We start from the raw sequence: 55,954 nt of genomic DNA, 5'->3' as shown, positions 1-55,954 counted from the left end.
CCAGCCCGATGGTGCCGTAGGTGCCGAAGCGGTCGTCGAGTTCGGCGACGATCACCCAGTGGCCGGGGTCCCGCACCAGCTCGGCCAGCTCGTCCCGGTCGAAGGTGATGCCGGTGGTGTTGAGCTGGTGGGTGCGCCGGGTCAGCTCCGCCGCGCGGTCCAGGTCGCCCTCGGTCGCGTCGCGCACCCGCAACGTCATGCCCAGCGAGGACAGGAACTCCTCGGCTGGACCCTGGAACGTCTCCTCGTGCCCGCGGCGGCGGTCCTCGGCCTGGTACATCTCCCGGCGACGGGCGGCGTCGGCGGTCACCTGCCGCGGCAGGACCCGGCCGCCGGCGACCAGTTCGTGCAGCTTCTCCCGCGTCACGCAGCGGACTTCGGGCAGTTCCCTGGCCACCTCGGCACGTTCGAACTCCGAGTCGTCGACGAACAGCACGCTGTCGGCGCTGATGTTGAGCACTTCCAGCAGCGTGCGCAGCGAAGCGGACTTGGCCGACCAGCCGAGCTGCGGGTGCAGGAAGTACTTGTCGAGCCCGAAGCCGCGGAGCCGGTCCTCGGCGGGGCCGGGCTCGTTGCGGCTGGCGACGGACTGGAGGATGCCATGCTCGTCCAGAACGCGCACCAGGGTGCGGTTGGCGTCGGGAACGTGGAGTTCGTCGCCCTCCAGGAGCGTGCCGTCCCAGAGGGTGTCGTCCAGGTCCCAGACCACGCACTTGACGGTGTTCTCGGCCGTGGCCGGGGTCATCGCCGCCTTCCTTTCCCCGTGGTGCCCGGGTCCCGCAGCAGCGCGGTGGCCACGACGTCCTGGAGCACCTCGGTGGGTCCCTCGATCACCTCGTGCACCCGGGCCGCGGAGGCCAGCCGGGCCAGCGGATGGTTCTCGGTCTGGCCCTCGGCGCCCAGCAGACGCGAGGCAGTGGCGGTCACGCTGCTGGCCGCCCGGGAGGCCAGCAGCTTGGCGCGGGCGGCGGTCACCGCCGCCGTCGGCGTGCGGTCCTCGACCTCCTGCGCCGCCGACCGCACGTAGTGGGTCGCGGACTCGGTGGCGAGGGCGGCGTCGGCGAGCATCCCGCGCACCAGTTGGTGGTCCCCGAGCACGCGGTCCCCGGCGGAGCGGGTGACCGCGTGACCGACGGCCAGGTCGAGCGCGGCCTGTGCGATGCCCGCCGCCCCCGCCGCGACGCAGAGCCGGCCCAGGGTCAGGCACGACGTCGCGACGAAGGGGATGCCAGTGCCCGGTCGCCCCACCACTCGGGCGGTGGGGGCGGTCGCCCCGTCGAAGGTGACGCGGGCCAGCCGCGCGGCCCGCAGGCCCGCGGTGCGAGGTTCGGGCTCGACCCGCACCGCACTGCCCGCGTCCACCAGCGCGCAACTGTCCAGGCCCTCGGTGAGGCCGAAGACGAGGTAGGCGTCGGCGATCTGGCCGAAGGAGAGCCAGCGCTTCACCCCGGTGACGCGCAGGGTGTCGCCGTCCCGGTCGATCGTGGTGGTCAGTGCCCCGGCGTCGGCTCCGCCGCCCGTCTCGGTGAGGGCGAAAGCGGCGAGCACCCGGCCGGTGGCCAGCTCGGGCAGGAACGCGTCGCGGGTCTCCCGCACCGCCCAGCGGCGCAGGGCGTGACAGACCATGGCGTGGACCACCAGCAGGCTGTGCAGGCTGGGCGAGGCGGCGGCCACCAGCCGGTGCACCTCGGTCACGTCCACCAGCGGGAGATCGCTGCCGTGGTGCGCGGTGCCGACGGTCATGCCGAGCAGCCCGTGCCCGGCCAGGCGCTCGACGTCCTCGCGCGGGACGGCGCCCGCCCGTTCCCAGGCAGTGGCCCGGTCGGCGAACTGCTCGCCCCTCAGCACGTCGAGGACCGCTTCCGGCACAGTGGTGCTCACGCCGCCACCCGGCGGGTGACCAGGGCGGCCAGTCCCCGCACGGAGTCGAAGTTGAGCAGTTCCAGGTCCTCGTCGGTCACCTCGACGTGGAAGGTGCGCTCGACGAAGTCGACCATCTGGACCGCGGCGATCGAGTCCAGGACACCCCCGGAGATCAGCGGCCAGTCGTCCTCGATGTCCGGGTGGCCGCTGAGCCGGGTGATGAATTCCCGCACCACGGCGACGATTTCCTCGTCCGTGGGCGCGTTCTGAGCAGTCATCGTGTCAGCTCCCGTCGTAGGAGTAGAAACCGCGGCCGCTCTTGGCCCCGGTCCGGCCCTCGTCGACCATCCGGCGCAGGTGCGGGTGGGTGGCGAACTCGGTGGTCCCGTAGTGCTCGTGCAGGACCTCGAGCGTGCGCACGACCGTGTCGAGGCCGATCAGGTCGGCGGTGCGCAGCGGCCCGGAGGTGTGGCCGAGGCAGCCCTTGAACAGCTCGTCGACCTGGTGCGGGGTGGCGACACCGTCCGCGACGACGGCGGCCGCGAGGTTGACCACCGGCATCAGCACGCGGTTGATGACGAAGCCGGGGGCGTCGTTGACCACGACGGAGCGCTTGCCCATGCGGCCCAGCAGGTCCCGGGCCGCGGCCAGCGCGGTGTCCGAAGTGGACGGGGCGCGGACGACCTCGACCATGTCGATGCGGTCGACCGGGTTCATGAAGTGCGCGCCGACCACGCGGCCGGGGTCGGCAAGGCACTCCGCCAGCCGGGCGATGGGGATGGCGGAGGTGTTGGCGGCGATGGTCACACCGGGCGCCAGCGCCTTGTCCAGCAACGTGTACAGCTCGCGCTTGCCCGGTTCCGATTCGGTGGTGTTCTCTACCACGAACCCGGCGTCGGCCACGTCGGCCAGATCGGTGCTGAGGCGGATGTCCAGCGGCCGCGGTCCCCGGCCGCCCAGCAGCGCGGCCAGCCGCTCGTGCCGCCGGACGGCCGCGCGGGCCGCGTCCAGTGCGGCGGTATCGGTGTCGACGAGGGTGACGGCGTAACCCGCCGCCGCGGCGGCGTGGGCGACGCTGGAGCCGATGACACCGGCTCCGATCACTCCGAGCGTGGGTGCGCTCATGACGCTGGGCTCCCATGGTCGAGGGGTTCCGGTTCGTGCTCGGTGGTGGCGAGCCAGTCCTGGACCTCGCGCGTCATGCCGCCGAGGGTCGCGGAGGCGAAGACGACAGACGAGGGCACGGCCCGTCCGGTGAGTTCCTTGAGGCCGGCGATCAGGTGCACACCCATCAGGGAGTCGCCACCGAGGTGGAAGAAGTGGTCGTCGGGGTGCACTTGGCGCAGTCCGAGCAGGACCCGGAAGCGGTGGGCCAGGAACTGCCCGACGGTGGATCCGGGTGCCTCCTCCGACGGCGCCGGCGCGGGGGGCTCGGGTACCGACTCGGCCTGCCGCTCCGTGGCAGGCGCCGGCCAGGGACCGGCAGGCGGCTCGGTGTCGGGCAGGTACCGGCGGCGCAGCAGGGCGCGCGGGGGGAGGCTGACCCGGCGCGCCGGGCCACGGCGCAGGCGTGGCCAGTCGGTCTCGACCCCGTGTGCCCACAGTTCTCCCAGTGCCTCGAGCAGGATCTGCCGGTCGCCGGTGTTCTCGTAGGACCGCCGCACGGTGCGCACGCACACGGCGTCCGGGTCGGCCTGGCTGATCCAGGGACGGGCGGTGCCCGGTCCCACCTCGATCAGGATCCGGTGCCGGGACAGGACCAGCCCGGCCGCCGTGCGGAACCGCACCCGGCTGACCATGTGGTCACGCCAGTAGCCGGGTTCGGGTACCTTCCCGTCCAGCCACGTGCCGAGCACGCTCGACGCGATGGGGATGCGGGCCGGCGCCAGGTCCACGTGGCGCAGATCCTCGCCGAGCAGGGCGGCGGCGCCCGCCAACTGCGGTGTGTGGAAGGGATGCGTGGCGTCCACGGGCAACGTGGTGAACCCCGCGGCCCGCAGTCGGCCGGCCAGCGTCGACACGGCTTCCGGTCGGCCGGAGAACACGCAGTGGCCCGGCCCGTTCTCGGCCGCGATCCAGGTGTCCTCCACGGCGTACCGCTCCACCTCCTCCGCGGCGGCGAGCACGCTGAGCATGGCGCCCGGCCCGGCGGTCTCGACCAGGTCGGCCCGGCGGGCGACGGCGGCCATCGCGTCCTCCGGCCCGACGACCCCGGCCAGCACGGCCGCCACCCACTCCCCCAGGCTGTGGCCCAGCAGCGCGGCCGGGCGGATCCCGAGGTCCATGAGCGTGCGGGCCATGGCGTGTTCCATGCAGAACAGCGACAGGTGCACCTCGCGCAGTTCCCGGGGCGCGGGCGCCGAGCCGCCGCGCCGCAGCAGGGCGCGCAGGTCCACGCGGTCGCCCTGGCGGTCCGGCCGGGCCGGCTCGGTGGCGAACGACCGGCCCACGGCACCGTCGGTGAGCGTGTCCGCCACGGCCACGACGCCCTGGAGGTGGCGGGCAAACAGCGGGTCCGTGCGGGCCAGTTCGGCGCCCATGCCCGGGTAGTGACTGCCGAGGCCCGGCAGCACGAACACGACCTCGGGGACGTCGGCTGTGGCGTGGCCGCGCTGGATTCGCAGCCGGTCGCTGCCGAACGCCACGGCCACCTCGTCCGGGGAGCGCACCACGGCGTAGGCACGATGCGCATAGCGGTGGCGTGCGGTCTGGGTCGTCCACGCCGCGTCGGCGATCCGCGAAGGGTTCTCGCCCAAGTGGTCGCGCAGAGCGGCCAGGTCGACGTCCAGGGCGTCCGAGTGGTGGCTGGACAGCAGCAGCAACTCGGGCTCCTGCGAGGGCGGCGTCACCGGTGCGACGGGCGCTTCCTCCAGTACCACGTGGCAGTTCGTGCCGCCCAGGCCGAAGGCACTCACCCCGGCCCGCCGGGGCCGGCCGGGCACCGCGGTCCAGTCCAGGGCCTCGCCCAGCGGCTGCAGCGGGCCGGACCGGGCGGCCAGGTCGGCGGGCAGCCGCTCGAAGTGCGGGGTGGCGGCGAGACGCCGGTGGCGCAGCGAGAGCACCGCCTTGGCGAAGCCGGCCAGGCCCGCCGCTTCCCGCAGGTGCCCGAGACCGCCCTTGACCGCCCCGACGTGGACGGGGTGGCCGGCCTCGGCGAACACCTCGGCCAGCGCCGACCACTCGGTGGAGTCCCCGATCCGGGTTCCGCTGCCGTGCGCCTCCACGTAGTCGATGTCCCCGGGCCCGAGCCCGGCCACGTCCAGTGCGGCCCGGATCACCTCGGTCTGGGCGGCGGCGTCGACCCCGGCGAAACCCGACTTGCCGGAGCCGTCGTTGTTCATGGCACTGCCCCGCACCACGGCCCAGATCTCGTCGCCGTCGCTCACCGCGTCGGCCAGCCGCTTGAAGACGACGGCGCCGACGCCGTCGCCGGGGACGGACCCGCCCGCCGCCGCGTCGAAGGGGCGGCACACCCCGTCCGGGGAGCCGATGCCGCCGAGCGGGGCGTCGTAGCCGCCGGGAGCGGGGACGCGGACCGAGGACACGGCGGCCACGGCCAGGTCGCTGCCGCGGCCGAGCAGGTCCTGCACGGCCAGGTGGACGGCGGTCAGCGCGGTGGAGCAGGCCGACTGCACGGTGACGGCGGCGCCCTGCAGGCCGAGCCGGTAGGCGACCCGGGTGGCGGCGTAGTCGCCGCGGTTGGTCACCTCCAGGGACTGGGCGTCGACGCCGGGGCGGCCGGCCAGCGCACTGCCGACCCACCGCTCGTAGTCGCTGTGGCCGACCCCGGCGTAGACGCTGACCGCCATCGTCCCGGCCCGGTCGACGTTGGCCGTGGTCAGCGCCTCGTCGACGGCCTCCAGCAGCAGCCGCTGCTGCGGATCGGTCAGCAGCGCCTCGGACGCGGCGATCCCGAAGCGGTCGCGGTCGAAGTGACCGGGACCCGGCACCGATCCGTAGGCAGGCACGAACGTGGCAGCCGTGGCGGCCTCCCGCCGGGTGATGCTGTCTTCGCCGGCTTCGAGGAGGGACCAGTACCGCGCCACGCTGTCACAGCCGGGCAGCCGCACGGACAGGCCGACGACCGCGACGGCGTCCTCGTCGTCGAGCGCGTTCACCTCGAATCAGCTCCTTCGACGTGGGTTGGCGGTCCGCGAGGGGACGCGCCGGCGGCGGTCGGACGGCCGTCGGGCGGGTGGGCGAGCGGGCTCCTCGGTGTCCAGCAGGCGGGCGCAGCCACGCGGGGTGCCGGCGGCGAACACCTCGGCCAGCGCGAACTGCCGGCCCGCCGCGGTCTCCAGCGCGCCGCGCAGCAGCATCAGGCGCAGCGAGTCGCCGCCGAGGGCGAAGAAGTCGTCGTCGAGGCCGACGTCGTCCAGCCCCAGGACGCGGGCCACGAGCTCGGCGGCTCTGCGCTGCCCGGGAGTGGCCGGTGCGGCGTAGGGCACATCGAGTTCCGGACGGCCACGGGGCACGACCCGCAGTGCCGTGCGGTCGACTTTGCCGCTGCCCAGCAGGGGCAGGGCGGGCACCGAAGCCAGCCGCGCCGGCACCATGAAGTCCGGCAACCGCCCGGCCAGGTACTCACGCAGCCGCTGGACAGGGATCTCCTCGCCCGCGGGCACGACGTAGGCGACCAGGGCGGCCCCCTGGTCGGGATCCGGCGCGCCGACGACGACGGCGTTGGCCACGCCCGGGTGCCCCCGCAGCACGGTCTCGACCTCCGCCGGCTCCACCCGCTGCCCGCGCACCTTGACCTGGTCGTCGGCCCGGCCCAGGTACTCCAGCTCGCCGCTGGGCAGGTACCGGGCGAGGTCCCCGGTCCGGAACACGACCGGGGGGCGACCGGGATCGTGCCGGTTGGGCAGGAACCGCTCGGCGGTCAGGTCGGGCCGCCCGAGGTAGCCGTCGGACAGCCCGGGGCCGCCGGTATGGATCTCGCCGGGGATGCCGGGCGGCACCAGCCGGCCCGCTGAGTCGCACAGGTACACGCGCATGTCGAGGGGGACGCCGACGTTGGTGCCGGGGCCGCCGGTCCCGGGGGCGGCCGGGGCCGCGGTGCGGTGGCAGACGTAGTCGGCCTCGCTGAGGGTGTAGGTGTTGTGCACCTCGAAGCCCAGCGAGCGCAGTTCGCCCTCCAGGTCCTGGCTCAGCGCCTCTCCCCCGACGAACACGTGCCGCAACGCGGGCGCCGTGCGGAACGCGGGCTGGGTCAGCAGGAGCCGCAGCATTGACGGCACGAAGCTGACGGTGGTGATGGCCTCGTCGTGGATGAGCCGGGCGAGGTAGCGGTCGTCCAGATCGCGGCCGGGCTCGGCCAGCACCGCGGTGCCACCGCCGGCCAGCGGCCAGACGAACTCCCGGAAACTGATGGGCGACTTGAGCAAGTGCCGGTCCGCCGGGCCGGGGCCGTAGAGGTCCTGTTCGAGCTGGATGCGGGAGGTGTGCATCCGGTGCGGGCGCACCACGGCCTTGGGGGTGCCGCTGCTGCCCGAGGTGAAGAGGACGTAGGCGGTGGTGTCGGGCCGTGCGGTGTCCGGCGGCGGACCGGACGGCTGGTCGAGGGCGAGCAATGCCTCGACCCTCCGGGCCTGCCCGCCGACGGCGGTGTGGCCACTGGCGGTGGTGAGCACGGCCACCGGGTCGGTGAGGCCGAGGATGTCCGCGGCCCGCGGTGCGGGCAGTGCCGGGTCCAGGTAGACGAACGCGCCGCCCGCCTTCCAGATGCCCAGGATGGCGGTGAACAGGTCGAGGTCCCGCTCACCGGTCAGCACCACGAGGTCGCCGGGTGCCTCGATGTACGGGAGCAGGGCGTGCGCGAACCGGTCGGAGTCCGCGTCCAGCCGGCCGTAGGTCAGTTCGGTGTCGCCGCACCGCAGGGCGACGGCATCCGGCGTGCGGGCGCTCTGCTCGCGGAAGAGGCGGTGCAAGGTGACGTCGGCGTGCGGGGTGTGCCGGGCGTTCCAGGTTTCCAGCAGGAGCGTGCGCTCCGCCGGCAGCAGCAGCTCGACGTCGCCGGCGGCCCGGTCCGGGTGCTCGGCGACCTCGTGGGCGAGCAGCGCCAGGTGTTCCGCGACCCGATCCGCACTGCCGTCGTCGAATACGTCGGCGTCGTGCGCCAGGTCCAGCACGTCACCGTCGGCGGAGAGCGTCCAGACGGGCCGGCGGAGCACGGCCGGTGGCACCTCGGCGGGGGCCGAGAGCACGGCCGCGTAGAGCTCGCCCTCGGCAGGCGGCGCGGCGGGCCGCGGCCGGATGGCGCAGGCGAGTTCGCCCAGCGGGGTGGTCTCCTGGTCTGCATCGCTGTCGTGGCACACGACGGTGCGGCCGTCGTCGGCGACTCCGACGACATCCCAGCCGACGCCGTAGCGGTGCAGCAGCAGGCGGCTCAGGGCGGCCAGCCGGACCACCCCGCCGGGCCCCTGCAACAGAGCTGCCGCCGGGGGGCTCACCCGTGCCGTGGCGTGCCGAGGCCGCGGCTCGCCGTGATCGGGAATGTGCTGCGGGAGAGTGATCATCACCGGTCCCCGCCCGTCACGGTCGCCAGGCCGGCCCGGCGGCGCAGCACGGAGCGGGCCGCCGCCATGCCGGTCGCGGCGCCGTAGGTGATGCCGATGATCTTCGAGGAGCTGTCGCCGACGAAGTACAGCCCGGGGATGGAGGACTCCAGGTCGTCGGAGAGCTCGATGTCGGGGAAGATCCGCTCGATAACGGGGGCGGCGACCGTGGCCGTGCCCGGCACGAGTCCCGGGTGCAGGGCGTTGAGCCGCTCGACCATGGCCAGCACGTCGCGGACCAGCGACGGGGGCAGGCACTCGCGCAGGTCGCCGTGGTGGTAGTTGATCAGGCTGGTGGTCAGCGGCCCCTCCGGGGCAGGGCGCTCCGCCAACTCGTCCACCGTGGACACGACCGGAAGGCCTCGGCCGTAGGCCGCGACCCTGGCCGCGAACGCGGCGGCGTGCTCGGTGCCGTCGGTCCCCTCCGGCAGGTCGACGGTGGTGAGAACACCCATGTTGGACTTGCTGGTGGGCTGGTTGAGGCAGTGCTGCCCGTCCAGGGCGACGGCGTCCAGGAAGCCGTACTGCATGACCCGGCCGCCCTCGCAGACGCAGAACGTCCGCACGGAGTGGCCCTCCTCGTTGAGGAAGGACAGCTTCGGGTTGTGGCAGCCGTCCAGCAGGCGGTCGAGGTCCTCCCGCCGCGTCTCCAGGCGCACGCCGAGATCGACGCGGCGGCTGGGCCGGTGGCGCACACCGATCCGGCCGATGAGTTCGCGCACCCACGGCAGGCCGAGCTTGCCCACGCCCACCACGACGTCATCGGCGTGGAAAGCGGCCGGCCCGCCAGGAGTGGCCGCGCGCACCTCGAAACCGCCGCCGCCCAGCGGCTCGATGTCCTCGGCACGGTGGTGCAGCAGCACGCGGCCGCCGTTCTCCTCGAGTTCGGCGTTGAGGCGGGCGATGACGACCAGGGAGTCGTCCACGGTGACGCTCTGCGAGAACGCGGTGTCGACGTGCTGGAACATCGCACCGAAGGAGTCGTCTTGTCCGGCGTGGACGGGCTCGGCGGGCGGCAAGCCCAGTTCATAGAAGATGCGGTACGCCTCGGAGATCAGCTCCTGGGCGTGCTCGAACGAACCGAGGGCACGCTCCAGCCCGCTGTAGGAGCGGACCGTGCCGTCCGGCGCCGACTCGATCTTGGAGCGGGTGAGCGAGGAGATGTAGCCGAGGTTGGTGTCGAAGTGGAAGGCGGCGCCGCCCAGCCCCGTCAGGCAGGTGCAGCGGGGGCACTGCAGACGGAACTTCTCGGCGTCCCGCACGGACCGCCCGTCCATGCGGGCCACCAGGCGGGAGCACAGGCTCTCCCGCATGTCGCCGCCGGCCTCCAGCAGGGCGACGCGGCGGCCGGCCCGCACCAGGGTCAGGGCCGCGAACAGTCCGGCGGGGCCGCCGCCGATGACCACGGCGTCCGTACGGACCGGCGTGGCGTTGGTGTCAGACATGGTTGCTCCCGTTGACCGTTGGGCGTCGTTCGAGGTAGCGCTCGCGGAAGGGGCGGTAGAAGAGCCGGCTGGTGTCGCGGCCTTCGGCCTCGATGCGCTCGATCAGCCACTGGCAGGTGAACGGCAGCAGGTCGAGCACGCGGCCGGGCTGCTGACCGGTGTGGGCACCGTAGTGGTCGAGACCGCGGGCCAGGACGGAGCCGAACCAGTGCTCGCGGTCGAAGACCTGGTCGTAGAGCCAGTCGAAGCCGCGCTCCCGATAGTCGGGGAAGACCACGAGCGCCGTCGTCATGAGCAGGTTGACGATGTCCATGGCGGCGATGCCGGTGGCGCGGTAGTCCTCGAAGTCCAGCACCCTGGCGGTGCCGTCACGCGGGTCGCAGCGGACGTTCCACGGGCCGAGGTCGCCGTGGGTCGGCGCCAGCAGTGCCGCGCGCAGCGCCTCGTCGGCGTGCTGAACACCGAACTCCGGCGTGCGGACGTAGTGGGCGGCCGTCTCCAGGGCGAGCTCGGGCGTGCTGGAGACCGCGGGACCCGACCGGTGCAGTTCGACGACGCGGTCCACTGCCGGGCGCAGCACCCGCCACAGGCCGTCAGGGGTGTCCACGCCCGTGACGGCGGTGGGCAGGTCGACGCCGGGCAGGTAGCTCATGGTGAACCCGCCCCCCAGCGCGTCGAGCGGAGCCGGACAGCCCAGGGGTGACGGAGGCCGGAAGGAGCGCAGGACCTCGAGCTCGCCGGCGAGCTTCGGGTCGCTGTGCGACAGCGGGATCTTGGCCACCGCCACGGCCTCGCCGTCGATGTCGAGACGGACGAACGTCCGACGGCGGACCTTGCGGGCGCCGGCAGGCGTCCAGGTGCTGGTGTTCACGCGCTCCGGCGACACCTCGCGCTGCCCGGTGCGTTCCCGGTGGGCGGCCAGCATGAGTTGGGTGATCTCGTCGGTGTCGACGGTGCGCTCCGCGAGGTCGGCGGCGGTCACGACGTCCTCCCGGCGGGCGTGAGGCGGTCACTGATGCGGGCCAGCAGGTCGGCCAGGGCGGGGCCGCCGAGAAGCCCGCCGAGCTCGTCGACGGCGGCGTCGCGTTCCTGGTTCGTCAGCTGCCGGTAGTCGGCCAGGCGCTTGTTCAGGTAGTCGGCGAAGGCGCGGTACTCGGCCTCGTCCGAGAGGAGTTCGCGGGTGAGCCGGTCCAGCGCCCGCGTGCCCTCCAGGTCGTCCTCCGGTACCTCGAACCGGGTGCCGAGGTCGATGAGGCTGGCCGCGTTGTCACCGATCGCGGTACCGCGCAGGGCCCGCAGGTTGGTGACGTGCCCGTAGTGCTGTTCGGGCAGCAGCAGCGGGAGCTTGCGCAGGATGACCGCCTCGTGCAAGGAGGTGAGGCTGGGCGGCACCGCGTACAACGGGGCGTGGGCCAGGTGCCGCAGGAAGTCCTTGTGCGGCAACATGGTGTACTCGATCTCGACGCCTCCGTGGGTCTCGGTCACCGGTTCCCGGAACGCACCACCGCACACCAGGACGCGGCGCAGTTCGGGCTGCGCTGCGGCGAGTTCGGTGACCCACCGGTGCAGCAGGTCGAGATAGGCATTGTGGGATTCGTAGTCCAGGAAGAAGTTCTGGAAGCCACCCAAGTTGATCAGCAGGTCGGGAACGCGGTCCGGTGCGGAAGCGGACAGCTCGGCCTCCAACGCGCCTCGGTCCACGATGGGGCCGCACAGCTGGATGTGGCTCGCGCCCGTCCTGGTCAGGGAGTCGATGCGCGCCGCGACACCGGGGAAGTTCTGCGCGTACGACCGGGTGGCCAGCAGATGGGCCAGCAGGATGCGCTCGTGCGGCGTCAGCGTGTCGAAGACGAACCGCGCGGTCTCGTCGTCGGACCAGCGCACGAGCTGAGCGCGGGCGGCCAGTTCCTCAATGCTGCGCTCGGTGAGCCAGAAGCTCAGCAGGCTGTCGAAGAACAGCACCGGCACGTCGGCGCGCACCGCCCAGAACACGAGTTCCGCGTCCATCACGCTGACCACGAAGTCAGCCTCGGCCAGGCCGGCCGCGACGTCCTCGTACCGCTGGGTGTCACCCTCGTTGATGTTGGTGAAGCGGTGCAGGTGGCGCCGCGCGAAGTCCAGCGCGACGTCGCGACCCGTGAAGTCGATCGTGGCGCCCTCGAACAGCGGCGATATGGCGGTGAGTTTGGAGATGGGTCCGAAGCCGCAGGCCTGGGCGCTGGAGAAGATCCTCATCGTCACGCTTCCCTCGTCTTCCGGTGGCGGTAGCTCAGTACGGCGGACCGGATGCCCTGGCCGTCGACGCCGTAGAAACGGAGAAGGTCCTGGTGGGCGGCGACCGGCGGGTACCGGTGGTCGGTGTGCAGGCTGATCACCGCCGGACCTGGGCGGCCGAGTGCCTCCGCGGTGGCCGGACCGAGACCGCCGGGCGCCAGGGATTCCGCCGCGGTGACGACGAGCGGCCGGCGGCCGGCGAGCTCTCGGATCGCGGTGGCGGGAAAGGGGCGCAGGGTGGTCACTGAGGCGACGGCCGCCACCACCCCGTCCGCGGCCAGCCCGTCCGCGGCGTCGAGCGCCTCGGCCACGCATCGACCGGTTGCCAGGACCAGAACGTCGTCGCCGTCCCGCAGCAGCCGGGGTCCGCGGGGGTCACCCTCGGAGGCCGCGGTGGGCAGCACGGGATCAGGACGCGCGGAGAGCCGCACGTAGGCCGGCCCCGAGGTGTCGGCCAGCAGCGTTCGCACCACGGAGACGGCGTCGGCGGCATCGGCCGGGCAGTACACCCTCATGCCGGGCATGGCCGACATCAGGGTGATGTCGTCCGGGGCGTGGTGGGTGGGGCCGAGCGGGCCATAGCCGAAGCCGCCGCCCACGCCGAGCAGCACGACCGGCAGGCCGGGCACGCACACGTCCAGCCGGATCTGTTCGTACGCCCGGCGGACCAGGAACGGCGCCATGGCGGCGGCCACCGGACGCAGGCCGGCGCGGGCCAGCCCCGCGGCGACGCCGACCAGGTTGGCCTCGGCGATGCCCGCGTCCACATAGCGACGCGGATCCCGCTCGAGGACCTGGTTGAACAAGGCCCGTCCGTCCGCACCCAGGGCGATCAGGCTGGAGTCGTCGTCCACGGCGGCGGCCAGCACCGGGGCGAGCGCGGCTCGCATGCTCTGCGGCGCGACGGATGTGTGGTGCGGCGGGATGGATGTGGTGGTCATGGTGCTCTCCTCACGCCGACGCGGTCAGCGCCGCGACGGCGATCCGGCGTTGGGCGGCGTCCAGCTCTCCCATGTGCCAGGCGGGATCACCCTCGGCGAAGGGAACTCCCCTGCCCTTGGTGGTGTGGGCGATCAGCACCGCCGGGCCGTCACCGGCTTCCAGCGCGGTGACCGCGTCGGCGATAGCCGTGATGTCGTGGCCGTCGCTCTCGCCGACCCGCCAGCCGAAGGCACGCCACTTGTCCGCCAGGGGTTCCAGGGCACAGACCTCTTCCGTGTCACCCTCCTGCTGAAGGCGGTTGCGGTCGACGACGGCCACGAGGTTGCCGAGCCGGTGGTGGGCGGCGAACTGCGCCGCCTCCCAGTTGCTGCCCTCGTCGAGCTCGCCGTCGCCCGTGATCACGTAGACCCGGCGGTCCTTGCCTGCGAGCCGTGCGCCCAGCGCCAGGCCACTTGCGAGGGACAGGCCGTGGCCCAGCGCCCCGGTGGCCGCCTCGATCCCGGGAATACCGTCCGACGGGTGCCCTGGAAGCTCGTTCAGGTCCGTGGTCAGCACGCCCAGTTCGGCGAGCACGGCGTACAGGCCGTAGGCACCGTGGCCCTTGCTGAGGACGAGCAGATCGCGGTCCGGCCAGTCGGGGCGGGCTGGGTCGCGACGCAGGATCCTGGTGTAGAGCGCGGCCAGCACGTCGATCAGCGAAAGCGCGGGGCCCAAGTGGATGGCCTTGCGCGCCGCTAGTTCGACGACGCGGAGTCGGGCCCGCCTGGCCAGTTCGTCCACGTTCGACATAAGGAACACTCCTCGCGAGAACGGGGTTGGAATGAGCCGGGAACTCGACACCCGGGCAGTCGGACGTAAGTACTCGGGCTCGGGACGGGCACTCCAACACCTGTTCACCCGCGACGTTGCTCAACGCCCCGCCGAAGGCGCACAATCCCGTCTCCCTGGTCGGCCTTTCAGAGCGAAAGAATCCCCCATCGAATTCGGCTCCGAATCCGACGAGCCGACAGCTGATGGTTTGCTCAGTCGGTGTCACCGACAGTCAAAACGAGGTCGCTCGCCTTGGTCAACATGTTGCGCGCGAGCGTGCCCTGGATGTTCGCAGACACCCACCTGTGGTCGAGAGCGGTCGTCTCTGCCGTTCCCGGTGGACCCGAAAGAAACGTGCCGCATATTTGTATCAGCCTGGATCGCCCGGTTGCCAGCAATCTAAATGCCACCTAAACGCCCGCCTATGCCTCGTCTAAATGAAGCAGTGTCGACGCCTTGAAAACTTGGACAGCTGCTGGTTGGCATGTTGTGATGGGAGCCACGGCGTCCGTGATGACCAGAGGTCGGCTGCGAATCGAGTTGCACGTACCAGCAATTCACTTCGAGGGAGCACCATGATTTCGATGCGTCGCCCGTGGCACGAGAGTGTCTGGTTCCGTTCGACCGGCCCCGACAGCTGACCCTGCCGGCCAATACGGCTTTGCGCGCGGAGACATCCCCGTTCAGTGTCCCATCCTTTCCGGAAAGGAACGTTCATGTCTGCTGGCTACGGGCGGCTGATCTGGCGCAACGGCGTCCTCTTGCCGTGGGAGGAGGCCACCGTCCACATCAGCTCAGTGGGCCACGCCTCGGTCTCAGCCGCGTTCGAAGGCGTGCACTCGTACTGGAGCAGCACGCGGGAGACACTCCACGGCTTCCGGTTGCGCGACCACATGCAACGGCTGCTCGAATCGCTGCGGATGAGCTGGATGGAGCCCGAGTTCGACGCGGACGCGCTCGTCACCGCGACGGTCGAACTTCTCGCGTCCTGGCACACCACGGGCAAGGACCTGCATATCCGCCCGTGGGGCTTCGCCGCCGGAACACATCGCCAACAGATGGTGCCGCGCGGCACCCTGGCCGAGATCGCCATCGAGACCTGGGAGTTCGAGAGCAAGCTGGGCCAGGGCCACACCTGCACGCTCGCGGTCAGCTCGTGGCCGCGGTTCAACCACGGTGCCTCACCGGCGTCGATGAAGGTGTTCTCCAATTACCACAACGGCCGACTGGGCAACATCGACGCCAGAGCACGCGGGGCCGACTGGCCGATCTTCCTCAACACCAACGGCCAGGTCACCGAGTCGTCGGGGTCGTGCATCGCCCTGGTCAAACGCGGCCGGCTGGTCACCCCGACCCTGTCCGATGGTGTGCTGGACAGCATCACCCGACGCACGCTCATCCAACTGGCCCAGGAGGAGCTGGGTCTCGACGTGGAGACCAGGCCGGTGGAGCGCACCGAGCTGTACCTCGCCGACGAGATCTTCCTCATGGGCACCTCGGCCGAGGTGCTGCCCGCCGTCGAGGTGGACGGCTTCCCGATCGGCGACGGCAAGACCGCGGGTGAGATCACGCAGGCGATCGAGGTCTGCTACCACGACACCGTGCGAGCCGTGACCGGCAAGCACGACGAATGGCTGACCCCGGTGCACCTCGACCGAGCTCCTGGCGCGCCGTCGTCCCTCTCCCCCACTGGTTCGAGCGATGCCGGGAGTTCGAAATGAAGCGTCTCGTCCATGCCGTCGTGGGCTGCGGCCGTGTCGCCCCCAACCACGTCGACGGCTTCTCCGTCCTGCCCGATCTGGAGGTGCGCTGGGCCTGCGACCGCGATCTCACGACCGCGGAGTCGCTGGCTCGTGCACACGGCCTGCCGCGCGTCACGACGGACGTGCACGAGGTGCTGGCCGACCCTGAGGTGGACAGCGTCTCCATCGCGACCGGGCATGCCACGCACCACGGGCTGGTCGCGGCGGCGCTCGAAGCGGGCAAGCACGTGCTCGTGGAGAAGCCGCTCGCCCTCAGCGTCGAGGACGGCACGGCCCTGACATCCCTCGCCGAGCGCGCCGGACGGGTGCTGTCGGTCGTCTCCCAGCACCGCTACGACCGCGTCGTCACCGCCGTCCGGGACTGGATCGAGGCCGGCCTGCTGGGCAGCCTCGTCTCGGGCGTGGTCAGCCTGCAGTGCGGCCGTGACGACGCGTACTACGCGGGCAGTGACTGGCGCGGCACCTACGCGGGTGAGGGCGGGTCGGCCCTGGTCAACCAGGGCTACCACGCGCTCGACGTGACCCGCTGGCTGACCGGCGGACTCGCGGTGGTCGGCGCGGCCGCCGGGCACACCGCGCCGCGGGGCGGTATGGAGACCGAGGACACCCTCGCGGCTCTGCTGCGCGGCCCGCAGGGCGCACTCGTGACCTACCAGGTCACCGTGGCCAGCAGCATCACCTGGCGCACCCGCGTCGAGATCATCGGCACCGGAGGGTCGGTCCTGTTCGACCTCGACCACCCCGGGACCCTGCACGTTGCGGAGGGCAACGAGGAGCTGCGCGCGGCGGCGGCAGAGCTCGCCTCGGCGAAGGTGGAGCAGGCTCCGCCGGGGATCGGCTACTACGGCATCTCCCACCGCCGGCAGATCGCGGATTTCGCGGCGGCCGTGCGGGACGGCCACAAGATGATCGCCGACGACCGGGCCGGGCTGGACACCCTGAGCCTGTTCCAGGAGATCTATCGTGTGGCCCGGCACGAGGTGGCGGCACCCGTCCTGTCAGCGCTGGGAAGCTGAGTCACCGATGGCGGAGTGGCCGCAGTCGGCGTCCCGCACACCTCGGTGTCGCCCCAGCCATGGTCAGGGGCGACACCGGGGCGGGAGCGGACGTCGCCCGGCGGTACGCCGCGGTCGAGGACTCGCTGGGCGGCAGCTTCTCACTGGAGGTCGGCGGCCCGCGTACGCTGCCCGGCGAGTTAAGCGGCATTCCGCGGCCGGACTGGGCCGGTACGGTCGCCGGCCGGCAGCGCCGCGGGGGGCTGAACAGCCTGGTCGGCGCGGCCACCGCGAGCCGGATCGAGGAGGCCCGGACCGTCGCCGGGGAGGTCCTGACGTAGATCGCCGCCCCCGGGATGGCCGGCGGCCTGCCCAGCGTGCCGATGGACCACCGGGACGGCGAGGGCCACGCACCCACGACCGAACCTCACCCGCCGCCCGCTGTCCGCTGTCCGCCGCCCGCTGTCCGCGGAAGAGGTGGACGAACTACCGCGGGGCGACGTGGCCGCCCTGCACCGGCGCGGGGCGCATCCGGTGCTGCTCGTACGCCTGGCCCAAGCCCGACTCTTCGGCCTCGATCCGCAGCTTTACGCGGCCCGCGTCAAGACCGCCGAGCCTCGGCTTCACCAGCCCTGCTGCGACAGGTGAGGCCGAGGGGTCGACGTCATGACCGGAGGTCGACACCAGCGGTGACTTCGCCGGACCTCCAGGGAGCGCAGTCCCCCGCGGAAGCGAGTGAATGGGAGTTCGAAACATGCTGCACGACGTCACCGACGCCACGCGCCGGTTTATCGGTCTGCTGGACGCTGACCAACGCGAACACGCGATTCGCGCGGTCACCGATGACGATCTCAGGCACCGCTGGGGGTACGCACCCGGCACACGACCTGGCCTGGTGCTCGGCGATCTCCGGCGCGACCAGCGCAAAGCGGTGCACGGCATGCTCACAACAGTGCTCAGCCCTCACACCTACTCGCAGGCCGCAGCGGTCATGGCGTTGGAAGACGTCCTCGACCACCGAGAGGGCGGGCACCGCGACCGTCACAGCGGCGACTACTGGACAATCCTCTTCGGCACCCCGGACGGCGACGAACCGTGGGGATGGCGAATCGAAGGCCACCACCTCTCGGTGAACGTCGTCGTCGCCGACGGCCACGTCTCGGCGACACCGTTCTTCCTCGGCGCGAACCCAGCCCGCGTCACCTACCGCGGCCGCGTCGTCGGCCAACCGTTGCCGCTCGAAGAAGAACTCGCTCGCGAACTCCTCGACCGCATGGACCCGACCGCCCGCCGCCTCGCCGTCGTGTCGGACCTCACGCCACACGACATCCGCAGCAGCGACTCCCCGCGCATCAATCCATCAGAACCGGTCGGCGTGACACCGGCGCAACTCGGCAAGCCCGCAGGCAAGCTGCTGGTCGACATCGTCCGCCTCTACCTCGACCGGCTCAGGCACGAACTCGCTGACAAGGAGTTCGCGCAGATCGACCAGGAACGCCTGCACTTCTCGTGGGAGGGCTCGCTGCGTCGCGGCGAAGGCCACTACTACCGCGTCCAGGGTCCGGAACTGCTCATCGAGTACGACAACACATTCAACGAGGCCAACCACATCCACACCGTCTGGCGTCGCCATTCGGGTGACTTCGGCGACGACCTCCTTGCCGCCCACTGCGACGCGCCACGGCACACTGTCCCCCTCGGAGTGGCCCAGAAGGGTTGACGACGCCGTCGCCCTGCAAGAACGCCTGCGCACCCAGCGCGTTCGAGCAACCCGGCGAGGAACGCGGGTTGACGAGCGACCTCGTCATGGACGACGAGGTCGTCGGCGGACAGCGTTTCCCTGCCTACCCCAGCACTGAACACGCCACCACAGCACGGGAGGAAACCGATGGAAGTCCGTCTGGACGGCCGCAGCGCCATCATCACAGGTGCCAGCAAGGGTCTTGGGCTCGCGATGGCCAAGGAATTTGCTGCCTCCGGCGCCAATGTGGCGATGCTGGCCCGCAATCCCGATACGCTGGCCGAAGCCAAGGCTGTTGCATCGGCCGGTGCCCAGGGACGGGTCAAATCCTTCAGCTGTGACGTTTCCAAGGCCGCCGACATCCAGAAAGCCTATGATGCGGTCGTCGGCGCGTTCGGACAGGTCGATATCCTGATCAACAATGCTGGCCAGACCCGGTCCATGCCGTCGGACCAGATTACCGATGACATCTGGCAGGAAGACCTGGATCTGAAGCTTTTCGCGGCGATCCGCCTTACCCGGCTTGTCTGGCCGGGCATGAAGCAACGCAAATGGGGCCGGATCATCAACGTGCTCAACACCGGGGCCAAGACACCACAGGCCAATGGTGCCCCCACGGTGGTGTCGCGTGCGGCCGGCATGGCGCTGATGAAGGTCTTCGCCAGTGAGGGCGCCCCGCATGGCATCCTGGTCAACGGCATGCTTGTCGGCCAGATCGTGTCGGATCAGATCGCGCGTCGTTACAGGGCCGAGGACACGAACGTCTCATTCGAGGACTATGTTGCCAAGGCCGGCGCCAATATCCCGGTCGGCCGCATGGGCAAGGCCGAGGAGTTCGCCGCCATGGCCTGCTTCCTGTGCTCGGATCATGCGGGCTTCACCGCCGGGACGGCGATCAATATGGACGGCGGCGCCTCGCCCGTGGTTTGACGCCGCCGGGTCACGCTGCGGGAGCGCAGAGCGCGGCCGTCCTCCATACATATGCACGGACATCGGCGCGGGCCTGTCGCGGTGCGGTCAGCGCCCGCTTCCCGGCCGCTGCCGGCGTGTCGATCAGCCGGGACACTGTCGGATCCGAGGCCACCGGCCCGAACACCGTCGGCTCGGCCCGAAGCATGCCCACATCCGCCAGGCAGTCCCCACCCCAGCGCGACCGCGAGCGCCACATCCAGCAGGACCGTGCCCGGATCATGCACCGCCCGCGACGTGCGCCACGGCGCCAAGGCCGCCGATATCGCCTGATCCACGCCGATCTTGCGGACTGTCTCCACCAGCAGCACACCACCGGCGTTTCTGATCAACCACCGGAGGCCCCGCCACGTGAAAGCGCGAGGCTAGGCGGTGCGGGGAGCCCATCGGTGCTCCCCGCACGTCCGATGTCAGGACTCCACCGGCGACCGGTGCGAGCTCAGTCGCGAGGCGACGGCGCTCGAGATGGCCCGCTTGGCCCGGCCGACGTCGTCGGACCGCACGATGTCGTGCACGTTCACCAGGTCGCCGCCGGGCTCCAGACCGAGCCTGTCCGAGAACGTCCGACGGGCGTTGCCGAACACCCGTAGCGCCTGGGCGCGATGACGAGTCAGGAGAAACGCCAGCATCAGCTGCTGGTGCAGGATTTCGTTGAGCGGGTTCCGCGGCACTTGCTGGGTGAGGAAGCCGATTGCCTCGTGGTACAGGCCGGCGCTGAGCTGTGCCCATGCGGTGAGTTCCACGCATTCGGTGCGCGACTGCCGCAGCCATGAATCGAACGAGCTGAGGATCGGTCCCGAATACACGCCCCCCATCAGGCTGCCCCGGTGCAGGGCGAGCGCGTTGCGCCACGCCCGCGCCGCCCCCTCGTGATCACCGTTGGCCATGCTGAGATGGCCGTCGGCCCGATACCGGCCGAAGAGCTGCACGTCCAGCTGCTGACCGCGGACAGCCATGGTGTAGCCGGGGAACTGGCTGTCGACGACCCCATTCCCGATCTGGTCCCTCAGCTTGGAGATGTAGACGTAGATGGCATCCCGGGCCCGCCGTGGCGGCTGGTGCCACACCTCGCCGATCAACTCCTCGACGCTGACCACGCGGCCACTCCGGACCAGCAGGGTGGTCAGGATCACTGACAGGTTTCGCGACCGGATCGCGTGGGGGCGACCGTCGACGACGAGGCGGGGTGGACCGAGGATTTCGAAGCGTAAGTCGTGGGTCATGGTTCACGCTCCTCCGGGATTGACGCAGGACCGGCGGTGCGTTCCCGCATGAAGTCTCCTCGGGCCCTCGCCGTGTCGTTGCGGTGGCGCAGGATCCCGTCGGCTCCCCGCAAGGCGGTACCGGGCGGCCGACGGGGGGATCAAGCTGGTCGTGGACGTAAGCAATTCGCTCCGCCCTGACGCTCCGACCAGCGAGGACCGGTTGTTCTGCCACGTCTACGGGCGCGGTGACCGCAAGACGGATCAGTTCGTGCCGGGCCGGCAGTCAGCCGAAGTCGACGACGCGGTCACCCCGCTTGATCACCCCGTCGGCGACCAGCTCGATCGACTCGATCCCCGGCGAGGCGGTGAACCAGGACAGCTGCGCCAACGGTTCGTCCGAGTAGGTGGTGGAGAACTTGTCGACCCAACGGTCGGTGAACGCACCTCATTCGCCATTCCCCTCACGCCATCAGTTTCGCGGCACACAGCGTCGCGCTGAATTCCTGAATTCTCCACGACGCGTCTTACGGCCGCCTTGTCCGTCGGCTTGTCCAACGCCTTGTTCACCGCCTTGTCCAACTCCTTGCAGGGATTCCGCAGTCAACTGCCCGACGTTTACGTGATCGGCCGTTCGAACAGCAGCGGCCGCGGGAATCAAGCCGGCCGCAAGAACCTCGTAAGGAGTTGGACAAGCCCGCGGACAAGACAACCGCAAGGAGCATGGTGGAGACTTCCGGGACTGGCACCACGCACGGATCGACCACGCCGTATCGACCATGGCGACGGAATCTGTTTTCCTGGCCCTGAATCCCATCGCCGCATATTTCTTTGAGATATGGGGGATCCTCGGCCGCACGCGACGTCATCGAGACACACCTCACCGTGGAAACGCCCGGACACCGTCCAGCCCCCGGCAAGGAGTTCGCGCCTTGAAGCTGCCTCCGTCTGAACCACCCGCGACCTCGTCCACCCTCCTTCTGGTCGGATCCGGTTCCCGCCTCCGTCAGGGACACCTGCTGTCCCATCTGGCCGCCGCCGCCGACGTGGTCCTCCTCGACACCGTGGCACCGACCTGGCAGAAGCCCTGGCTCAAGGGCGCGGAGGCGTACGACCCTCGGGACACGCCGTTCCCCCTGGAGCAGGCCCGCCGGCTGTGCCGGGACCACGATGTGCGGGCCGTCGTCACCTACAACGAGTCGGAAGTCCTCCTGGCGGCCGAACTCGCCGCGACGCTCGGGCTGCCCGGCCTGCCCGTCGAGGCGGCGCGGATCTGCAGGGACAAGCACCGGCAGCGCGAGCTGCTCAACCGCACGGGTCTCTCGCCCACCGTGTCCGTCCCCGTACACGACGTCCACGAGGGGCTGCGGGCCGCCGCCGACATCGGCTATCCCGTCGTGGTCAAGCCGCGTGGCCTGTCCGGAAGCCTCGGTGTCGGCCGCGTCGCCGACCCGACGGACTTCACCCGGTTCTTCGAACTGGCCGCGGGAGTCGACAAGATGGGCATGGCCAGCGACGGCGTCCTCGTCGAGGAGTACGTGACGGGAACCGAGTTCCTGGTCGACGTCTGGAGCAGCGGGGGAACGGCCGAGGTCGTCTACTGCGGCCGGAAGTACATGGCGCACGACCCGTACCCGATCGACACCGGGCACATCATGGGCGAGGGGGCGCTCCCGGCAGCGGAGTACGCCGCCGGCCTCGCCCTGGCCCGGGACGCCGTCCTGGCCGCCGGCATCGACCGCACGATCGCCAACCTGGACGTCGTGCTGACGCCCCACGGCCCCCGCGTCATGGAGATCAACGGGCGCCCCGCCGGGGACCTGGCCTCCGTGATCGCACACCTCGGCACCGGTCTGAGCGTCGGCGGCCTGCTGGCGGACGCGGCGCTCGGGCGCCCGCTGCGCGCCGAGCCCGCTCCGGACCGCGCCGCCGGCGTCAAGTTCCTCTACCCCGCCCGTCGGCAGCGCTTCGAAGGGCTGGCCGAGGCACCGGAGTTGAGGGCACAGCCGTGGCTCCACGAGATCGGTGAACTGCCCGAACGCGGCACCGTGGTGGAGCCTCCGCCCGAGGACTGTTTCGGCCGGGCCGGGTGGGTGATCGCGGAGGGCACCCACGCCGATCAGGTCCACGAACGGCTCACCGAGGCCGAACGCGCCCTGACCGTCCAGGGGCCCTATGTGTGACCTACGAAGGGAGCGCGCGATGAATGAAATTCAGGCTGCGATCAGGTCGATCATCGTGAACGACTTGTTCTGCGAGATCCCCGAATCCGAGATAGGAGTCGACGACGGCCTGCGGAACGTACTGGCACTCGACTCACTCGGCTTCCTCGAGTTGCGTGTCACCTGCGAGGAGCGGTTCGACATCGAGATCTCCGAGGACGACTTCACTCCGGAGAACTTCACCAGCATCCGATCCATCTCCGACCTGGTTCTCCGCCTGCGTGAGACCCAGCTCGAAACGACCTGAGCCCATGGCGTCCGCAGAGGACCTTCCGCGAAGCGAGCTGCCTGATATGACTCACGGACATGACAGCGACACGATCGAGTCCTGGTTCGACCGCACGATGCACATGGACCAGTACGGAACGCGGCTTCCGTTCGGCAGCCTCGGTGCCAAGGGGCTGACTCACCGCTTCGTGGAGCTGAGCGGTGCCGACCGGGGGCGGGAGCTGAACGTCCTCGATGCGAGCGGTGGTTACGCCAGCGCGTGTCTCGGGGCCGGCTCACCAGTGGTCGGCTCGGCTCTCTCCCGCGCCGTGGCGGAGGCGGGCTACGTCACCGACGAGATCCACTCATGGGAACGCTCGCAACTGCTCGAACTCCTCTTCAGCGGGGACGGGTTGTGGGCCGAGCAGTTTCCGGCCGACGAGTACCACGTCGCCGGTCGCAATTCCGGGTCGGAGGGAATGGAGCTGGCGCTGCGGCTGGCGCTGGAATCCCGCTTCGACCGCCGTCGCCTACAGCCCGCGGAAGGGCGGGAAGATCGGGACATCGTTCTCGCATTCGAGGGGGCGTGGCACGGTTGGACCGGTGGGTTGCTCCCGCTGCTGAACAAGAGGCACTACCGGATCGGACTGCCCTCCGTGGCACCGGAGCCGTACGGCCTCACCGTCCGGCACATCCCGTTCGGGCACGTCGACGCGGCCCGCGAATTCTTCGCACGCCACGGTGACCGCGTACTCGCGGTGGTGATCGAACCCGTTCAGGGCGACGCCGGAATCATCGTGCCGCCCGCCGGCTATCTGCGTGAAGTCGCCCGGTTGTGCACGGACAGCGGGGCTCTCCTCGTGGCGGACGAGGTCCTCACCTTTGCCAAGACGGGCCAGTTTTTCGGCATGGCCGACGAGAACGGGCCGATTCCGACCGATGTCTCCGTGGTGGGCAAGAGCCTCGGGATGGGCGTGCTGTCCACGTCCATGGTCATCGCCCGCCGAAACCTGACCGTACGGGCCACCGGCGCCATTTCCACCTCGGACCTTCGCCCCCTCACCTGCGCGGTGATCCGGGCGGGCCTCGAACACATCCAGGCCGAGGGAATGCTGGAGAAGTCACGGGATCTGGGTGAGCACCTGGCCAAGCGGCTGGACGAGGAACTCGTCACCGTCTTCCCGGAGCTCTACACGGAGAGCCGAGGATCCGGCGTCATGCACGGCGTCGAGCTGACGCAACGCGCAGCCGACCGGTTGGGCGAATTCCGCGAGACGATGATCCGCAGCGGCGTGTTCGTCGAATTCATGGGCGGCGCGGGTCGGCGTTCGGCGGGCCTCCGCTACGTCTTCCCGACCATGCGGGTCGCCCCTCCCATCATCTCCACCCTCGCGGACGCGGACGCGATCGTGGAGCGTCTGTCGGCCGGTTCCCGCCACTTTCTCGAGGTATCCGCGTGACCGCCGCAGAACCCGTACCGCGGGAATGGGCGGAGGTCCATCGACGCGTGGAGCACGTCGACACCGACGCGTCCGGTGTCGTGCATTTCTCCCGATACTCCTCCTGGCTCGAAACCGCCGTGCTGGAGAACCTGGATCGCCTCGGCGCCGGGCTCGACGCCCTGGCTCGCGTGAACCTGGAACTGGCCGTCGTGGAACTGCGCATGCTCTATCACGCACCGGCCCGCTTCCTGGACCACGTCCGCGTCAGAGCCCGTGTCGAACGAGTCGGGCCCGCGCGCGTCCAGGTCTCCGGGGAGATCTCGCGGGAGAACCCCGGCGACGTGCCGAGGTGCGCGTCCGGGAGCCTGCTGCTCGGCGCGGTGGACCTCTCGACCGGAGCGCCCTCCCTGCTCCCAGAAAACATCGCAACCACACTGAAGGAGTGCACTGTCCGTGCAGAGGGTTGATTCCGCCCAGACGACAGAGCCGACAGCGCCAACAGCGCCAACAGCGCCAACAGCGCCAACAGCGCCAACAGCGAAGCGGACCATGGGCTTCACGGAGCTCAAGAGTTGGCTTCGCCACCGCCACCCGATGGTGTATCTGGACCGGATCCTCGACTACGAGACCGGGGTCCGGCTCCGGAGCAGCCTGTCGGTCTCCGGGACCATGGACGTGATCGCGGGACACTTCCCGGACCGGGCCGTCTTCCCCGCCAGCCATCTGACCCAGGCGTTCGCCCAGTCGGGCATCATCCTCTACCAGCTCAGCACCTCCCGCCTCACCGACGACGAGATCACCCTCATCGGCTCGGTGAAGGCGCGCTTCACCCGCGTCGTGGTCCCGGGCGACCGCGTGATCTTCGATGTGCGGAGTGACCGCATCAGGGGCAACACCTTCAGCTTCTCCTGCAGCGCGACCGTGGACGACCACCTCGTCGCGGCGTTCAAGGGCACGCTGGTGCGGTCCAAGATCGCGGACTTGGGCGAGCAGTTGTGGTGACGTCCAGCCCACCTCCGGCACCGACGTCAACTCCCGCGTCGGCATGGGAGAACGCGGACGTGTGGGTCACGGGCATGGGGTGGGTGACCGCGCTCGGATGCGGGCTGGAGGAGGTCTGGAGCGCTCTGCTGCACGGCCGTACCGGTGTCGACGCGGTCCCCTCCGAGCACCGGCTGCGCAACGGCGACGCCGCGGTCGTCCGCGACCCTCCGCTGTCCATGACCCCGGTCGAGCGCCAACACCTCATCACCCGCGACACCCTGGCCGCCGCGGTGCGCGACGCCGGACTCGAACTCACCGACGCGCGCCTGCGGCCCGTGCTGGGCACCAGCTACGGACCGCACCTGGACACGGTCGGCGTACCGGCCCTGGACCGCTGGGCCGCCGATGCCGTACGGGCACTCGGCATCCCGAAGGCCCCGCTCTCGGTGACGACCGCCTGCTCCTCCGGCTCCGACAGCCTCCTGGTCGGCGTGGAGCTCATCCGCAGCGGTGCGGAGGACCTCTGCGTCTGCGGAGGAGTGGACGTCCTCACCCCGGCCAAGAGACTCGGGCACTCGGCGCTCGGCACCATGTCGCCCACCTCGCTCCGTGCCTTCGACGCCGACAACGACGGCACGATCCTGGGGGAAGGCGCGGCGTTCCTCGTCCTGGAATCCGGCCGGTCGGCCCGTACCCGCGGGGCTCGGGCGCACGGTTTCCTCGTCGGCACCGGCTCGGCCAATGACGCGGTGAGCCCCGCGGCCCCCGACGCGACCGGTGACAGCGTCGTACGGGCTGTCAGCAAGGCACTGCGCGGCGCGGCCCGTGGTGTGGCGGACGTGAACGTGGTCAACGCCCACGGCTCCGGCACTCCCGCGAACGACGCCGTCGAATCCGTCAGTTACAGAAGGCTGTTCGGCACCGGCGGCCAGGCGCCAGGCGCCCCTACGGTGTTCGCCACCAAGGGGGCGTTCGGCCACACCCTCGGGGCGACCGGTGCGATCGAGGCCATCACCGTACTGCTGGCTCTCCGTGACCGCACGGTGCCACCAGTCCACGGTCTCACCACGCTCCGTCCGGACTTCCCGCTGCCGGTGCCGAAAAGCCGGCCCGCCGCGTTCACCGGCCGACTCGGGCTGAGCGTGACCCTCGGCTTCGGTGGCTTCAACACCTGCCTGGCCTTTGAGGGAGCACCATGAACGCCTTCCCGGCCTTCGGGCCGTACGCCATCTGTCCGCCGGACACAGCGGACGTCGCCGTCGTGGGCCACGGGGACGCCTCCCGGGAACAGCTGAGGGCTGTCCGCAGCCGTATCCCGTCCCTGTACGCCGACCCGCTGGCCTGGCTGGTCGCGGACGCGGTCGAGAACGCGCTGTCGGAGTGCGCCACCGATGTCCTGGCCTGCCGCGAAGACGTCGCCGTGATCCTGGTGAGCGCGCACTGCACGCTGCACACCATGGACGCGGTGGCGCGTTCGCTTCCCGCCCCACGCGTGTCCCCGCTGCGCTTCGCGGGCGCGAGCCCGGGCAGCGCGGGGAGTCTGCTCTGCCTGCTGCACGGCTTCAAGGGATCGTCCCTGACGTTCTCGATGACACCCGAGGACGGTCTGCCCGCCGCGCGTACGGTCGCCCGTTCATGGCTGCGCTCCGGTGCCGCCCCCTACGTGGTGCTCTGCGCCCACCAGAGGCACGAGGGACAGGGGCACTCGGTGCGCTGTGCCGTGCTGGCCCCCGCGGTCAGCGTCGCGCACGCCGGGGATGTCGGCCGTGCCGCGGCAGGCCGGGGGTGAGCGCCATGCCGACGGACTCCCTTCCGGACGCGGACGTGATCGAGACGTTTCTCGACAGCACGGTGGACGTGCACGGGCACGGTCCGCCCCGACCTCTGGCGGCCGCGCTCGACGACCTCGCCGGGACGGTCGTGGGCGCGGGGGCTCCCGTCCTGATCGCGATGCCCAACGGTACGTCCCTCCTGACGGCCTTCTTCGCGGTGCTCCTCCACGGTGGCGTGCCCGTTCCCCTGGCACCGGCGTCGAGTTCCGCCCGTCTCACCGAAGTGGCCCGCCGGCTCGGCGCAAGTGCCCTGATCGCGCCGAGAGTTGACGCACGGCGCTACGGCGCGGCGCCCCCGCGCCCGTTCGGCGACGCCGATCTGCTGCCCCTGCCGTGGGGCGAACGGCGGCACTACTCCCGTGGTGAAGTCATCCTGATGACCTCGGGCACCTCCGGTATCGCCAGTGGGTGCCTGCACGCGCTCGACTCGCTGCTGGAGAACGCGGCACGGCACGCGAACGCCGTCGGCCAGCGGGAGGGCGACACGGTGCTGCTCAACCTACCGCTGCACTACTCGTACGCTCTCGTGGCGCAGGCCCTCGCCGCGCTGGTCCGCGGCTCACGCCTCGTCATCACGGGTCCGCCGTTCACTCCGCGGACCTACGTCGAGGCGCTGCGCACCCACCAGGTCGCCCTCTCGTCCCTGACCCCGGCCGCGGTCGCACGGTTCATCGAGCAGGACCTCGCCCTGCCGGGCACACTGCGCACCCTGACCGTGGGGGGAGACCGACTGCCACCGGCCCACGTGCAGAGGCTGCTGGCGTCCCGGCATGGACTCGAGCTCTACCTCACGTACGGCCTCACCGAGGCCGGCCCACGGGTCACCACTCTGGCGGCGCACCGTGAGCCGCCCCGCCGGTACGCGTCCAGCGGCCTTCCGCTGCACGGAGTCCGTACGCGGCTGCGGCCGTCCGGTCTCGCCGACGGCTCCCAGGAACTCCTGGTGGAATCCAGCACGGTGCTCCGCCGCAGGGTGCCGGACGACCAGAGCAGTCCGCTGGTCGCACCGGGGACCATCGCCACCGGCGACCTCTTCACCATCGACGAGGACGGATACCACTACATCCAGGGCAGACTCTCCGACTCCATCATCGTCAACGGCGAGAAGGTCTGGCTTCCTTCGGTCCGCGCCGCCGCCGAGGCCATCCCGGGAGTGCGCCGGTCCACGAGCCGGGTGCACGCGGAGAACGGCGAGCACCGCTACGAGCTCGACGTGTACGTGGACCAGCCGAGTCCGGCGCTGGCCGCGGACATCAAGCGGACCCTCTACCGCCTTCTGCTCCGCAACGAGCGGCCGCACCGCATCACCGTACGGCCGGCGCGGACCACCGAGTGGCACAAGTGACAGCGCCCATGGGCCGGTCGGGGCCGGGTTGTGGGCCCGTGCGGGACCGTGGTGCGGCGGCCGGCAACGGCTACTGCCGCACTTCGTGGCGGCGGCCAGGGGCTCCAGCTCCTGGCGCACCTCGGAGATATGCGCCAGGTCGCTGAGATCTCCGTCTCCGCTCCACGGGACCTCCATGGACCCACGCCCCGCTGAACGCCCGCTTCGCCCGCACACGACGCGCCTTGGGTCACCGCGACGCCCACGCCTTGCCGGCGGGCTGGACGGTGTCCTCGCGCGGGGTGGTCCTCCGGGTGCGGAAGGACCACAGGACGTACAGGGCCAGGCAGTAGCCGAGGAGTTGGACGGAGAGATAGCTCCCGGTCCCGCCGCTCTCCACGACGGGAAGCACCACCAAGGGCGCGACGAACATGCCGAGGCCGTGCGCGAGCGACGTGGCGGCGGCATAGCCCTCCACCGCGCCCGGCGGAGCGGTCCGGGTGACGAGCGGTTGGACGCTGGGGGCTATGAGGCACTGCCCGACGGCGAACACGAGGCCGAACAGGACTCCCAGCAGCAGTCGTCCACGCGGCGCGGGGACCAGCAGGGCGCCCGCCAGGAAGGCCAGCGCCGCCATCCAGGCCACGATCGCCACCGACAGGGCACCTGTGTAGCCGACGCGTTCGACGGCACGCAGGGCGAGCCCCTGAAAGGCGATGATTCCGGCGGTGTTGCACGCGATGACGACGCTGATCGCCACCACCGAGAGGTGCGCGTCGCGCAGTACGGCGGGCACCACGGACTCGAACTGGCCGAGTCCGAAGATCACGAGGGCCGACTGGAGCACCAGCAGACGCAGGAACACGGGATCACGCAGGGCGGCGGAGCGCCTGCCCGGCGCGGCGGCGGCCTCGGTGTCGGCGTCGGTGGCGCTGGACACCGTGTCCCGTGGCTCCACGTGTGTCCGCCTGAGGCGGACCAGCATCACCCCGTACACCAGGTAGCTGGCGGCGTTGGCCGCCAGGCACACGGTGTAGCCGTCGTCACCGAGCCGCTGGACGGCCTGGCCGCCCAGCAGCGAACCGACCGTCATCATCAGCGCGGAGGCGCGGTGTTGGCCGGACAGCACACGGCTGAACGCCGCGTCGCCGAACGCCCTGGTCAGCAACGGGGTCTGGACAGCGTAGTAGATGCCCGTGCCCGCACCGGACAGGCAGGCGGCGGGCACCGTGACCGCCATCGAGTCCGCCGCCGTGAGCCAGGTCGCGCCCGCGGCCTGGAGGACGGTGGCGGCGACCGCGGTCGGGCCGGGTCCCCGGACACGGCCGATCCAGGCGGCTAACGGGTTGACCACGAGCCCGGAGAGCGCGAACAGCGCGAAGTAGAGGGAGACACCCGAGGTGGACACGCCGAGCGTCTCCCGCAGGTAGGCCACGATGAGGGGCAGCATCAGACCGCTGCCGAACGCGGTGGCACTCCAGCCGGTCAGGAACCCCCCGTAGCCGGGCAACGACGCGCGCGTGGATGTGGACCCTTGGGCAGAAGGCATACAAAAGTATCCAAACCGAGGCAGAACAGGACAAGCCTGACCATACCCTGTTGACCTGACGGGCCGTCGGGTCCCTGTCGCTGAGCGCCCCAACGGCAGCCCAAGGACGTGGGGCGAGCGGATAAGGACCTGGCGGGGAGGGTAACAAACCGTCGTAACGACAAAGCACGGCGGGAGAGTTATGAGTGAGCAGCGACGTGCGCGTTCCGCCCAGGGCTTGAGGATGCGGGTCTTCGGGACAATGGTCGCCTTACACGGGACTCGGGAGCTGTCGTTAGGCGCCCCGCGTCATCGAGCGCTGCTGGGACTCCTGATGGTGCGGCTGAACCAGGTCGTCCCCGTCCCCCAGCTCATCGAGGAGTTGTGGGGCGAACGTCCGCCCCGGCGCCCAACGGCCGCCCTGCACACGTACATCTGCCATCTGCGCCGTGCGCTCAGCTTCGGCGCGAGGCCGGGAGGCCCGTCGATGCTGGTGCGCCACCAGTCGCCCGGCTACGTCCTCGCCCTCGACCCGGACCAGGTCGACGCCCACCGGTTCGAGCGGTTGGTGAGCCAGGCACGGCGCGACATGGCGGCCCAGGACCACCGGGTGGCGCAGGACCGGCTCAGCGCCGCCCTGGCGTTATGGCGGGGTGCCCCCTACCTGGAGCTCGTCGACTACGCCCCGATGGCCGAGGAGAGCGCCCGGCTGGAGCAGGCGCGGTTGGCCGCCGTGGAGTTGCACGCCGAGGCGTCCCTCGCGCTCGGGGAGAACGACGCCGTCGTGGCGCGGCTCCTTCCGGAGGCCCAGCGGCACCCGATGCGCGAATGCCTGATCGCGTATCTGATGACCGGCCTGTACCGGCTGGGCCGACAGGCCGACGCGCTGCAGCTGTTCGAGCGGACGCGTGCGCACCTGGCGGAGGAGCTGGGAGTGGACGCCGGCGCCGAACTCCAGCGGGTCCACGCCGCCATACTGCGGCAGGAGCTGCCGTTCGGGGACCGTCCCGCCACGCGTGTGGACGTGACCGCGGGCGAGGACCTGGCTGACGCGACGGCCTTACCGCAGGCGGAACCCCCCACGGGTGGCGGCCACAAGGACATGGTGACGTACGGCGCGCGGACGGCCCGGTCGGCCCTCTCCCATGAGCGGGCGGAGCCGGGTGCCCGGGCTGCGGTTCCGCACACTGCCGGCGTCCCGCACAGTGACGCCGTTGGGCACAGTGCCGGGGTTCCTCACGCAATGACATCGTTGCCATTCGTCGGCCGCACCTATGAGCTGACCGTACTCGGTGCCTGGGCGGACGCCGCCCTCTCCGGCGAGGGCGGTCTGGCCGCGGTGACGGGCCAATCCGGGATCGGCAAGACCCAGTTGACGGTGGAAGTCACGCGTGGGGCGCGGGAGGCCGGGCACGAAGTGATCGGCGTCTCCTGCCCCGGGGAGGACGGTCCGGCGTACGGGGTGTGGGCCCGGATACTGCGGCAGCTCTCCCACACACGCCCCGAGGCCTTCCGTACGGTCAGCGCACGGTACAGCGGTCTGCTCGGCGGCCTCCTGTCCGACGTGCCGTCAGACGCGGCGGAGGACGTGCAGCCGCCGCTGCAGGCGCCCTTCCTCGTCGAGGACGCCGTGTGCGTCATCCTCGTCGCGCTGGCCCGGCAGAAGCCGTTCCTGCTGGTGCTGGACGATCTGCAGTCGGCCGACTGCTCCTCCCTGAACCTGCTGCACCTTCTCACGTGCAGATTGCCCGAGGTGCCGCTGGGCGTCCTGGTGGCCAGCGCCGACCCGGGCCCGGCGTCCGAGAGCACACCGCAGACGGCGCTGGACCATCTGCTGACCAGCGCCCGGACGTTGATCCTGCGGCTGGGCGGCCTCTCCGAGCAGGCGGTCGCCACACTGGTGGCCACTCAGGTCGACGCCGATGTCGATGCCGAGGCGACGCTGGCGCTGCACAAGCGCAGCGGGGGCAGCCCGTGCGCTCTGCGCCGGCTGTTGTAGCCGGCGTGAGGAATGTCCGCGCCCAGGTCGTGTCCGCTCTACCCGCTCGCGAAGCCCGCGTCCATGGCGCCTGTGAGCGCCTTCGGGCGGGGCGTTGCGGCCTGGCGGCAGTACGGGGCCTGCACCGGCTCCGTGAAAATCCCAAGAGACCGTGTAGAGCGCCTGGAGGACGGCACCGAAGTCCGATTCGGGGGGCTTCTCAGCAACACCAAGCGTGGCGCGGCGTACGCTGACCGGGCCAAAGGCGCCCCCGCACGCCGGAAGTCGCACCCACCGGCACGTGGGTGCGACTTTGCAGCGGCCGTGACGGGACTGGTCAGCTCCCACGGGTGACTGCTACCTGCGGGGGCTGATGCTGGACGGCCGCCGTAAGTCGATCCAGGCCATGGCCGCTCGGCCGCCGGACCGAGCTGGGCGGCGAGCTGGAGCTGGGCGGCTTGAAGTCGGTGCGGGTGACGGCGGCGGGGTCGTTTGTGGCCTGCCTTGGGTATCGGCCAGTTCCATGCGTGTGCTGATCCAGCGCACCGAGGACGGCGGCATTCCGATCGGATTCGGCCAACTCGGCGACATCGCCGTCCAGTTGTTGCTGCCGTTCCTCGCCGGGCAGATGCTTCGGCGCTGGATCTCCGACTGGCTCGGCCGACACCGCGCTGTGATCAGCGTCTGCGACCGGGCGTCGATTCCGCTGGTGGTCTACTCGGCGTTCAGCCGGGGCATGACCACCGGCATCTGGCAGCGCGTCTCACCGGCGCGGCCGGCGCTCCTCGGCACGCTGTGCGCCCTGCTGCTGGGTGTCGTCCTGCTCCTGGCCAACCGCTGTGCGCGCGTGTTGCGCCTGCCCCGCGGACCGGGTGACCGCGGTCCTCTGCGGTGCCACCAAGAGCCTGGCCAGCGGACTGCCCATGGCCTCCGTGCTGATTCCGGCGGGCCGGTCGCCGTGATCGTACTGCCCCTGATGCACACCCTTCAACGGCAGGCTGACTCCACGTTTTCCACGCCGTGGGCCCGGTCGGCAGGGGGGCGTTGTCCCCTTGGGTCGACGCCTTCGGCGTGGGGCTGGGGAAGGGTGCCGACCCAGATGCTGATGGCGTCGCTGGGGGCGACGGACGAGGGGGTCCACGCTGACCTTCTGAACAGCGATGACGCGCTGACCGCTCAAGCCCGCCAGATCGCGTGTCTCCGGCCGCAGGAGACCCTGACGCTCCGCGGAGCGTTGATTACTAGACCTTGAAAGTCTAGTCTCGACGGAACACATCGTGACCGGCCCCCAATGGAGGATGCGTGAGAGCCGCCGACAGCACGGCACGCGTTGGCCGCCTGGTCTGGATGGACACGGACCTGTGGAAGCGGCGAGTGAAGCAGCGCGCCGAGGGCAACGGCCTGGCCCGAGCCCGCTCGCGGGTCCTCGAGGCACTCCTGGCGGCGTACGCCGAAGGGTCGCTCGGCGCGCCCGTACCGGCCGGCAGCACGTTCGGCACGGTGGAGCGGGGCGGGTGCCGTGTCTACCTCGATGACAGCGTGTGCGAAAGGGCAGAGGCCAGGTGGAAGATTCAGGAGCAGGCCCGTCGAGGAGGCGACCCCGGGTTCGGACTGCTGTGTGAGGTGCTGCTGAGGGAGTATGCCGAGGGGCGCGTCGAGCTGCGGATCACCGCGGCTCCCACCGGGAGCGCTGGAAGCGTGGCGGCATGAGTGAAGCAGCAGCGGACGGGCACGAAGCCCTGATTCCGCAGCCCAATGCCACGGCGGAGGAGCTGCGCGCGGCTGTGGTGCAGATCGCGCCGAACCAGGTGGCCGTGTTCGACGCCGAGCGGACGGCGGCGGTGGAGGCGGCCCGCAGCCAGGTCGACGCGGCCCCCATGCGCCGGTTCCTGAGGCGGTGGGCACTCGCGGTGGCGATCGAGCGCGTTCCTGCGCGGGCGGCGCGACTGAGCGAGCTGGAGGCCCGCGCGGGGCAGGTGGAGAGTCTGGCCGAGGGACGTGCCATCGCCGCCGAGGTGGCGGCCATCCATGCGGAGGCAGCGGCCGAGGCCGGGATCGACAGGCGGACCGCCGGGTGACCGAAGACGCCGGACAAGGGTGGCGCTGGGAGTACGAGCCCGACTACGAGCACGTGGCGAAGGGGCTGTCCGAACGCGTGGTCGGGGAGGTGGAGCGGCTTGCCGGTCAGCTGGTGGACCTGGCCGAGATGGGCATTGACATCACGGCCATCGGAGACGGTCCGAGGCCGGGAGCCGCAGGCGGTGTGCGGCGCCTACCGGTCCTGGACGACGGATTCATGCTGGTCCTGCCACTCCCCCGGCTGCTCCTTGTCGCCGTCACATACGTCTGCCCCCCGTTCGCCGACTTGTAGGTTCTTCCGCATCGTGCGGCCGTGACCCCGAAGGCGTCGGCATACCTGTGCCCCGCGCTCGACCAGCTGGGCGTCCAGGTGCGTGCCGGGGTCGAGGTGGTGAAGGTGCTGCCCGACGCGGTGACAAGTCACGCAGGGCGGCGGCGTGCCGCGCTGCCGCCTGCACGGTCCAGCCGTGCCGGGCCAGGCTCGGTGACCCGGCCGATACCGCTGGGACATCCAGTGATCAGGACAGGCGCGGATGGCGGTTGTCGCATGCGGATCTCCTGCGGGGTGTGGCCGCCGCGTTCCATACTCGCGGATCCTGGACAGGCGGACCGGACGGAGACAGAGGGTCCTCAAGGTCCAGGAGGGCCGCGCCCGCGGTGCTCGTGGCCGCCCCTTGCCGGACCCGGGCGGCGGTCGGCGGACCCGCGCCGTCCGCCGAGGCCAGCAGCATGGAGGCGGCCTCCGAGACAAGGGCGGCGACGTTGCCACCGCCTGTCAGCTGCCCGTCCTCGGCCCGGCGCCGGGCCTGAACATGGTGCTCGCCGCCCCGGGCCGGCATGTGCTGCACCAGATCCCCTACAGCGAGCAGCTCATCTCCCGTCGCTCCGAGGGCTGGGCGGCGGCCGCCCCTGACTGGCGGCCGACGCCCGCGCCGCGGCCCGGCGGCGAACTGGTGCCGCCCATCCAGGCCGCGGTGAACTTCGCCTTCACCCCCATCGAGCTGAACCACCGACCCGTTCGGCGCCACCGTCGTGCTGATGGACAAGGACGGCTACAGCGTGCGCCTGACCGAAGCGTGCGCCCGCTGACCCGCCCGTGGCACGCAGCTTCGACGACGACGCGTCCCGCCGGATTCGGCGCGCGGACCTGGATGGGCAGACCCGGGGGGAGATGGCATGGCGATCTCCGCTCACCAGCTCCTCGCGTGATGAGGCGCTGAGTTGTTCACGTGGCGGCGGGTGGATCCAGCGCACGCCTTGGGGCATCGGGTGACTTCAGGGGTGTGTGAGGGTGTCGAGTTGTGCAGTGAGGTCGGGGTGGGTGGTGGTCAGGTGGGGGCGGACGGCGTTGAGGGGGCGGATGAGCTCGGCGGGGTCGTCGTGGGCAAGGGCCGCGCGGAGCTGGCTGAGCGGGAGTCGGGCCGTGGGGGGCAGGTCGGTGAGGGCGGTGATCTGGCCGGCGATGCGGCGCAGGTCGGCTGCGTTGTGGCGGGCCCAGATGGCGGTGGTGCGTTCGGCGGCGCGGCGTTCGCGGGTGGCCTGGACGCGTTGTTCGCCGGTGGTTCCGGCGGGCCCGGGGCGGCCGCGCAGGTAGCGGCGTTCGGCGGCCTGGCGGCTGGCGACGCCGAGGGGGTGGGCGAGGTCGGCCCAGCTGGCTCCCGCCTCACGGGCGGTTTCGATCAGGCCGGTCTCCCATCCGGCGAGTTGCTCGCGCACCTGCCGCAGCAGCATCAGGGAGGCCAGCGCCTGCTCCGCCCTGGGGCCGGGCGCATCCCGGGTGTCCGGGGACTCCCGCTTGGCATCGCGCAGGGCGTCGTCTATGGCGTGCAGGGCCGCCGCGGCGGCGAGGAACGACGCCGGGCTATGGGCGTTCGTACTGGTCGTGGACGGCTGATCGGCTGCGGTCACGGGCACCTCCCTCTTGTCGTCATCCAATGGACGACATCATGTTTGTCATCCATTGGATGACATGCTACAACGGTGTCAGTGAGGCGCATTGGCAGCAACTGCCTGAATCTGCTGGAGGTGTTTTCACGATGTTGATGCGCACTGACCCCTTCCGTGAGCTGGACCGGCTGGCGCAGCAGCTGATGGGCCCGGGCACCTGGTCCCGCCCGTCGGCGATGCCGATGGACGCCTACCGCGAGGGCGACGAGTATGTGGTGGCCTTCGACCTTCCGGGCGTCACCGCGGACGCGATCGACATCGACGTCGAGCGGAACATGCTCACCGTCAAGGCCGAGCGGCGGCCGGTGGCGAAGAGCGACGACGTCCAGATGGAGCTGTCCGAGCGGCCGCTGGGGGTCTTCTCCCGCCAGATCATGCTCGCCGACACCCTCGACACCGAGCACATCCAGGCCGGCTTCGACGCGGGCGTACTCACCCTGCGCATCCCGATCTCCGAGCGCGCCAAGCCCCGCAAGATCTCCATCGGCGTCGGATCCGGCCAGAAGGAGATCTCCGGCTGACACCGGCCGGACGAGTGCGGAGGGCGGTCACCTGATCTCCCCCTCATCCCGCTCTCCGCACCCCCTGGGCAGCCCGAAGAAGAAGGGGTGGCGGCCGAGACAACTCTGCGACGCGCAGCATTCCCCGGCCACGTGAAGGAACGCGGCGAGTACGACACTGCGGAGAGCGCGCGGCCCGTATGGTGTTCGCTCTCCTCGGTGCCCACCCGGTCGGCGACGTCCGCACTCAGTCGGCAGCGCGCCTGCCTGAGGCGTTCGCCCTGATCCTGCTCAACCCGCCGCAGAGCGCGGAGCCGCTGCCCTCAGGAGCGGTTCGTCCGCGCAACCGCCGCGTGGATCGAGGACACCGCCGAGCAGACCGCGGCCTGGGGCGTCAGCGCCGGGCCGTCCACCGCCGCCGACGCCGCCGACGAGGACCTGCCAGCCAGCTCCTGCTCCAGCTACCCGTCGGCTACGACCTGCTCTTCGGCCGTCCCCAGCCCACCTGACCATCCCGCACCCCGGTGCCCGAACACCGGCCACAGCAAGAAAGGCAAACCCCCAGTGATCTCCGACCGGCAGGCACCGCCCCAGCAGCCGTACGGGACGGCATACGAGCAGATGCTGGAAAGGGTCCGCTACGAGGGCGCCTACCCCACCCGCGAGAGAGCCGACGAAGCCGTCCGCCTGGTTCTCGCCGGACTGGGGCGCCAGCTGACCGGCGACGAACGCGTCGACCTGGTCGGCTGCCTGCCTCTGGAAGCCGCACACGTGCTGGCCGAGCAGATCCCCGACCCTCAGCCGCTGACCGGCTGGTCCTTCGTCGAGGACCTCGCCGCCCGCACCGGCGCCTCCCTGGCCACCACCCGCTGGGACACTGGCTCCGTCTTCTGTGCCGTCGCCGCCTACGCCGGCCCGGACCTGCTCACCCGCATCCTCCACCAGCTCCCCACCGGCTACGCCCTGCTGTTCGGCCGCCCCGAACTCACCACCCAGGCCGCATAGACGGCGCACGGGCGGCCAGACGCCCGGTGCAGGCGTCGATACAGGCCCCAAGGTCTTGTGGTCCTTGGGGCCGTCCCCGTGCAGCGCCGCGGACACGCGGGCACGGCTGCGGCGCGGCACGGCGGGGTCTTGCTCCTCGGCCGGCTTGAGCGGCTGCTCCTCGAGCAGGGTGATCGGCGGAGGTGGTCCGGCACTTCCCCCGACCGGTAGACAGGCAGCCACCTCTTGTGGTCGCCCGCCGATCCGCGCGTGGTGGGCGGCGGAAACCTCGTCGCACTCGGTTCGTCATGCTCGGCATGCTCAGCCATCCGACTCCTCAGGGACGGCGGGCGGCTTGGCCCACAGCCGGATCAGCCGGGCGGGCTTGTCGTGACCGCCGCTGCCGAAGCGCTCGCCCGCCGCGGTAACCCACAGAGTGTCCGGATCCTCCGGATCAATCGCCACGGAGGTGCTGGTCTCGACGCCCTGGTCGGCGCGGGCGATCTCCGTACGCCGTCCGTCCGGAGCCAGCCGCAGCACACTGTCGAACATGTGGGTGGCCAGATAGAGGGTTCCGTCGTCGTGCACCGCGAAATCGTCCGTTCATGGGCTTCCCCACGACACCCGCCGCGCCGACCCCGTGCTACTCGCCGACTCGATGGTCGAGGACGTTCAGCCCATCTCCGTGACTCCAGCAGCGACCTGATACAGCGACGAAAGGCAAGCATCATGCGCAAGCGCTCTCTCGCTCTCGCGGTCTTATCCGCCGCCTTCGCAGGCATCGCCCGCGCCCAGCACGTCGGCGACCGGCAACAGTGCCTGTCCGGACGGCAACTTCTGCCTGTAGCCCACCTTCGCGTCCTACCCCACACCCGTCGAAACCCCGGTCCTGCTGACCAGTGGTGACTGGTCTGGAAACGTCGACGGGCTCGTGTTCCAGAACACCGGGTCCCGCGCCGTCGACGTGGAATACACCACTTACATGAACAACGGGACCGTCCCGGTGGATGGCACAGTGTGTGTCACGAGGGACAAGGTCAGCAGGCAGTTCTTCTACAACCCGACGACCGTGCACAAGGTCACGTGGCGCGCCGACAACACGTGCTGACATGACCGCACAGCGGGCACTCCCCAGCCGAAGCGCCCGCTTCCTCCGCAGCCCCGGGCGGATCTTGGTCACAGCGAGGCGACGGAAGGTGCCCGGCGTCACGTCCTGGAAGGGGACGACCCGCACCCCGTCGATCGAGCAGGGCCGGTCAGCGTCCCCGGCCCTGGGGGAACTGCCCGAGGTGAACCGCACGATGGACGACCACCGCCAGGCCCCGGATGTCCTCAGTGAAGGCGTCGACGCGGATCCGGCGTCCGCTGTGCAGCCGGATCTCGCACGTAGAGCCCATGCCCCGGGCGTCGGCGAGCGGTCGGCCGTCGCCGCCAGACGTACTCACCTGCGCGACGTCCCCCCAGGGGATCACGGTCGCGGTGCCCGCCACCCGGTGGGTGAACCCCCGCTCATGAAGGTCGAAGCACTGCTCCCGGGTACGGAACGCCTGCACCAGGCGCCAGATCCCCAGACCCCACCCCACCAGGCCGACCCCCAGTAGCAATCCCGCCAGCCCCGGCGCCCCCTCGGTAGTGCCCACCGACGCGATCGCCACCGGCACCCCGAAGGCCGTGCCCGCAGCCCCCACCAGCAACCAGACACCAGCCTGCCGCAGGCGTCGCGCGCCGTCCGTACGGTGCTCCCGCACGAACCTCCCCAACTGCTTGGCCGCTTCCGTACGCCTCATCGGGCCCCTCCCAGGTCGTGGACACCTCAAACTATGGCCCCCGTAGCCGACCCATCCACCCCTACTGCGGGCGTTGCGGGGACCCTCGATGGATACCGATCCAGAGCCGATCCATGGCCGATGCCCCATACGGCCTTCGCCCCCCGTTGCCGGGCCTCACCGGAGTTCCCGCCGCTCGTGGAACGCACATTCCGACAACGCGGAGAAAATTTCCGGTGTCGTAGAGCTGAACGCGAAATGGGAATTCGAAAAGATCGGTGACAGGGCATGGGAGTGGCACAACCCCGCGCGGATCTTCCTCGTCGAAACGGGTGATCGGAAATCAGATCCACTCCCCACGGAGGTTCTTCGTGTCCACCCTTGGCCCGCGTTCCCGCCGCGTCCGCCCGGTCGGCGTCGCCGCCTTACTGGCCGTCGCGGCCAGCACCGGACTCTTCGCCTGGAACGCCCAGGCCGCCACCTCGCCCGCGTCGCCGTCGCCGGTGTCGTCGACCGCGTCTCCGGCCACCGTGACCGTCACCGACGGAGCGATGGCCTACGCGGCGGCCGATGGGCAGACCAACAAGCTCACCATCAAGCGGATCAGCGAGACCGACACCACGCTGACCTTCGGCGTCGACGACGTGGTCGAGATCACCGCAGGCACCGACTGCACCCACCCCACCACAACCGACCTGACGTATGTGACCTGCACCGTGCCCGTCCCCGACCCGGACCACGGCGGCGCCCAGGGCAACGTCGAACTCGGCGACGGCAACGACAGCGCCAAGGTCTCCGGCGGCGATGTGAACATCGACGGCGGGACCGGCGACGACACCATCACCGGCGCCTCCGTCGCGGTGGGCGGCGACGGCGACGACACCATCAGCCACGCCACCGACGCGAACGGCAACGCCGGCAACGACACCATCACCGACTCGTTCGCGGTGTGGGCCGGGGACGGCGACGACATCGTCACCGGCGATGACGTGGCCAACGAGATCTACGGCGGCCCCGGCGACGACCACCTCGACGGCGCCGGCAACGATGACACGATCGACGGCCAAGAGGGCGACGACACCATCAAGGGCGGACCGGGCAACGACTACCTCTTCGGCGGCCCCGGACAGGACGACATCGACGGCGGCCCCGGCGACAACGTCATCGACCAGGACGGATCCGTCCCTGAGGGGTTCTGAGGGAACCTCAGGGGACCCGCAAGGGACCTCAGGAACCTGAATGACAAGACGGCCCGGGTCGACGACCCGGGCCGTTCCGCCGCCGAGGCCGCCCGCATCAGCCGCGCCGACGCCACGGGCGCCGCCAGACGTCCGGCCCGGAAAAGCGTCACCCCCTGTCGGCCGAGGAAACCGGCGTCGGCTGAGGAGTGACCGGCCCTGCATCGCATGCCGCGTGGTTCTGAGCAACTCGCGGGGGCCGGAATCCCTGACCGATCCGGTGGCCGAACTGGGCGAGCGGGCGAGCGCGGCGACCCCGGCGGAGGCCGCGCTCGCGGGTGACCTGGTCGTGGTGAGCGTGCCCCTGTACGCCGTCCGCGATGTCCCCACCGCGGAACTGGCGGGCAAGGTGGTCCTCGACACGAGCAACTACTTCCCCGAGCGGGACGGCAGGGTCCCCGAGTTGGAAAGTGGCGAGGTGACCGTCAGCGAACTACTCCAGGGACACCTGGAGAAGTCGAAGGTCGTCAGGTGCTTCAACAACCTGTACTACCGCCACATGTCGCTCCTGGCACGCCCTTCGGGCGCACCGGACCGCACCCACCTGACGATCGCGGGGGACGACGCGGAGGCCAAGACGGCGGCAGCCGAGTTCATCGGCAGCATCGGCTACGGCGTCGTCGACGCCGGGCCCCTCGCGGAGGGATGGCGGTTCGAGTTCGGCCACCCCGCCTACGCGGTGTACACCGACGATACGACTGAGCAGGACGCGAACGGGATCCACGGCCCCGCGATCAGTACGGCCGACGAGGTGAGGGAAGCACTGGCGAAGGTCAGGCGCTGAGCCGGCTCGCTCAGCACAAGCTCGCCGCAGCGCGCGACCGCGACTGCTGCCCGCGGCCGCCGCCCGCGGCCGCCGCCCGCGCCGTCTTCGCCCGCAGCTCTTCGATCGCGGCCTGCCCATCGCCGAACGCCTTCTCGGGCTCGCGCATCGGAGGAGCCTGCGTTCTGCCGCTCGGTGGCGGCCGCGATCCGCGGGTCGAGGACACGCTCCGGCATGCTCTGGCCTGGCGAGCGGCCGGGGCCTGCTGGTCGCCCGGCGACGCGGCCTCCCGCGCACGGACCGGCGCCTCGGGAGCGGCCGGCCACAGGTCCGGGTCGGCGACCGCCGAGGCGGAGCCGACGTCGCCGGGTGCGGGCGACAGGACGTGCACGGTGCGCACCTTCGAGCCCGGCGCTTCCGCGTCGGCCGCCGCGGTCGGCTTCGGTGCGCTCCAGCGCAGCTTGGTGCCGCAGGCCGGGGCGTCGGGGACGACGTCCAGGCGGCCGGTGTCCGCATCGAACTTCACCGCTTGGGCGTGGCCGGTGAGTTCAGGCGCGGCGCGGTGAGGATGGCGTCCCACTGCGCGAAGACGCCGCCGCCAGCGGCGGCCGGGGCGACCATGCCGCGCTCGGTCATCATCCAGCTGGTCGCGCTGCCGAGCCCTGGCGGGTCTTGCCTGCGTCGATGCGGGCCCAGATCGCGGCCAAGTTGTGCCTCCGTACGGTGCGCTGCTGGTGCCTCCTGACGGACGACCCTCGCTGTCGACTCGCTACGGAGCGATCATTCGTAATGATGGGAGGCGTGATCACGGGGCCGTGTCGGCCTGCTGTCAGGTGTTCTCACCGGGCCAACGCGAGCAGTTCATCGATCACCGGCTCCTCACCACCGTTACCGAGGTGGGCGATGGCCGCGAACGGGGCGATCACCCGGCTCCAGGCGTGAAGCCGGTCGCCATCGAGCTCGCACGCCGCCGCCACGCGCGCGCAGCGGGTCTCGACGCCCTCCAGCCCGGCGCCGGCCACGACGTAGTCCACCGCGTCAAAGCACGGATCACCCACACATGCCTTCGGATCGATGGCCATCAGACCGCGCTCCGCGCCACCGTCGAGCACATTGCCCAGGTGCAGGTCACCGTGGAGCAACACGGTTGTCGCTTGCGTGTCCAGCAGCCGCTCACACCGCTGAATGGCCCTGCTCCACGCAGTGGCATCGATACGTGCACTGATCGCAGGCTCGGACAGCCGCCTGCCGACACGAGCGAAGGCCTCCTCGCACCGGCCGCGCAGCACACGCGGCGGCCGCGGAGGCGGAGCGACCCCGTGCAACGCGGCGAGCAGATCCGACCACTGCCCGGGAAGCGAAGCAGCAGGCATGTCCTCCGCCGGCGTTCCGGGCACGACCTCTTCCATCACCATTGCGCCCGCGTCCTCGTCGACGGCCAGCACAGCGGGCACCCGGCCCGAGGCAGCGAACCACCCCAACATTCCGGCCTGCTCGGCCAAAAGGGCCCGCTCCGGACTGAGCTTCAGCACCGCGGGCGTGCCGTCGGGCCATTGGCACCGCAACGCGACCGACGAGGCACCATCCGGGAGGGATTCACCGAGGGAAAGGTCCCAACGGGACGTCAACCGTGCAATCAGGTTCGGCGCTTCAGCGCACCATTCGGCGACCTGCGGACCGAATCGACGAACGAGCCGCGTGGTTACGCTGTCCACATCCACCAATAGTCGTTTCACACGGGCCAGTCTGCCCAGTCTGCCGCTCCTACGACTCCGCCTCTGCTCCGCCGCTGCCCGGCTCCTCACCACCGCCCGCAGGCACCACCTGAGATTCACCACCCACCGGCCCCCCGCGGCCCGACACGGGCCGTCACGAAAAGTGAGACCGTGTGCTCCCTGCGTACGCGGTGCCCCGACTATGCGGGACGCGCGCCGGACGGGACGGGACGGGTGGCGTGCGCGGGGACGTACGATCCGGGGCCGCGGGGGTCGAGGTCTCTTTCGACGGGGGGACGACCTGGCGCGAGGCCTCGCTGAGCGGGCATGGCGACGGCCGGTACACCGCACGGTGGTTCAACCCGCGGTCTGCGGAAGGCCAGGACGTGACCCTGCGGCTGAGCGCGCGGGACGCGGAAGGGGGGACGCTCACCCAGACCGTGGAGGGCGCGTACCGGACGGCCAATGTTTCCGGGTGGTCACGGCCCAGTATCCGCACGCTGTCCGCCAGCAACTCGGCATACGACTCCGCGGCAGCGGCGGGGTCCCCCGCCTCGCCACGCCACTCGGCCAGGGCCCCTCGGGCGGCGAGGGTGTTGGGGTGGTCGGAGCCGAGCCGGCGGCGGGTGGTGGCGGACATCCGCCGAAAGTAGGCGGTGGCGGCGGCGACTCGGCCCGATTCGCCGAGGCTGGTACCCAATCGGAACAGAACCGGATGGACGCCCGGCCGGTGCAGTGCCTCGTCGGCACAGGCGGCGAGAGCGGCTGTGTTGGTACGCAGTGCCGCGGCGAGGGCGGTGTCACGTTCAACGGCGGGCCGGCGTGGCCTTGCGGACTGGCAGGCGATGGCGGGGGACGCGACGGGTGCCGCGGAAGCCCTTGCCTCCTTGGTGCCGCTGGTAACCAGGGTGCTGGGTCCCCATCACCCGGCGACCCTTGCGACCCGCCGTAGCGCGGCCAGTTGGCAGGGCACGGCGGGAGATGCCGCCGGAGCCGCTACGGCGTACGGGCGACTCCTGGCGGACACATTGCGTGTGCTGGGCGCCGATCACCCGGCCACGCTGGCCACCCGCCATAGCCATGCCCACTGGCAATGCCTGGCCGGAGACGCGGCCGGCGCCGCGGACGAGTATGTCCACCTGCTGCACGCGCGTATGCGGGTGCTCGGGCCCGACCATCCGAGCACCCTGCGGACCTGGCATGACGTGGCGTGGTGGCGCGGCGAGGCGGGCGACCCGACAAGTGCCGCACAGACTCTCACGGACGTCGTGGAAGCATGCCGCCGCGTACTGGGCCCCGATCACCCCTTCACCTTCACCGGCCGACTCACCCAAGCCCATTGGCGCGGCCTGGCGGGGGACGCGATCGGTGCCGCGGAGAGCATCGCCGAGCTGCTGCCCGACATGGCTCGGGTGCTGGGCCCCGATCACCGTGACATCCGCACGGCCCGCGACCAGCTGGCCCGCTGGCGTTCCCGGGCCGCGGAACGGTGCGGCGCCCCCGCCTGTTCGGCGGACTCGAAGGCAGCCGCCCGGTCGCTCGGTCGCCCGCGAGCTCGGCGGCCAAAGGCTTCCGAAGGCTTCCGACCTCGGCGAAAAGGTCAGTGCGTGAAGGTGCGGCGGTAGGCGGTGGGGGTGGTGCCCAGTGCGCGCCGGAAGTGCAGCCGCAGGTTGGCCGGCGTGCCCAGTCCGCAGTCCCGCGCCACCCGTTCCACCGAGTGGTCCGTGGTTTCCAGCAGTTCCCGCGCCTTGCCGAGGCGGGCGTTGAGCAACCACTGCAACGGGGTCGTGCCCGTCTCCTCGGTGAACCGGCGCATGAAGGTGCGCTGCGAGAGACCCGCGTGCCGGGCGAGCACGCGGAGGGTGAGCGGCTCGCCGAGCCGGTGCAGGGCCCATTCCCGGGTACCGGACAGCGACGCCTCACCCGCCACCGCGACGGGAGCCGGCACGTACTGGGCCTGCCCACCGTCCCGGTGTGGGGCGGCCACCAGACCGCGGGCGATCTCGTTGGCCACCACCGCCCCCAGGTCGCGGCGCACGAGGTGCAGACACAGGTCGATGCCGCAGCACACCCCGGCCGAGGTGAGCACATCGCCCTCGTCGACGTAGAGCACGTCGCGGTCGACCTCGACGGCCGGGAAGTCCCGCTCGAGCTCGTCGATGTGCTTCCAGTGGGTCGTGGCGTGCAGCCCGTCCAGCACACCCGCCGCGGCAAGTGCGAAGGCGCCCGTGCAGATCGACACCACCCGCCGGTCTCGGTCGCGGGCCTCGGCCAGCACGCCGAGCACGGCCTCCGGCGGCCGTAGAAGCGGTTCGTACCCCGGCACGATCACGGTGTCGGCGGCGCGCACCTGTTCCAGGTCCCCGTCGGCGACCAGGGCGAAGCCCGCCGTGGTGGCCACCTTCGCGTCCAGCGCGCACAGGGTCATCTCGTAGGGGGTTTCCGGCCGGGTGGTGAAGATCTGCGTCGGGATCGCCAGGTCGAGCGGGGTGACCCCGTCCAGCGCCAGGACCGCGACTCGATGCACTGCCATGGCAAGATTCTATCGAAGCGAGGAAATTTTGCCTCTCGCCAGGTCAGGGCGGTCGCGGCCAGGCTGAAGACATGACCGGACCTACCCGCGAGGCGACCGCCGACCTGATCACGCTGCCCGGCACACCGCTTGCCGACGCCGTCATGGATCTCATCCGGCCGGTGGAAACGCCGTCCGTGTTCAACCACAGCATCCGCAGCTACCTGTTCGCCCGGCTGGCGGCCGGCCGCCTCGGCCTGGCCGTCGGCCACGACTACCACGACGACCTGTTGTTCGCCGCGTGCGCGATGCACGACCTCGGCGTGGCGTCGGACGGCCCGCACAGCCAGCGGTTCGAGGTCGAAGGCGCCGACCGGGCCGCGGCATTCCTCATCGACCGCGGAGTGCCCGCGGCCGAGGCCGACCAGGTCTGGCAGGCCATCGCCCTGCACACCTCGCCGGGTATCGCGGAACGCCGTGGCACGCTGTGCGTGCTCGTCCGCGAAGGCGTCGCCCTCGACTTCGGCGGCCCATTGGGCGCCGGCCACATCGACGCCATCACCGATGAGCAGGCCAACGCCGTGCACACCGCCTATCCACGGCTGGACATGGTCCGCTCACTCACCGACGCGATCGTCGCACAGGCAGCGAAGAACCCGACGAACGCACCCCGGTATGCCATCCCCGGCGAATTCCTCCGCGAACGCGAGACCTTCGGCCGGACCCGGCTGGAGCACGCCTGCCGTTCGTCCCGCTGGGGCGACTGACCCCACGGACTCCACGACCCCTCAACAAAGAAAACGGCCGCCTCAACAAGGAAAAGGAACCACCCCAATGACCGTCCACACCATCGAGGTCCCCGAGGACAACGCCGTCTTCGGGCACACCACCAGCGCCTTCGCAAGCTTCGGCTACTCCGCCGCGGTCCGCGCGCACGGCCTCCTGTTCATCGCCGGAACAATCGGCCGCCGCGCCGACGGAACCATCCCGGACACCATCGAGGAACAGACCGAGATCGCCATCCGGAAGATCGAAGAGATCCTTCGACTGGAGAACCTCGACCTGTCCGCCCTCGTGGACATCACCAGCTACCACGTCGACATCCGCCAGCACCTGCCCGGCTTCATCGAGGCCAAACAGCGCCTCGTCAAAGCTCCCTACCCGACCTGGACGATCATCGGGGTCAGCGGCCTCGCCAGCCCGGGACTCCTCGTCGAAATCCGCGCGACCGCCGCCTACCCCGACGGCGCATCCCGATAGACCGGCTGGGTGAGCCGCCGGCCGGGCGGCCCGGTTCCTCAGAGCCTCCGCGCAAGCGGAGGTGAACCGTCCTTGCGGAAGACGCCGGTCTGCCGGGCTTGGGAATCCGTAGGCCGCGCTACACATCCGTTCGCCGTAGCTACACGAGAACAAGGCCCAGGAGAGATTCACTCTCGTGCGTCGCGCAGCTTGAGAATGTATGTCGCGGTGAGCGCAACGGCACGGTCCTCATCATGTGACAGATCCGCGAGGGCACGTGACGTCCGGATCCCCGGGATGTCCGCGAGCGCCTGTGCCAGCCGTCGACGTGCGGACGCTCCCATGGTGCCTCGGGAGAGGCGGTCGAGGAGCCCAGTGGCGATCTGATCCGCCAACTCGGGATCACTCGCCAGCGCGCTCAGTGCGTCAGCCGCGTCGGCGTCGTTCCGCTCCTCGACGATCATGTCGATGAGTGTCGGGACCGCGTCGGCCACGCCACGTGCCCCGAGCGCCAGAGCCGCGTACCTGCGGACCGCCATATCGGATTGCGTGAGGGCATCCCGCAGCAGTGCGGTCGCCTCATCATACGGAATCTCGGCGATGGACTGGACGGCACGTTTCCGCACCTCGGCCGCAGGTGAGCCGAGGCCCTCCGCCAATAGTGCCAGCGCGTCCTCTCCCGATCGTGCCAGAGCCCAACGAAGGGCCCCGGCGACGTTCGGGTCCGACTCGCTCAGCACGGCCTCGGCCAGTGCCTCCACCGGCACGGGAACGTCCTCCACCGCGGACAGGGCCGCCCGCTGCCGCGTTCCCGCGCTCTTCGATCCCAACGCCTGGAGGAGCGCGACGATCTGGAGGACCTCCTCCCAGCCCGCGGGTTGCGCGGCACCGATCCGACGGAGTCGCGTGAGCAGCTTCGTCTCCGCCGCGATGCGGTCTCGCGTCTGGCGGATGAGGTCGTCGACGAGCTCCGCGGGCGCGAAGCCGGGGTCATCGAGCGCGCGCCTGACGTCGCGCAGCGACAGCCCCAATGTCCGCAGGCTCTCGATGTGGAAGATTCGCCGGATGTCCTCGCTGGAGTACTCCCGATAGCCCGAGTCGGTACGACCCGTTGGCCGCACCAGGCCGAGCGATTCGTAATGCCTGAGCATGCGGGCGCTGACTCCGGACCGTCGCGCGACATCACCGATCAACACTGCCTACCGCCCCTCCCGGCCGCTCCCGCCGAGGGCTACGACGCGCTTCGCCTCCTCGATCGCGAACTCGAATCCGGCATCCGGGTCGCGCCACAGCCGCTCCGTGGCGAGTGCGTGCGTGCGCACACGAGGATCGGGATCCCTCGTCGCGGCGCCCAGTGCCGGCAACATCGCCTCCCCGAGCGCGATCAGCGCCCGGCTGAGGCTCAGCTGCGTCTCATGTTCGCCGCGCCCGAGCTGTGTCGCCAACACTACGGCCAACTCGTGCTCCCCACCCTCGGGCACGAGCACGACCGCTGCCCGCCAGGCGCTCCGGGCCACCTCGTCATCGGCGTCGGACAGCAGCGCCGGTGTGATCGCCGGCCACGCCTGCCGATCCCCGATCTTGGACAGCGTGTGCAACGCCTGGCTCCGTGCCTGCGCACGCTCCGAGCGGACTTCGTCGAGAAGCACCGGGAGTGTCATCGATGCCGCGTGGCGGGTGAGTGCCCACGTCAGCATTTCGCGCACGCAGAACTCTGGTTCGATCGCGCATCGCTCCATGAGCTTGCCGATGAACGCCGGGTCCGGGGTCGTGCCGACCGCCAGCGCTGCTTGCAGCCGGACCGATGAGCTGCTGTTCTCCAGCCCCCGGAGAATTCGTATCGTGTTCGTGTCCTCGCTCGGCGCCGTCATCGGGACCACCTCCTTGACGCAGTGAAGACCTTGTCACTGTGTCAAGGTCAAGCCGGGCAAGGCGGAGGACCGTGAAGAGGGCTTGGGCCGCTCGGCCCAGTACGTCGCGCAGCAGTCTCGCGTTCTTCACCACCTGGCTCGATACGGAGCCCGCCGCGACGGCCGTGACCCGGCTTCGGCGGCCGCCGCCGTGCCGCGCACCATGCCCACCGCGAGCACGTGCCTGCAAGGACCGCGCCCGCCCCGGTACTTCGCCGACCATGCCCGTTGGGTCTGCGTACAGAAGGCCGACACCAGCAGCAACCCATCCAGCGGCCCGCCGAGGGCAATGCGGGGCGGCCAGCGAATGACGTCCAGGTGAATACGCAACCCGGACAAACCCGGCCTCCTGCCACAGCCGCGTAACAGCGGCCGCACGGGGGACAACTCCCGCCTCACCCCGCCGGTCGAACCTGGTGCGTCGCACACCTGCGCTGCGGCGGAACCGGTGCCGCCCGGCGCGACTCCTGCAATCCCGACACACCTTGGAGTTGACCCGTGCCCAGGAAGTCCCTGCCGACGCGGCTTGCCGCCACCGCCGCGCTCCTGCTCGCCGCAGGCGCCCTGTCCGCGCCCGCCGCCTCAGCCAAGCCCACGAACGCCTCCCCCGGCGACGCCTACGTGCTGAACGTGAGCACCAACCCGACCAGCACCGACTACGGCAACCGCCGCGTCGACGTCACCGGCACCGTCACCAAGGCCGACGGCACCCCGGCGTCCAACATCCCCGTCACCATCCAGGAGGTCGTCCTCTTCACCACCTGGAACCCGTGGGGCGACCCGATCGACCCCAACTACTACGAGCCGCGCGACCTGGGCACGCCGGTCACCGACGCCAACGGAAGGTTCACCATCCCCGACGTCGACATCGACCACGTGGGCGGCAGCAGCCTGCTCAATGTCCAGCACCGGGTGCAGATCACGGCCCTCTACGACGAGGACGGCGACCCCAACACCCCGCAGGACGGCTACTACGCGGACACCACCGTGGCCGCCAAGGCCAAGCCCAGCTCCGTCAGCTACCAGGTCAACAAGAAGAAGGTGAAGGCGGGCGACATCCTCACCGTCCAGGGCAAGGTCAGCCTCCCCCAAGGGATCGAGCCCGAGGGCACCGAGGTCTTCCTCCAGACCTACTGGGAGAGCGAGTACCACGTGAAGACCACCGTGGAGGACGACGGCTACTTCGTGCTGTCCGTGCGCGTCTCGCGCGAGGACAATGCCTTCGAGCTGCGCACGGCTCCGAGGGACCTCTACGTGGCGGGCACGGACCGGCCGCTCCCGATCACCAACACCTCACGCCCCCGCACGTAGTCGTAGCCCTCCGGACGACGGGACTTCGGGCGCGAGTGGGCCGTGGGATGGCGCCGGTGGCCCTCGCTGTCCGTTCCGTCACGCCGGAATGCCGAAGACCGGTGTGAGCGTGGCCCGCGCCAGGGCGTGGGCCACGAGCCGGAAGCCGAGCCAGGCGGGGGTCGCGTCGGTGGGGACGTCGAGCGTGGGGACGTCCAGTGCGTGGACGACGAAGACATAGCGGTGCGGGGCCTCCCCCGGCTCGGGTGCGGCACCGAGGTAGCCGTGCCGGCCTGCGTCGTTGGCCAGCGTCTTGGCGCCGGTGGGCAGGTGTTGGCCACCGGCGTCGCCCGCGCCGGCGGACAGCTCGGTCACCGAGGCGGGGATGTCGAAGACTGCCCAGTGCCAGAAGCCGCTGACCGTCAGTGCGTCCGGGTCGTAGCACGGGAACTCCGGTACCAAAGGAAGCGCGCGGTAGGGGTCGTAGCGCTCGGTCATGGTGCGATCCTTCGGGCTCGTGGACACCTGGGTGATCGTGAGGCGAGGACGCGATTCGGGACTGCGGATTTGTCGAGGTAGGTGCAGGTCAACCCGGCTTTACGTGCTCATGGCCACCGCAGGTGCGGCGGACCGCCGCCTGCTTATACCATGCTTTAAGGGAGATATATGCGCTGACCGTATCGAATAGTGACAGGAAGGCGGTTGCGCGATGGCCAAGGTACTTTTCGTGATGACCGGTACGCCCTACTGGACGCTCAAGGACGGCACCAGGTACGCGACCGGCTACTGGGCTGAAGAGTTCGCCGCCCCCTACAAGGCCCTCACCGAGGCGGGCCACGAGATCACCGTCGCCACCCCCGGCGGGGCCGTTCCGACGGTGGACATGATGAGCCTGCGACCCGCTATGGCGGGCAGCGCGCAGATCGCACTCGATCTGGAGGCGATCATCCGCTCCGCGGAAGTGATGCGGCGCCCGATCCACCTCGCGAACGCCCGGCTGGACGACTACGACGCCGTCTACCTCCCCGGCGGCCACGGTCCCATGGAAGACCTGAGCGTCGACGCCGACGTCGGCCGCCTGCTGACGGAGGCCCTGCCCTCCGGTAAACCCCTCGCCATCGTCTGCCACGCCCCGGCAGCGATGCTGGCGACCAGGATCCACGGGAAATCGCCCTTCATCGGCTACCGGGTCACCGGCTTCACCAACGAGGAAGAGGAGGAGGTCGGCCTTGCCAAGAGGGCCCGCTGGACACTGGAGACCGAGCTCATCGCACTCGGCGTCGACTTCACCAAGGGAGAGAAATGGAAGCCCTACACGGTGGTCGACCGCAACCTGTACACCGGACAGAACCCCGCGTCGGCATCCCCCCTGGCGGAACGCCTGCTCAAAGTCATCTGAACCGCACAACGCTCAGCACCTGCGCGCCCGCCCATCATCAGCGGGAAGAGGGCCGGGGATCCGACGCCGGTGAAGGCTGAGGCCAGGTAGTGGGACAGGCTGTCGCCTGAGCCGTTGGTGGCTTTGGTCATGATGGCGGCGATGCCGGCGTAGAAGGGGAACTGACACGCCGGCCGTGGCCGGAACCGCCTTGGTCACCGCCGCGAGGAACCGGCGCGGGCGCCACCGTGTGAGCGGTAGACCACCGAGGCGGCGGTGAGGTCGGCGAGTGCGCTGCCGACCGATTTGAAGACGGTGATCTCTTCCTGGGTACGGCGGCCGGGGATGGTGCCGGCGCACAGGTCGGGCAGGGTGCCGGCGATGTCGTCCGGGGTGAGGAGGCCGGCATCCATGGGCTGAGTCAGATCACCGGATTCGCGCAGGGCCTGTGGTGTGTCGATGAAGATGGTGCCGCGGCGTACGCACTGGTCGTCAGCCTCTCGCATGGTGGGGCGGAAGCTGCCGATGAGGTCGAGGTGGGTGCCGGGTTGCAGCCAGTCGCCCTTGATGACGGGCTCGGTGGCAAGGGTGGCACAGCTGATGATGTCGGCTTCGCCGGCCGCGGGGGCCAGGTCGGCGACAGGACGGGCATCGAGCCCCTGTTGCCTCAGGGTGTCGGCCAGGCGATGGGCGTGGCTGACGGTCCGGTCGTAGACGAGCACTGTCCGGATGTCGAGGACGCTGCGGTAGGCCTCGGCGACGAGACTGCCCACATGCCCCGCTCCGACCACCAGGTGGGTGGTGCTCCCGGGTCGTGCGAGGTAGGTGGCGGCCAGAGCGGAGGTCGCCACGGTGCGGCGCCGGGTCAGTTCATTGCCGTCGATGATGGCCAGGTGCTCCCCGGTGGCGGCGCTGGCCAGAACGAACGCGGAGGACAGGGCCGGCCTGCCGTGGCGGGCATTGGCGGGAAAGACGTTGACGAGCTTGACACCCAGGAACTCGCGATGGGACCAGGCGGGCATGAGCAGGATGGTGGCGTCGGTATCGGCGTCGACGGTGTGGTGGTGGCGGGCAGGAGTGCTGGCGCCGTGAACGAAACCTTGCCGGAGCGCGGGGATGAGGTCGTGGAACGGCAGTGCGTTGATGGTCTGTTGGGCGTCGATATTCAGCATCGTCGTCTTTCGATCAGGCGGTCAGGCGGTCAGGCGTCGAGCGTGACGTCGGTCATGGGCATGGCCTGGCAGGTCAGGCACTGGTCGTCGGCCAGGTCCTCCGGGCAGGTGACCAGATGCGCGACCTGCCCGTCCAGAACGGTGATGGCGCAGCTCTCGCACTGGCCCAAGCGGCAGCCGCTGGGCAGACGGATCCCTTCCCGCTCTGCCAGTTGCAGCAGAGTGCCGTCCTCTTTGCGCCAGGTGACCTGGCGGTTGGCGCGGGTGAAGCGCACGGTGGCCTGTGCGCTGTCGGGGACGTCGACGCGCTGTGGGGCGACGTGGAACTTTTCGGCGAAGATGTCGAAGCGCGGCACGCCTCGGTCGACCAGGCCGATGGTGATGTCGGAGAGCATGTCCTCCGGCCCGCAGAGGTAGAACCGGGCGCGGCGTTCGATGAGTCGGGCATCGACGTCGGCGGCGCTGATGCGTCCGAAGTGGTGGTGATCGCGGCCGAGGACGTCGTGGGGTTCCGGTCGGCTGTAGTGGGTGTGGACGCGTAGCTGTCGGATGAGGTCCCGTAGTTCGCTCGTGCGGTTCCGGAAGGCGTGTGAGGTGGAATTCCGGCTGCCGTGGTGCAGTACGACCTCGGGGACGCTGCCGCCGCTGCGGGCCAGTGTCTCGAGGTAGCCGATGAACGGCGTGATCCCGATTCCGGAGGCGAGGAGCACGACTGGCCGGCTGATGTCGGGCGGGATGGCGAAGAGTCCCGCCGGCGCCGTCAGTTGTACGCGCTTCCCCTCACGCGCGGTGGCGTGTATCCGGCCGGAGACCTGTCCGCCGGGCACGCGGCGTACGGCGATGCTGTACGACATGCGGCCCTTGTCCTGCGCGGGGCCGGTCAGGGAGTAGCAACGTGCCGCTGATCGTTCCGCGCCCGCGGGGTCGGTGGTGGGGAAGCCGAGGGTGATGTGCTGGCCCGGCCTGAAGTCGGGCAGCTGCGAACCGTCGGCAGGTTCCAGGCTCAGGGCCAGGACGTCGGCTCCTTCCGGTACGGCGGAGGCGATGACGAACTCCTTGGTTCCCTCCCAATGAGAGGTCGCGATGGGCTGGATGTCGCAACTGCCGGACCTCATCGGCACCGACCCACTGATCGGGTCGCGTACGTCGTCGCCGATGAGGAGGTTGTAGTTGCTGCCGGTCTCGGCATAGGGATCGAAGCTCGGTAGTGCCAGGTCCGGAGCCTGCTGCCACCAGCCGTATTCGGCGCACACGACGTCATCGTGCAGATCGTGGTCGATACGTGCGCGCATGCGGATCGAGCCATTGCGCGTGGACAGCGCCACCCACTGGCCATCGCCGATGTTGCGCCGCTGTGCCAGTGCCCGGCTGATGTCGACAGTGGGCTCCGGGCTGCGCTTGCGGAGAGAGGACAACCCGTGGTGCTGGCTGTGGCAGAAGTGGCCGTTCTTCGCGCATGTCAGCGACAACGGGTAGCGGGAGTCGGGTCCGGTACCGGGCGCGGAATGGACGGGGACGGCGGAGTAGCCGTGCAGCGCGAGCCGTTCCGAGTACAACTCGACCCGTCGGGTCGGGGTGGCGAACCCGGTGACCTGGCCGTCTTCCGCGCTCTGGGCGTACTTGCGATAGACCGTTTCGAGGGGGACCCGGAGGCCCCCGGGATGGCGGCGGAGCTCATCGACGGTCAGCCCCAGGGGCCTCAGCTGATGATTCCAGCCGTCCGTGACGTCGCCGTCGAAGAAGTCGGCGCCCATGCCCAGACGCTGGGCGAGGTCGAAGACGACTTCGGTGTCGGAGCGGGACTGCCCCACCGGCTCCACCATGCGCGGCCGGAGCTGGACGTGTTCCTGAGCCCGTCGGCTGATCTCGAATCCCGCCTTGATCGCCTCGTGTTCCCAGGGGCTGTTGACCGGAAGCACGATGTCGGCGAACTGGGAGGTGGGGTTGGGGAAGAGGTCGAGGTGTACGTAGAAGTCGAGGTTGCGGAGAGCGGCGGCCGTGCGTCGTGGATCCGGCTGTGAGAGCACCAGGTTGCTGCCGAATCCGACCAGGGCCCGTACCGGATAGGGATCCTGGGACAGGATCGCGCGGCACAGATCCCGGCCGCTGATCCAGCCCTGGGCAGGAGGGCCAAGTGGGTGTTCCGCCATGCCGAGGGCCTTGGCCCGCTGGCCGTGCGGGAGCCGGGTCAGGTCGGTGACCGGATTCAGGGCGTGCCGCGGCCATATGACGTTGCCTCCGGGGGCGTCGTAGCTGCCGGTCAGCGCGTACAGCGTGGCGATGGCCCGCTCCGTCTGGGTGGCATTGGCGTGTTGCCCGACGCCGGTCCACGCGTGGTAGGAGACAGACCGTGCCCGGATGAGTGCGTCGGCGAAGGCGGTCAGCTCCGCTGGGGCGATGCCGGTGGTGCGGGCGGTCTTCTCCACGGTCCATGGCCGGCAGGCGTCCCGGTACCGCTCGAAGGCGGGCTCGCAGTCGACCGTGCCGGTACGTAGGCGCACTCGATGGGTGCCGTGCAGGGCGAAGCGGTCGGGGTTGCGCGCGGCGCGGAGCGTGTCGTACGGCCGCCAGGTGTCGTCCACGGTGTCCCAGACGACGTAACCGCCGAGGCCCGGATCAACCTCCTGGGCACGCAGAAAACGTCCTGTGTCACGGCGAACGAGCAGGGGAGCGTTTGTCCAGGCCCGAACGAATTCGTCGTCGTAGCCGTGACGTTCCAGCACGAGCCGGGCGACGCCCAGGGCGAGGGCCGCGTCCGTACCAGGGCGGACACGCAGCCAGTGGTCCGCTTCCAGCGCACTGGTCGAGCGGCGGGGGTCGATGACCGCCAGGCGGGCTCCCTCGGCTCGGGCTTGCGCGAGGGCCGCCGACTGCGCCAGCCATGTCTTGGCGGGGTTGTGACCCCAGAGCACGGCGAGGTCCGTTGCGGCGAAGTCCGCGGTCGGCAGTGAACTCCCGAACGTGAAGGCGTGGGCCCAGTCCTTGTGCCAGTTGCAGACCTCAGTGGAGTAGCAGGTGTTGGGGCTGCCGAAGAGGCGGATGAAACACTCGATCCAGTCGATGGAGTCCGACAGTGCGGTGGCACTGGGCGAAGTCACGGCGAAGGCCACAGCTTCCGCGCCGTCCTGAGCCTTGATCCGTCCCAGTTTCTCGGCGGTCTCGCTCAGCGCTTCCTCCCAGCCGATGGGCTCCCACTTGGGGTCCGGATCGGACTTGGGAGTGGTCCGCCGAAGCGGCTGGGTCAGGCGGTCGGGGCTGTCCACGATTTCTGGTGCCGCCCGTCCCTTCGGGCACATCGCCGCGCCCGTCGGATGCTCGGGGTCAGGCCGCACTCCCCGCAGAGCGCCTGCCTCGATGGTGTAGACGGCACCACATCGAGAGCG

At 70.5% G+C, this 55,954-nt stretch carries 56 protein-coding genes and 2 pseudogenes (2 of these 58 cut by a window edge); 29 read left to right on the top strand and 29 right to left on the bottom strand.

The features are described from left to right. The 11 genes in view from KHP12_RS03720 to KHP12_RS03670 are tightly spaced (at most 10 nt apart) and all read right to left on the bottom strand, a layout consistent with a single transcriptional unit that may run on beyond the window. Positions 1-745: the 5' portion of an HAD-IIIC family phosphatase gene (locus KHP12_RS03720; protein WP_211831417.1), read on the bottom strand. 338 nt of this gene lie to the left of the window's left edge; the window shows 745 of its 1,083 coding nt (coding positions 1-745); its start codon is at positions 743-745; its stop codon lies beyond the left edge, outside the window. Further along, positions 742-1,881 carry an acyl-CoA dehydrogenase family protein gene (locus tag KHP12_RS03715; protein WP_211831416.1) on the bottom strand — a complete coding sequence of 380 codons (1,140 nt, stop codon included), beginning with the start codon at positions 1,879-1,881 and terminating at the stop codon, positions 742-744. Before KHP12_RS03715 ends, KHP12_RS03720 begins: the two co-directional genes overlap by 4 nt. Continuing rightward, a complete protein-coding gene (locus tag KHP12_RS03710) occupies positions 1,878-2,141 on the bottom strand; it encodes an acyl carrier protein (protein ID WP_086879728.1) in 264 nt (87 codons plus the stop codon). Before KHP12_RS03710 ends, KHP12_RS03715 begins: the two co-directional genes overlap by 4 nt. Before the next feature lie 4 nt (positions 2,142-2,145). Then, positions 2,146-2,988 carry a 3-hydroxyacyl-CoA dehydrogenase family protein gene (locus KHP12_RS03705; RefSeq protein ID WP_086879727.1) on the bottom strand — a complete coding sequence of 281 codons (843 nt, stop codon included), beginning with the start codon at positions 2,986-2,988 and terminating at the stop codon, positions 2,146-2,148. Next, positions 2,985-5,981, bottom strand: coding sequence for a type I polyketide synthase (locus KHP12_RS03700; protein WP_086879726.1), 2,997 nt, complete (start codon positions 5,979-5,981; stop codon positions 2,985-2,987). Before KHP12_RS03700 ends, KHP12_RS03705 begins: the two co-directional genes overlap by 4 nt. 6 nt (positions 5,982-5,987) lie before the next feature. After that, positions 5,988-8,381, bottom strand: a complete 2,394-nt coding sequence (locus KHP12_RS03695) for a non-ribosomal peptide synthetase (RefSeq protein WP_211831415.1) — start codon at positions 8,379-8,381, stop codon at positions 5,988-5,990. Continuing rightward, on the bottom strand, positions 8,381-9,865 hold the full coding sequence (locus tag KHP12_RS03690; protein WP_086879724.1) for an FAD-binding protein: 1,485 nt from the start codon (positions 9,863-9,865) through the stop codon (positions 8,381-8,383). Before KHP12_RS03690 ends, KHP12_RS03695 begins: the two co-directional genes overlap by 1 nt. Beyond that, positions 9,858-10,847 carry an aminoglycoside phosphotransferase family protein gene (locus KHP12_RS03685; protein ID WP_086879723.1) on the bottom strand — a complete coding sequence of 330 codons (990 nt, stop codon included), beginning with the start codon at positions 10,845-10,847 and terminating at the stop codon, positions 9,858-9,860. The genes KHP12_RS03690 and KHP12_RS03685 overlap by 8 nt, the downstream gene beginning before the upstream one ends. Continuing rightward, positions 10,844-12,100, bottom strand: a complete 1,257-nt coding sequence (locus tag KHP12_RS03680; protein ID WP_086879722.1) for a hypothetical protein — start codon at positions 12,098-12,100, stop codon at positions 10,844-10,846. Before KHP12_RS03680 ends, KHP12_RS03685 begins: the two co-directional genes overlap by 4 nt. A gap of 2 nt (positions 12,101-12,102) precedes the next feature. Next, positions 12,103-13,080 carry a transketolase C-terminal domain-containing protein gene (locus KHP12_RS03675; protein ID WP_086879721.1) on the bottom strand — a complete coding sequence of 326 codons (978 nt, stop codon included), beginning with the start codon at positions 13,078-13,080 and terminating at the stop codon, positions 12,103-12,105. Positions 13,081-13,090: 10 nt separating this feature from the next. Beyond that, positions 13,091-13,870 (bottom strand): transketolase, encoded by a 780-nt coding sequence (locus KHP12_RS03670; RefSeq protein ID WP_208652833.1) that lies wholly within the window; start codon positions 13,868-13,870, stop codon positions 13,091-13,093. Between the two features lie 737 nt (positions 13,871-14,607). Between KHP12_RS03670 and KHP12_RS03665 the strand changes: the two genes are divergently transcribed. The 3 genes from KHP12_RS03665 to KHP12_RS03655 are packed head-to-tail and all read left to right on the top strand — an operon-like array spanning position 14,608 to position 16,990. Beyond that, positions 14,608-15,612 carry an aminotransferase class IV gene (locus tag KHP12_RS03665; RefSeq protein WP_211831414.1) on the top strand — a complete coding sequence of 335 codons (1,005 nt, stop codon included), beginning with the start codon at positions 14,608-14,610 and terminating at the stop codon, positions 15,610-15,612. Beyond that, complete coding sequence (locus KHP12_RS03660; RefSeq protein ID WP_167442350.1) at positions 15,609-16,670, top strand: Gfo/Idh/MocA family protein; 1,062 nt, start codon at positions 15,609-15,611, stop codon at positions 16,668-16,670. The genes KHP12_RS03665 and KHP12_RS03660 overlap by 4 nt, the downstream gene beginning before the upstream one ends. A gap of 59 nt (positions 16,671-16,729) precedes the next feature. After that, positions 16,730-16,990 (top strand): hypothetical protein, encoded by a 261-nt coding sequence (locus tag KHP12_RS03655; RefSeq protein WP_086879718.1) that lies wholly within the window; start codon positions 16,730-16,732, stop codon positions 16,988-16,990. Positions 16,991-17,135: 145 nt separating this feature from the next. On the opposite strand, the gene KHP12_RS03650 is transcribed toward KHP12_RS03655, so the two are convergent. Continuing rightward, complete coding sequence (locus KHP12_RS03650) at positions 17,136-17,333, bottom strand: hypothetical protein (RefSeq protein ID WP_211831412.1); 198 nt, start codon at positions 17,331-17,333, stop codon at positions 17,136-17,138. 70 nt (positions 17,334-17,403) lie between these two features. Here KHP12_RS03650 and KHP12_RS03645 point away from each other — a divergent pair, with 70 nt between their 5' ends. Continuing rightward, positions 17,404-18,369, top strand: a complete 966-nt coding sequence (locus tag KHP12_RS03645) for a DUF3500 domain-containing protein (protein WP_211831411.1) — start codon at positions 17,404-17,406, stop codon at positions 18,367-18,369. A gap of 168 nt (positions 18,370-18,537) precedes the next feature. Beyond that, complete coding sequence (locus KHP12_RS03640; RefSeq protein WP_211831409.1) at positions 18,538-19,320, top strand: SDR family oxidoreductase; 783 nt, start codon at positions 18,538-18,540, stop codon at positions 19,318-19,320. A gap of 19 nt (positions 19,321-19,339) precedes the next feature. On the opposite strand, the pseudogene KHP12_RS03635 reads toward KHP12_RS03640, so the two are convergent. Next, a pseudogene (locus KHP12_RS03635) lies at positions 19,340-19,691 on the bottom strand (transposase); the annotation flags it as partial. 78 nt (positions 19,692-19,769) lie between these two features. Then, on the bottom strand, positions 19,770-20,582 hold the full coding sequence (locus tag KHP12_RS03630; protein ID WP_086879715.1) for an AfsR/SARP family transcriptional regulator: 813 nt from the start codon (positions 20,580-20,582) through the stop codon (positions 19,770-19,772). 911 nt (positions 20,583-21,493) lie between these two features. Between KHP12_RS03630 and KHP12_RS03625 the strand changes: the two genes are divergently transcribed. From KHP12_RS03625 to amcH, 8 genes are all read left to right on the top strand, one after another. After that, a complete protein-coding gene (locus tag KHP12_RS03625; protein ID WP_246643060.1) occupies positions 21,494-22,744 on the top strand; it encodes an ATP-grasp domain-containing protein in 1,251 nt (416 codons plus the stop codon). A 19-nt stretch (positions 22,745-22,763) separates the two neighbouring features. Next, positions 22,764-23,030 carry a cispentacin biosynthesis acyl carrier protein AmcB gene (gene amcB / locus KHP12_RS03620; RefSeq protein WP_086879712.1) on the top strand — a complete coding sequence of 89 codons (267 nt, stop codon included), beginning with the start codon at positions 22,764-22,766 and terminating at the stop codon, positions 23,028-23,030. Positions 23,031-23,076: 46 nt separating this feature from the next. Next, positions 23,077-24,450 (top strand): amipurimycin biosynthesis protein AmcC, encoded by a 1,374-nt coding sequence (gene amcC, locus KHP12_RS03615; RefSeq protein WP_086879711.1) that lies wholly within the window; start codon positions 23,077-23,079, stop codon positions 24,448-24,450. Continuing rightward, complete coding sequence (locus KHP12_RS03610; RefSeq protein ID WP_086879710.1) at positions 24,447-24,899, top strand: acyl-CoA thioesterase; 453 nt, start codon at positions 24,447-24,449, stop codon at positions 24,897-24,899. The genes amcC and KHP12_RS03610 overlap by 4 nt, the downstream gene beginning before the upstream one ends. Before the next feature lie 82 nt (positions 24,900-24,981). After that, positions 24,982-25,434 (top strand): cispentacin biosynthesis cyclizing decarboxylase AmcE, encoded by a 453-nt coding sequence (amcE, locus tag KHP12_RS03605; RefSeq protein ID WP_086879709.1) that lies wholly within the window; start codon positions 24,982-24,984, stop codon positions 25,432-25,434. Next, positions 25,428-26,615 carry a cispentacin biosynthesis acyltransferase subunit AmcF gene (gene amcF, locus KHP12_RS03600; protein WP_308289272.1) on the top strand — a complete coding sequence of 396 codons (1,188 nt, stop codon included), beginning with the start codon at positions 25,428-25,430 and terminating at the stop codon, positions 26,613-26,615. The genes amcE and amcF overlap by 7 nt, the downstream gene beginning before the upstream one ends. Next, entirely contained in the window at positions 26,612-27,205 is a 594-nt protein-coding gene (gene amcG / locus KHP12_RS03595; RefSeq protein ID WP_208652832.1) for a cispentacin moiety biosynthesis protein AmcG, read from the top strand. The genes amcF and amcG overlap by 4 nt, the downstream gene beginning before the upstream one ends. Before the next feature lie 5 nt (positions 27,206-27,210). After that, complete coding sequence (gene amcH, locus KHP12_RS03590) at positions 27,211-28,593, top strand: adenylate-forming 2-oxoglutaryl-ACP ligase AmcH (protein WP_167442349.1); 1,383 nt, start codon at positions 27,211-27,213, stop codon at positions 28,591-28,593. Between the two features lie 229 nt (positions 28,594-28,822). On the opposite strand, the gene KHP12_RS03585 is transcribed toward amcH, so the two are convergent. Continuing rightward, on the bottom strand, positions 28,823-30,082 hold the full coding sequence (locus KHP12_RS03585; RefSeq protein ID WP_211831403.1) for an MFS transporter: 1,260 nt from the start codon (positions 30,080-30,082) through the stop codon (positions 28,823-28,825). Between the two features lie 220 nt (positions 30,083-30,302). On the opposite strand from KHP12_RS03585, the gene KHP12_RS03580 reads away from it, so the two are divergent. The 5 genes from KHP12_RS03580 (at position 30,303) to KHP12_RS03560 (ending at position 34,449) form a co-directional block, all read left to right on the top strand. After that, complete coding sequence (locus KHP12_RS03580) at positions 30,303-32,099, top strand: ATP-binding protein (protein ID WP_308289271.1); 1,797 nt, start codon at positions 30,303-30,305, stop codon at positions 32,097-32,099. Between the two features lie 502 nt (positions 32,100-32,601). Continuing rightward, positions 32,602-33,330 (top strand): bile acid:sodium symporter, encoded by a 729-nt coding sequence (locus tag KHP12_RS03575; protein ID WP_167442346.1) that lies wholly within the window; start codon positions 32,602-32,604, stop codon positions 33,328-33,330. A gap of 50 nt (positions 33,331-33,380) precedes the next feature. Continuing rightward, on the top strand, positions 33,381-33,788 hold the full coding sequence (locus KHP12_RS03570) for a hypothetical protein (protein ID WP_086879704.1): 408 nt from the start codon (positions 33,381-33,383) through the stop codon (positions 33,786-33,788). Beyond that, on the top strand, positions 33,785-34,156 hold the full coding sequence (locus KHP12_RS03565; RefSeq protein WP_086879703.1) for a hypothetical protein: 372 nt from the start codon (positions 33,785-33,787) through the stop codon (positions 34,154-34,156). Before KHP12_RS03570 ends, KHP12_RS03565 begins: the two co-directional genes overlap by 4 nt. Then, positions 34,153-34,449, top strand: coding sequence for a hypothetical protein (locus KHP12_RS03560; protein WP_211831398.1), 297 nt, complete (start codon positions 34,153-34,155; stop codon positions 34,447-34,449). The genes KHP12_RS03565 and KHP12_RS03560 overlap by 4 nt, the downstream gene beginning before the upstream one ends. Positions 34,450-34,675: 226 nt before the next feature. Here KHP12_RS03560 and KHP12_RS50455 read toward each other — a convergent pair whose 3' ends face one another. The 3 genes from KHP12_RS50455 to KHP12_RS03545 form a co-directional block, all read right to left on the bottom strand. Next, entirely contained in the window at positions 34,676-35,005 is a 330-nt protein-coding gene (locus KHP12_RS50455; RefSeq protein ID WP_246643061.1) for a hypothetical protein, read from the bottom strand. 8 nt (positions 35,006-35,013) lie between these two features. Next, on the bottom strand, positions 35,014-35,154 hold the full coding sequence (locus KHP12_RS03550; RefSeq protein ID WP_167442839.1) for a hypothetical protein: 141 nt from the start codon (positions 35,152-35,154) through the stop codon (positions 35,014-35,016). 278 nt (positions 35,155-35,432) lie between these two features. Then, positions 35,433-36,065: a type III effector protein gene (locus KHP12_RS03545; protein ID WP_211831397.1), complete on the bottom strand. Its 633-nt coding sequence runs from the start codon at positions 36,063-36,065 to the stop codon at positions 35,433-35,435. 128 nt (positions 36,066-36,193) lie between these two features. On the opposite strand from KHP12_RS03545, the gene KHP12_RS03540 reads away from it, so the two are divergent. The 3 genes and pseudogenes from KHP12_RS03540 to KHP12_RS03530 all read left to right on the top strand — a co-directional run bounded on the left by KHP12_RS03540 (position 36,194) and on the right by KHP12_RS03530 (position 37,609). After that, a complete protein-coding gene (locus KHP12_RS03540; RefSeq protein WP_211831394.1) occupies positions 36,194-36,625 on the top strand; it encodes an Hsp20/alpha crystallin family protein in 432 nt (143 codons plus the stop codon). Positions 36,626-36,689: 64 nt separating this feature from the next. Beyond that, positions 36,690-37,113 (top strand): annotated as a pseudogene (locus KHP12_RS03535) (DUF2267 domain-containing protein). Between the two features lie 55 nt (positions 37,114-37,168). Then, positions 37,169-37,609 carry a DUF2267 domain-containing protein gene (locus tag KHP12_RS03530; protein ID WP_211831392.1) on the top strand — a complete coding sequence of 147 codons (441 nt, stop codon included), beginning with the start codon at positions 37,169-37,171 and terminating at the stop codon, positions 37,607-37,609. 300 nt (positions 37,610-37,909) lie between these two features. Here the strand turns inward: KHP12_RS03530 and KHP12_RS03525 are convergent, their stop codons facing one another. Beyond that, positions 37,910-38,176 carry an SMP-30/gluconolactonase/LRE family protein gene (locus KHP12_RS03525; RefSeq protein WP_086886524.1) on the bottom strand — a complete coding sequence of 89 codons (267 nt, stop codon included), beginning with the start codon at positions 38,174-38,176 and terminating at the stop codon, positions 37,910-37,912. A 394-nt stretch (positions 38,177-38,570) separates the two neighbouring features. Between KHP12_RS03525 and KHP12_RS52250 the strand changes: the two genes are divergently transcribed. Continuing rightward, the gene (locus KHP12_RS52250) at positions 38,571-38,696 is read left to right on the top strand and encodes a hypothetical protein (protein WP_276328694.1); all 126 of its coding nucleotides are present in this window, start codon (positions 38,571-38,573) and stop codon (positions 38,694-38,696) included. Positions 38,697-38,844: 148 nt separating this feature from the next. On the opposite strand, the gene KHP12_RS03520 is transcribed toward KHP12_RS52250, so the two are convergent. Next, entirely contained in the window at positions 38,845-39,375 is a 531-nt protein-coding gene (locus KHP12_RS03520; protein ID WP_211831391.1) for a hypothetical protein, read from the bottom strand. Between the two features lie 350 nt (positions 39,376-39,725). Between KHP12_RS03520 and KHP12_RS03515 the strand changes: the two genes are divergently transcribed. Both KHP12_RS03515 and KHP12_RS03510 read left to right on the top strand, forming a co-directional pair. Further along, positions 39,726-40,553, top strand: coding sequence for a calcium-binding protein (locus tag KHP12_RS03515; RefSeq protein ID WP_211831390.1), 828 nt, complete (start codon positions 39,726-39,728; stop codon positions 40,551-40,553). Between the two features lie 214 nt (positions 40,554-40,767). Next, entirely contained in the window at positions 40,768-41,376 is a 609-nt protein-coding gene (locus tag KHP12_RS03510) for an NADPH-dependent F420 reductase (protein WP_244202582.1), read from the top strand. A gap of 10 nt (positions 41,377-41,386) precedes the next feature. On the opposite strand, the gene KHP12_RS03505 is transcribed toward KHP12_RS03510, so the two are convergent. From KHP12_RS03505 to KHP12_RS53185, 3 genes are all read right to left on the bottom strand, one after another. Beyond that, positions 41,387-41,881, bottom strand: a complete 495-nt coding sequence (locus KHP12_RS03505; RefSeq protein ID WP_211831389.1) for a hypothetical protein — start codon at positions 41,879-41,881, stop codon at positions 41,387-41,389. Positions 41,882-42,194: 313 nt separating this feature from the next. Beyond that, positions 42,195-43,070, bottom strand: a complete 876-nt coding sequence (locus tag KHP12_RS03500) for an aminoglycoside phosphotransferase family protein (RefSeq protein ID WP_211831631.1) — start codon at positions 43,068-43,070, stop codon at positions 42,195-42,197. Between the two features lie 154 nt (positions 43,071-43,224). Continuing rightward, entirely contained in the window at positions 43,225-43,770 is a 546-nt protein-coding gene (locus KHP12_RS53185) for a tetratricopeptide repeat protein (protein WP_167442378.1), read from the bottom strand. A gap of 334 nt (positions 43,771-44,104) precedes the next feature. On the opposite strand from KHP12_RS53185, the gene KHP12_RS03490 reads away from it, so the two are divergent. Next, on the top strand, positions 44,105-44,695 hold the full coding sequence (locus tag KHP12_RS03490; protein ID WP_211831388.1) for a tetratricopeptide repeat protein: 591 nt from the start codon (positions 44,105-44,107) through the stop codon (positions 44,693-44,695). Here the strand turns inward: KHP12_RS03490 and KHP12_RS03485 are convergent. Beyond that, positions 44,671-45,603 carry a GlxA family transcriptional regulator gene (locus KHP12_RS03485; protein ID WP_086880280.1) on the bottom strand — a complete coding sequence of 311 codons (933 nt, stop codon included), beginning with the start codon at positions 45,601-45,603 and terminating at the stop codon, positions 44,671-44,673. The two genes, KHP12_RS03490 and KHP12_RS03485, sit on opposite strands and share 25 nt — an antisense overlap. Positions 45,604-45,674: 71 nt before the next feature. Here KHP12_RS03485 and KHP12_RS03480 point away from each other — a divergent pair, with 71 nt between their 5' ends. Then, positions 45,675-46,349 carry an HD domain-containing protein gene (locus KHP12_RS03480; protein ID WP_086880281.1) on the top strand — a complete coding sequence of 225 codons (675 nt, stop codon included), beginning with the start codon at positions 45,675-45,677 and terminating at the stop codon, positions 46,347-46,349. A 67-nt stretch (positions 46,350-46,416) separates the two neighbouring features. Continuing rightward, positions 46,417-46,842, top strand: coding sequence for a RidA family protein (locus KHP12_RS03475; RefSeq protein WP_086880282.1), 426 nt, complete (start codon positions 46,417-46,419; stop codon positions 46,840-46,842). 167 nt (positions 46,843-47,009) lie between these two features. On the opposite strand, the gene KHP12_RS03470 is transcribed toward KHP12_RS03475, so the two are convergent. Both KHP12_RS03470 and KHP12_RS03465 read right to left on the bottom strand, forming a co-directional pair. After that, the gene (locus tag KHP12_RS03470; protein WP_211831387.1) at positions 47,010-48,017 is read right to left on the bottom strand and encodes a MerR family transcriptional regulator; all 1,008 of its coding nucleotides are present in this window, start codon (positions 48,015-48,017) and stop codon (positions 47,010-47,012) included. Between the two features lie 3 nt (positions 48,018-48,020). Next, positions 48,021-48,692: a HEAT repeat domain-containing protein gene (locus tag KHP12_RS03465; protein WP_086880284.1), complete on the bottom strand. Its 672-nt coding sequence runs from the start codon at positions 48,690-48,692 to the stop codon at positions 48,021-48,023. 537 nt (positions 48,693-49,229) lie between these two features. Between KHP12_RS03465 and KHP12_RS03460 the strand changes: the two genes are divergently transcribed. Then, on the top strand, positions 49,230-50,042 hold the full coding sequence (locus tag KHP12_RS03460) for an acyl carrier protein (RefSeq protein WP_086880285.1): 813 nt from the start codon (positions 49,230-49,232) through the stop codon (positions 50,040-50,042). Between the two features lie 78 nt (positions 50,043-50,120). On the opposite strand, the gene KHP12_RS03455 is transcribed toward KHP12_RS03460, so the two are convergent. Further along, positions 50,121-50,519, bottom strand: a complete 399-nt coding sequence (locus KHP12_RS03455) for a YbhB/YbcL family Raf kinase inhibitor-like protein (protein ID WP_086880286.1) — start codon at positions 50,517-50,519, stop codon at positions 50,121-50,123. 211 nt (positions 50,520-50,730) lie between these two features. On the opposite strand from KHP12_RS03455, the gene KHP12_RS03450 reads away from it, so the two are divergent. Further along, the gene (locus tag KHP12_RS03450; protein ID WP_086880287.1) at positions 50,731-51,420 is read left to right on the top strand and encodes a type 1 glutamine amidotransferase domain-containing protein; all 690 of its coding nucleotides are present in this window, start codon (positions 50,731-50,733) and stop codon (positions 51,418-51,420) included. Positions 51,421-51,614: 194 nt separating this feature from the next. On the opposite strand, the gene lhpI is transcribed toward KHP12_RS03450, so the two are convergent. Further along, positions 51,615-52,571, bottom strand: coding sequence for a bifunctional Delta(1)-pyrroline-2-carboxylate/Delta(1)-piperideine-2-carboxylate reductase (gene lhpI, locus KHP12_RS03440; protein ID WP_086880288.1), 957 nt, complete (start codon positions 52,569-52,571; stop codon positions 51,615-51,617). Between the two features lie 29 nt (positions 52,572-52,600). Continuing rightward, positions 52,601-55,954, bottom strand: the 3' portion of a protein-coding gene (locus tag KHP12_RS03435; RefSeq protein WP_211831385.1) for a molybdopterin-dependent oxidoreductase. Its footprint extends 33 nt past the window's final position; only the last 3,354 of its 3,387 coding nucleotides appear in the window; the start codon falls outside the window, past its right edge; the stop codon is at positions 52,601-52,603.

Origin of the sequence: Streptomyces asiaticus, from assembly GCF_018138715.1 — a bacterium.
Lineage (GTDB): Bacteria > Actinomycetota > Actinomycetes > Streptomycetales > Streptomycetaceae > Streptomyces > Streptomyces asiaticus.
The sequence above is the reverse complement of the archived record's forward strand: the minus strand, read 5'-3'. Positions and strand labels throughout refer to the sequence as shown.

Bases quoted from the DNA above. Each gene is read 5' to 3' on its own strand.
- amcB (WP_086879712.1), top strand. From the start codon at position 22,764: ATGAATGAAATTCAGGCTGCGATCAGGTCGATCATCGTGAACGACTTG.
- KHP12_RS03655 (WP_086879718.1), top strand. From the start codon at position 16,730: ATGGTCAGGGGCGACACCGGGGCGGGAGCGGACGTCGCCCGGCGGTAC.
- KHP12_RS03645 (WP_211831411.1), top strand. From the start codon at position 17,404: ATGCTGCACGACGTCACCGACGCCACGCGCCGGTTTATCGGTCTGCTG.
- KHP12_RS52250 (WP_276328694.1), top strand. From the start codon at position 38,571: ATGAACAACGGGACCGTCCCGGTGGATGGCACAGTGTGTGTCACGAGG.
- KHP12_RS03630 (WP_086879715.1), bottom strand. From the start codon at position 20,582: ATGACCCACGACTTACGCTTCGAAATCCTCGGTCCACCCCGCCTCGTC.
- amcE (WP_086879709.1), top strand. From the start codon at position 24,982: ATGGGCTTCACGGAGCTCAAGAGTTGGCTTCGCCACCGCCACCCGATG.
- KHP12_RS03455 (WP_086880286.1), bottom strand. From the start codon at position 50,519: ATGACCGAGCGCTACGACCCCTACCGCGCGCTTCCTTTGGTACCGGAG.
- KHP12_RS03660 (WP_167442350.1), top strand. From the start codon at position 15,609: ATGAAGCGTCTCGTCCATGCCGTCGTGGGCTGCGGCCGTGTCGCCCCC.
- KHP12_RS03690 (WP_086879724.1), bottom strand. From the start codon at position 9,865: ATGTCTGACACCAACGCCACGCCGGTCCGTACGGACGCCGTGGTCATC.
- KHP12_RS03705 (WP_086879727.1), bottom strand. From the start codon at position 2,988: ATGAGCGCACCCACGCTCGGAGTGATCGGAGCCGGTGTCATCGGCTCC.
- KHP12_RS03710 (WP_086879728.1), bottom strand. From the start codon at position 2,141: ATGACTGCTCAGAACGCGCCCACGGACGAGGAAATCGTCGCCGTGGTG.
- KHP12_RS03640 (WP_211831409.1), top strand. From the start codon at position 18,538: ATGGAAGTCCGTCTGGACGGCCGCAGCGCCATCATCACAGGTGCCAGC.
- KHP12_RS03550 (WP_167442839.1), bottom strand. From the start codon at position 35,154: ATGGGGGTGAAGGCGAAGTTCACCGCGGCCTGGATGGGCGGCACCAGT.
- amcH (WP_167442349.1), top strand. From the start codon at position 27,211: ATGCCGACGGACTCCCTTCCGGACGCGGACGTGATCGAGACGTTTCTC.
- KHP12_RS03680 (WP_086879722.1), bottom strand. From the start codon at position 12,100: ATGAGGATCTTCTCCAGCGCCCAGGCCTGCGGCTTCGGACCCATCTCC.
- lhpI (WP_086880288.1), bottom strand. From the start codon at position 52,571: ATGCTGAATATCGACGCCCAACAGACCATCAACGCACTGCCGTTCCAC.
- KHP12_RS03580 (WP_308289271.1), top strand. From the start codon at position 30,303: ATGAGTGAGCAGCGACGTGCGCGTTCCGCCCAGGGCTTGAGGATGCGG.
- KHP12_RS03695 (WP_211831415.1), bottom strand. From the start codon at position 8,381: ATGATCACTCTCCCGCAGCACATTCCCGATCACGGCGAGCCGCGGCCT.
- KHP12_RS03475 (WP_086880282.1), top strand. From the start codon at position 46,417: ATGACCGTCCACACCATCGAGGTCCCCGAGGACAACGCCGTCTTCGGG.
- KHP12_RS03450 (WP_086880287.1), top strand. From the start codon at position 50,731: ATGGCCAAGGTACTTTTCGTGATGACCGGTACGCCCTACTGGACGCTC.
- amcC (WP_086879711.1), top strand. From the start codon at position 23,077: ATGACTCACGGACATGACAGCGACACGATCGAGTCCTGGTTCGACCGC.
- KHP12_RS03520 (WP_211831391.1), bottom strand. From the start codon at position 39,375: ATGAGGCGTACGGAAGCGGCCAAGCAGTTGGGGAGGTTCGTGCGGGAG.
- KHP12_RS03540 (WP_211831394.1), top strand. From the start codon at position 36,194: ATGTTGATGCGCACTGACCCCTTCCGTGAGCTGGACCGGCTGGCGCAG.
- KHP12_RS03670 (WP_208652833.1), bottom strand. From the start codon at position 13,870: ATGTCGAACGTGGACGAACTGGCCAGGCGGGCCCGACTCCGCGTCGTC.
- KHP12_RS03675 (WP_086879721.1), bottom strand. From the start codon at position 13,080: ATGACCACCACATCCATCCCGCCGCACCACACATCCGTCGCGCCGCAG.
- KHP12_RS03465 (WP_086880284.1), bottom strand. From the start codon at position 48,692: ATGACGGCGCCGAGCGAGGACACGAACACGATACGAATTCTCCGGGGG.
- amcG (WP_208652832.1), top strand. From the start codon at position 26,612: ATGAACGCCTTCCCGGCCTTCGGGCCGTACGCCATCTGTCCGCCGGAC.
- KHP12_RS03565 (WP_086879703.1), top strand. From the start codon at position 33,785: ATGAGTGAAGCAGCAGCGGACGGGCACGAAGCCCTGATTCCGCAGCCC.
- KHP12_RS03480 (WP_086880281.1), top strand. From the start codon at position 45,675: ATGACCGGACCTACCCGCGAGGCGACCGCCGACCTGATCACGCTGCCC.
- KHP12_RS03575 (WP_167442346.1), top strand. From the start codon at position 32,602: ATGCGTGTGCTGATCCAGCGCACCGAGGACGGCGGCATTCCGATCGGA.
- KHP12_RS03485 (WP_086880280.1), bottom strand. From the start codon at position 45,603: ATGGCAGTGCATCGAGTCGCGGTCCTGGCGCTGGACGGGGTCACCCCG.
- KHP12_RS03665 (WP_211831414.1), top strand. From the start codon at position 14,608: ATGTCTGCTGGCTACGGGCGGCTGATCTGGCGCAACGGCGTCCTCTTG.